Source organism: Flavobacterium fluviatile (assembly GCF_010645065.1).
GTDB lineage: Bacteria > Bacteroidota > Bacteroidia > Flavobacteriales > Flavobacteriaceae > Flavobacterium > Flavobacterium fluviatile.
This window is the reverse complement of sequence record NZ_JAADZW010000005.1, coordinates 115,343-173,013: the sequence shown is the minus strand read 5'-3', so window position 1 is coordinate 173,013 and position 57,671 is coordinate 115,343. Positions and strand designations below refer to the sequence as shown.

45 protein-coding genes (2 of these 45 running past the window's edge) are annotated in these 57,671 nt (G+C 33.9%); 17 read left to right on the top strand and 28 right to left on the bottom strand.

Annotated features, from left to right (window positions below):
- The 5 genes from GXM17_RS08245 to GXM17_RS08225 form a co-directional block, all read right to left on the bottom strand.
- Positions 1–3,715 carry the 5' portion of an HYR domain-containing protein gene (locus GXM17_RS08245; RefSeq protein WP_163398822.1) on the bottom strand. Its footprint begins 4,631 nt before the window's first position, so the window shows 3,715 of its 8,346 coding nt (coding positions 1–3,715); the start codon lies at positions 3,713–3,715; the stop codon falls past the left edge of the window.
- A gap of 175 nt (positions 3,716–3,890) precedes the next feature.
- Entirely contained in the window at positions 3,891–4,553 is a 663-nt protein-coding gene (locus GXM17_RS08240) for a hypothetical protein (protein WP_163398821.1), read from the bottom strand.
- Complete coding sequence (locus tag GXM17_RS08235; RefSeq protein WP_163398820.1) at positions 4,554–4,946, bottom strand: hypothetical protein; 393 nt, start codon at positions 4,944–4,946, stop codon at positions 4,554–4,556.
- A 551-nt stretch (positions 4,947–5,497) separates the two neighbouring features.
- The gene (locus GXM17_RS08230; RefSeq protein WP_163398819.1) at positions 5,498–6,178 is read right to left on the bottom strand and encodes a DUF1266 domain-containing protein; all 681 of its coding nucleotides are present in this window, start codon (positions 6,176–6,178) and stop codon (positions 5,498–5,500) included.
- Between the two features lie 6 nt (positions 6,179–6,184).
- Positions 6,185–8,752 carry a tetratricopeptide repeat protein gene (locus GXM17_RS08225; protein WP_163398818.1) on the bottom strand — a complete coding sequence of 856 codons (2,568 nt, stop codon included), beginning with the start codon at positions 8,750–8,752 and terminating at the stop codon, positions 6,185–6,187.
- 288 nt (positions 8,753–9,040) lie between these two features.
- On the opposite strand from GXM17_RS08225, the gene GXM17_RS08220 reads away from it, so the two are divergent.
- Both GXM17_RS08220 and GXM17_RS08215 read left to right on the top strand, forming a co-directional pair.
- The gene (locus GXM17_RS08220) at positions 9,041–9,409 is read left to right on the top strand and encodes a hypothetical protein (protein ID WP_163398817.1); all 369 of its coding nucleotides are present in this window, start codon (positions 9,041–9,043) and stop codon (positions 9,407–9,409) included.
- Between the two features lie 88 nt (positions 9,410–9,497).
- The gene (locus GXM17_RS08215) at positions 9,498–10,283 is read left to right on the top strand and encodes a hypothetical protein (RefSeq protein WP_163398816.1); all 786 of its coding nucleotides are present in this window, start codon (positions 9,498–9,500) and stop codon (positions 10,281–10,283) included.
- Positions 10,284–10,619: 336 nt separating this feature from the next.
- Here GXM17_RS08215 and GXM17_RS08210 read toward each other — a convergent pair whose 3' ends face one another.
- From GXM17_RS08210 to GXM17_RS08130, 17 genes are all read right to left on the bottom strand, one after another.
- Complete coding sequence (locus GXM17_RS08210) at positions 10,620–11,879, bottom strand: hypothetical protein (protein WP_163398815.1); 1,260 nt, start codon at positions 11,877–11,879, stop codon at positions 10,620–10,622.
- Positions 11,880–11,911: 32 nt separating this feature from the next.
- Positions 11,912–12,490: a hypothetical protein gene (locus GXM17_RS08205; RefSeq protein WP_163398814.1), complete on the bottom strand. Its 579-nt coding sequence runs from the start codon at positions 12,488–12,490 to the stop codon at positions 11,912–11,914.
- A gap of 6 nt (positions 12,491–12,496) precedes the next feature.
- Complete coding sequence (locus tag GXM17_RS08200; protein ID WP_163398813.1) at positions 12,497–13,681, bottom strand: hypothetical protein; 1,185 nt, start codon at positions 13,679–13,681, stop codon at positions 12,497–12,499.
- A 98-nt stretch (positions 13,682–13,779) separates the two neighbouring features.
- Positions 13,780–14,937 carry a hypothetical protein gene (locus tag GXM17_RS08195; protein WP_163398812.1) on the bottom strand — a complete coding sequence of 386 codons (1,158 nt, stop codon included), beginning with the start codon at positions 14,935–14,937 and terminating at the stop codon, positions 13,780–13,782.
- A 1-nt stretch (position 14,938) separates the two neighbouring features.
- Positions 14,939–16,858 carry a hypothetical protein gene (locus GXM17_RS08190; RefSeq protein ID WP_163398811.1) on the bottom strand — a complete coding sequence of 640 codons (1,920 nt, stop codon included), beginning with the start codon at positions 16,856–16,858 and terminating at the stop codon, positions 14,939–14,941.
- 72 nt (positions 16,859–16,930) lie between these two features.
- Positions 16,931–18,625, bottom strand: a complete 1,695-nt coding sequence (locus tag GXM17_RS08185; RefSeq protein WP_163398810.1) for a leucine-rich repeat domain-containing protein — start codon at positions 18,623–18,625, stop codon at positions 16,931–16,933.
- Between the two features lie 498 nt (positions 18,626–19,123).
- Positions 19,124–19,930 (bottom strand): hypothetical protein, encoded by an 807-nt coding sequence (locus tag GXM17_RS08180; protein ID WP_163398809.1) that lies wholly within the window; start codon positions 19,928–19,930, stop codon positions 19,124–19,126.
- A gap of 206 nt (positions 19,931–20,136) precedes the next feature.
- A complete protein-coding gene (locus GXM17_RS08175; protein WP_163398808.1) occupies positions 20,137–25,101 on the bottom strand; it encodes a tetratricopeptide repeat protein in 4,965 nt (1,654 codons plus the stop codon).
- A 75-nt stretch (positions 25,102–25,176) separates the two neighbouring features.
- On the bottom strand, positions 25,177–26,139 hold the full coding sequence (locus GXM17_RS08170) for a hypothetical protein (protein ID WP_163398807.1): 963 nt from the start codon (positions 26,137–26,139) through the stop codon (positions 25,177–25,179).
- Positions 26,140–26,211: 72 nt separating this feature from the next.
- Entirely contained in the window at positions 26,212–28,134 is a 1,923-nt protein-coding gene (locus tag GXM17_RS08165; RefSeq protein WP_163398806.1) for a tetratricopeptide repeat protein, read from the bottom strand.
- Between the two features lie 6 nt (positions 28,135–28,140).
- Positions 28,141–29,199, bottom strand: a complete 1,059-nt coding sequence (locus GXM17_RS08160) for a hypothetical protein (protein WP_163398805.1) — start codon at positions 29,197–29,199, stop codon at positions 28,141–28,143.
- A gap of 117 nt (positions 29,200–29,316) precedes the next feature.
- On the bottom strand, positions 29,317–31,188 hold the full coding sequence (locus tag GXM17_RS08155; RefSeq protein ID WP_163398804.1) for a leucine-rich repeat domain-containing protein: 1,872 nt from the start codon (positions 31,186–31,188) through the stop codon (positions 29,317–29,319).
- A gap of 46 nt (positions 31,189–31,234) precedes the next feature.
- Positions 31,235–31,411, bottom strand: coding sequence for a TPR end-of-group domain-containing protein (locus GXM17_RS08150; protein WP_163398803.1), 177 nt, complete (start codon positions 31,409–31,411; stop codon positions 31,235–31,237).
- A 170-nt stretch (positions 31,412–31,581) separates the two neighbouring features.
- Positions 31,582–32,766, bottom strand: a complete 1,185-nt coding sequence (locus GXM17_RS08145; RefSeq protein ID WP_163398802.1) for a hypothetical protein — start codon at positions 32,764–32,766, stop codon at positions 31,582–31,584.
- Positions 32,767–32,982: 216 nt separating this feature from the next.
- A complete protein-coding gene (locus GXM17_RS08140; RefSeq protein ID WP_163398801.1) occupies positions 32,983–34,665 on the bottom strand; it encodes a hypothetical protein in 1,683 nt (560 codons plus the stop codon).
- An 81-nt stretch (positions 34,666–34,746) separates the two neighbouring features.
- Positions 34,747–35,955 (bottom strand): hypothetical protein, encoded by a 1,209-nt coding sequence (locus tag GXM17_RS08135; protein ID WP_163398800.1) that lies wholly within the window; start codon positions 35,953–35,955, stop codon positions 34,747–34,749.
- Between the two features lie 328 nt (positions 35,956–36,283).
- Positions 36,284–38,473: a glutamine synthetase III family protein gene (locus GXM17_RS08130; protein WP_163398799.1), complete on the bottom strand. Its 2,190-nt coding sequence runs from the start codon at positions 38,471–38,473 to the stop codon at positions 36,284–36,286.
- Positions 38,474–38,902: 429 nt separating this feature from the next.
- Here GXM17_RS08130 and GXM17_RS08125 point away from each other — a divergent pair, with 429 nt between their 5' ends.
- The gene (locus tag GXM17_RS08125) at positions 38,903–39,919 is read left to right on the top strand and encodes a glutamine synthetase beta-grasp domain-containing protein (RefSeq protein WP_163398798.1); all 1,017 of its coding nucleotides are present in this window, start codon (positions 38,903–38,905) and stop codon (positions 39,917–39,919) included.
- 274 nt (positions 39,920–40,193) lie between these two features.
- Positions 40,194–41,162 carry a TerC family protein gene (locus tag GXM17_RS08120; RefSeq protein WP_163398797.1) on the top strand — a complete coding sequence of 323 codons (969 nt, stop codon included), beginning with the start codon at positions 40,194–40,196 and terminating at the stop codon, positions 41,160–41,162.
- A 64-nt stretch (positions 41,163–41,226) separates the two neighbouring features.
- Here the strand turns inward: GXM17_RS08120 and GXM17_RS08115 are convergent, their stop codons facing one another.
- From GXM17_RS08115 to GXM17_RS08105, 3 genes are all read right to left on the bottom strand, one after another.
- Complete coding sequence (locus tag GXM17_RS08115; RefSeq protein ID WP_163398796.1) at positions 41,227–41,745, bottom strand: hypothetical protein; 519 nt, start codon at positions 41,743–41,745, stop codon at positions 41,227–41,229.
- Positions 41,746–41,833: 88 nt separating this feature from the next.
- Entirely contained in the window at positions 41,834–42,700 is an 867-nt protein-coding gene (locus tag GXM17_RS08110) for an alpha/beta hydrolase (protein ID WP_163398795.1), read from the bottom strand.
- Positions 42,701–42,818: 118 nt separating this feature from the next.
- Complete coding sequence (locus GXM17_RS08105; protein WP_163398794.1) at positions 42,819–43,691, bottom strand: AraC family transcriptional regulator; 873 nt, start codon at positions 43,689–43,691, stop codon at positions 42,819–42,821.
- A gap of 187 nt (positions 43,692–43,878) precedes the next feature.
- Between GXM17_RS08105 and GXM17_RS08100 the strand changes: the two genes are divergently transcribed.
- The 7 genes from GXM17_RS08100 to GXM17_RS08070 all read left to right on the top strand — a co-directional run bounded on the left by GXM17_RS08100 (position 43,879) and on the right by GXM17_RS08070 (position 49,028).
- On the top strand, positions 43,879–44,286 hold the full coding sequence (locus GXM17_RS08100; RefSeq protein WP_163398793.1) for a DUF3244 domain-containing protein: 408 nt from the start codon (positions 43,879–43,881) through the stop codon (positions 44,284–44,286).
- Positions 44,287–44,890: 604 nt separating this feature from the next.
- Positions 44,891–45,295, top strand: a complete 405-nt coding sequence (locus GXM17_RS08095) for a T9SS type A sorting domain-containing protein (RefSeq protein WP_163398792.1) — start codon at positions 44,891–44,893, stop codon at positions 45,293–45,295.
- 347 nt (positions 45,296–45,642) lie between these two features.
- Positions 45,643–46,047 carry a secretion protein gene (locus tag GXM17_RS08090; protein WP_163398791.1) on the top strand — a complete coding sequence of 135 codons (405 nt, stop codon included), beginning with the start codon at positions 45,643–45,645 and terminating at the stop codon, positions 46,045–46,047.
- 353 nt (positions 46,048–46,400) lie between these two features.
- Complete coding sequence (locus tag GXM17_RS08085) at positions 46,401–46,808, top strand: T9SS type A sorting domain-containing protein (protein ID WP_163398790.1); 408 nt, start codon at positions 46,401–46,403, stop codon at positions 46,806–46,808.
- A gap of 315 nt (positions 46,809–47,123) precedes the next feature.
- Positions 47,124–47,531, top strand: coding sequence for a T9SS type A sorting domain-containing protein (locus GXM17_RS08080; RefSeq protein WP_163398789.1), 408 nt, complete (start codon positions 47,124–47,126; stop codon positions 47,529–47,531).
- A 315-nt stretch (positions 47,532–47,846) separates the two neighbouring features.
- Positions 47,847–48,251 carry a T9SS type A sorting domain-containing protein gene (locus GXM17_RS08075; RefSeq protein ID WP_163398788.1) on the top strand — a complete coding sequence of 135 codons (405 nt, stop codon included), beginning with the start codon at positions 47,847–47,849 and terminating at the stop codon, positions 48,249–48,251.
- Between the two features lie 390 nt (positions 48,252–48,641).
- On the top strand, positions 48,642–49,028 hold the full coding sequence (locus tag GXM17_RS08070) for a secretion protein (RefSeq protein WP_163398787.1): 387 nt from the start codon (positions 48,642–48,644) through the stop codon (positions 49,026–49,028).
- 58 nt (positions 49,029–49,086) lie between these two features.
- Here GXM17_RS08070 and GXM17_RS08065 read toward each other — a convergent pair whose 3' ends face one another.
- On the bottom strand, positions 49,087–49,533 hold the full coding sequence (locus GXM17_RS08065) for a hypothetical protein (protein WP_163398786.1): 447 nt from the start codon (positions 49,531–49,533) through the stop codon (positions 49,087–49,089).
- 416 nt (positions 49,534–49,949) lie between these two features.
- Here GXM17_RS08065 and GXM17_RS08060 point away from each other — a divergent pair, with 416 nt between their 5' ends.
- The 5 genes from GXM17_RS08060 to GXM17_RS08040 all read left to right on the top strand — a co-directional run bounded on the left by GXM17_RS08060 (position 49,950) and on the right by GXM17_RS08040 (position 52,078).
- On the top strand, positions 49,950–50,201 hold the full coding sequence (locus GXM17_RS08060) for a hypothetical protein (protein ID WP_244307356.1): 252 nt from the start codon (positions 49,950–49,952) through the stop codon (positions 50,199–50,201).
- 413 nt (positions 50,202–50,614) lie between these two features.
- Positions 50,615–50,956 (top strand): hypothetical protein, encoded by a 342-nt coding sequence (locus GXM17_RS08055; RefSeq protein WP_163398785.1) that lies wholly within the window; start codon positions 50,615–50,617, stop codon positions 50,954–50,956.
- Positions 50,946–51,185 carry a hypothetical protein gene (locus GXM17_RS08050; protein WP_163398693.1) on the top strand — a complete coding sequence of 80 codons (240 nt, stop codon included), beginning with the start codon at positions 50,946–50,948 and terminating at the stop codon, positions 51,183–51,185. Before GXM17_RS08055 ends, GXM17_RS08050 begins: the two co-directional genes overlap by 11 nt.
- Before the next feature lie 6 nt (positions 51,186–51,191).
- Positions 51,192–51,656, top strand: a complete 465-nt coding sequence (locus GXM17_RS08045) for a helix-turn-helix domain-containing protein (protein WP_163398784.1) — start codon at positions 51,192–51,194, stop codon at positions 51,654–51,656.
- Positions 51,657–51,724: 68 nt separating this feature from the next.
- Positions 51,725–52,078, top strand: a complete 354-nt coding sequence (locus GXM17_RS08040; protein ID WP_163398783.1) for a hypothetical protein — start codon at positions 51,725–51,727, stop codon at positions 52,076–52,078.
- Between the two features lie 48 nt (positions 52,079–52,126).
- On the opposite strand, the gene GXM17_RS08035 is transcribed toward GXM17_RS08040, so the two are convergent.
- Positions 52,127–55,567, bottom strand: coding sequence for a methylmalonyl-CoA mutase family protein (locus tag GXM17_RS08035; protein WP_163398782.1), 3,441 nt, complete (start codon positions 55,565–55,567; stop codon positions 52,127–52,129).
- Between the two features lie 206 nt (positions 55,568–55,773).
- Positions 55,774–56,343 carry a Crp/Fnr family transcriptional regulator gene (locus GXM17_RS08030; RefSeq protein WP_163398781.1) on the bottom strand — a complete coding sequence of 190 codons (570 nt, stop codon included), beginning with the start codon at positions 56,341–56,343 and terminating at the stop codon, positions 55,774–55,776.
- Positions 56,344–56,581: 238 nt separating this feature from the next.
- On the opposite strand from GXM17_RS08030, the gene GXM17_RS08025 reads away from it, so the two are divergent.
- Positions 56,582–57,671, top strand: partial view of a pectate lyase family protein gene (locus GXM17_RS08025; protein ID WP_163398780.1) — the 5' portion only. Its footprint extends 20 nt past the window's final position; 1,090 of the gene's 1,110 nt are visible here — the first part of the coding sequence; it begins with the start codon at positions 56,582–56,584; its stop codon lies off the right edge, out of view.

Sequence of the window (57,671 nt, the reverse complement as noted above, 5' to 3'; positions counted from 1 at the left end):
TTACATATTTACGGTGTTGTCCTGTATTATTAGTACTTCCTATTGCCATGTCTGAAATTCCGTCTCCATTAACATCACCTAAACCGGCAACAGATAGTCCAATTTCTCCTGTAACATTGTCACCCTCAATAACAAATCCATTTGTGCCATTAAGCTGATTCGTTCTAATTACATCTGGGAAGCCGCTGCTTTTCCCGTAAACAATATAACACTTTCCTTTTCCTCCACCGGAACCACCTGTTATTGCTGCAATATCATGATAACCGTCGCCGTTTATATCTTCAACTGACGCTATACTTATACCTGCATCTTCATAATTTGTAGTTCCTATTAGTGTAAAACCATTAGTTCCGTTTAGTGCAGACAAATTAAATTCTGCCGGAAAACCAGAACTTTTTCCAAATATCACATAAGTATGTCCCACTTCAGACCCATATGAAGAATGTCGATAGGGATCACTAACCATAAAATCTCCTATTCCGTCACCATTAATATCACCTGCACTGCTTACATCATAACCTGTTACCGGAAAATTTGTACTTGGATTATCGTTTCGAATCGCAAAGCCATTACTGCCATTAAGCAGACCTAAATCAATATTTGGTGTAAAGCCTGAAGATTTGCCAAATACTACATAGGCTGCTCCTTTTATTATTTTATATTCTTTTTTAACACCATGCCACGGATTATAATCTCCCGGGGCACCAATTATCAAATCTGTAATACCATCACCATTTACGTCTCCGGCGTTATTTACACTAAAACCGGCTTCACGCGTCAGTTTTTCTCCGTATATAGTAAATCCATTGAGTCCATTAAGGTTAGCCACATTAAATGAAGTTGTTTTACAATCGATTGAAGCCGCAGCGGTTTTCAGTTTTACTAAGAAAGTACATGAAGCAGTATTTCCTGAAGCATCTTTAGCTGTTATAGTAACATCAGTATCGGCTGTGAATAAAGTTCCCTGTGGTGGTGTTTGTGTGAAAACTAAATCAAAACCATCTGTAAAATCATCAGTCACAGTTGGTAAAAATGAAACATAATCAGGCAAAGTAGAATTAGCGTATAATTCCATATTAGAAGGACATGTTATGGTTGGTGGCAAATCACTTCCTGTAGCATTAACTGCAAAAGTGCAAGTCGAAAAATTTCCGGAAGCATCAGTCACTCGCATCGTAACATTTATTCCGCCGATAAAAGCACTACCTGCTGCCGGTGTCTGCGTTATTATTGGATTTACAGTACAATCGTCAATTACTGTAACCAGATTTTTGTAATCCGGCAACAAACTTCCCAGTGCCAATGTCTGGGTTTCCGGACAGGTAATCGTTGGCTTGGTAATATCTGCGGAAGCATTCACTACAAAACTGCAGGTCTGAAAATTTCCTGAAGCATCAGTAGCGCGCATCGTTACGGTCATTCCGCTGGTAAACGCGCTTCCTGCGACCGGAGTTTGTGTAATAGTTGGATTAGTGGTACAATTGTCTGTAGCGGTGACCAAACTTCTGTAATCCGGTAAAACCGAACCGCAAGAAAGGCTCTGGCTTCCCGGACATGTAATCGTTGGCTTGGTAATATCTGCGAAAGCGTTAACAATAAAACTGCAGGTCTGAAAATTGCCAGAAGCATCGGTAGCGCGCATCGTAACGGTCATTCCGCTGGTAAATGCACTTCCTGCGACAGGAGTTTGTGTAATAGTTGGATTGGTGGTACAATTATCTGTAGCCGTGACCAAACTTCTGTAATCCGGCAAAGCCGAACCGCAAGAAAGGCTCTGGTTTCCCGGGCAGGTTATCGTTGGTTTGGTGGTATCTGCGGAAGCATTCACTACAAAACTGCAGGTCTGAAAATTGCCTGTAGCATCGGTAGCGCGCATCGTAACGGTCATTCCGCTGGTAAAGACACTTCCTGCTGCAGGGGTTTGGGTAACAGTCGGGCTTGAAGTGCAATTGTCTGTCGCTGTGATCAAACTTCTGTAGTCAGGTAAAGCTGAACCGCAAGAAAGGCTCTGGCTTCCCGGGCAGGTTATCGTTGGTTTGGTGGTATCTGCGGAAGCATTCACTACAAAACTGCAGGTCTGAAAATTGCCAGAAGCATCGGTAGCACGCATCGTTACGGTCATTCCGCTGGTAAAAGTGCTTCCGGCTGCAGGTGTTTGCGTAACAGTCGGGCTTGAAGTACAATTATCTGTAGCTGTGACTAAACTTCTGTAATCCGGTAAAACCGAACCACAAGAAAGGCTCTGGCTTCCCTGGCAGGTAATCGTTGGCTTGGTAATATCTGCGGAAGCGTTCACAACAAAACTGCAGGTCTGAAAATTGCCAGAAGCATCGGTAGCGCGCATCGTAACGGTCATTCCGCTTGTAAACGCACTTCCTGCGACAGGAGTTTGTGTAATAGTTGGATTGGTGGTACAATTATCCGTAGCGGTGACCAAACTTCTGTAATCCGGTAAAGCCGAACCGCACGAAAGGCTCTGGTTTCCAGGGCAGGTAATCGTTGGCTTGGTTATATCTGCGGAAGCATTCACAACAAAACTGCAGGTCTGAAAATTGCCAGAAGCATCGGTAGCGCGCATCGTAACGGTCATTCCGCTTGTAAACGCACTTCCTGCGACAGGAGTTTGTGTAATAGTTGGATTGGTGGTACAATTATCCGTAGCGGTGACCAAACTTCTGTAATCCGGTAAAACCGAACCGCAAGAAAGGCTCTGGTTTCCCGGACAGGTAATCGTTGGCTTGGTAGTATCTGCGGAAGCGTTAACAACAAAACTGCAGGTCGAAGCATTATTTGCTGCATCCCTTAGTGTCATAGTAACTGTCATTCCCGGAGTAAAGGCAGTGCCAACATCAGGACTTTGTGATACTGTTAAATTACCAAAACAATTATCTTTTGCAGTTATCAAAGTTCTGTAATCCGGCAATACGGCACCGCAAGGTAAACTTTGTGTTCCGGGACAATAAACAAATACCGGATTTGTTACATCCGGAGTAGCCATGCTAACAGTAAAATTACATACTGATCTGTTGCCAGTATTTCCAGGCTTATCAAAATATTCTATCTGAACCGGGATACCATCATAGAAAGGAGTGCCTGGTGGTGGTGTCATTATATAACTTAATTTAATACTACAATCATCATTTAAATTCATTATTGGACTGGTTGCGTAATTCGGAAGCACATCACCACAATTTAGAGTTAAGCCCGTCGGACAAGTAAATGTAGGAGGTGTAACGTCAGGACTTATGGCTGATATTGTTATGGAACAGCTACTTTTGTTTCCTGCTTCGTCTTCTGCAGTAAACACAATTGTCATTCCGTCATAAAACTTAGTTCCTGCGGTGGATTGTGTAAGATATATATCTCCTCCTGAATCATCAGTAACAATCAACTCGCTTAAGTAATTTGGAACTAAACTACCACAATATAATTGTTTGTTTGGAAGACAAGTTAAGGCAGGAGGCTGGGTGTCTGCAGCCATCTTTGCCGTCTTCGACGTTTTGTTTTTAGTGTGGATAACCTTTTTTTCTGAAGTGGCCACTGAGGCTTTATCGGATTCTTTATAAATATTCCCCTGAGCAGAGAATTTTGATAAAACCGGTTTTGAAATTATCAGCTTTTTGTCCTGACTATACACTTCTGCAACGCATGCAAACAGATAAAAAATAATACAAATTTTAGTTATTCTGCTGAAAGTATCTTTAAAGTTATTCATTCTGTTTTACTATAATTTAAACATCTTTTTAAACAACAAAAATATCGTTGCCTGAAATTTCACACATCACTATAAATAATGATTTATCTATTCTGAATTGTATTAAAAATCAAAAGGCAATTCTGAAATTTGTCTCCAGAATTGCCTTTTTCTACCAAATTGAAAAAAAAAATAATTACAAAACACTCTCGATCTCTCTTTTGATCCTTTCCTTTTCTTTGTGAGGGAACTTGTATCCAGAACTTGTTTTGATATGAAGCTCTTTATTGTTTAAAACAATTGAATCAGCTTCGGCTATTGAAATTTTAATATTTTCTATACTTTCAACGACTGCTTTTTTTCCTAATTCATCTTCAGTTAGTGATTCAAAAATTGAGGGTAAAAATTTAATCGTTTCCAAAATAAGCTTTCGGTTTTCTTCCGGATAATTTTCTGTGTCTAAATTTAAATTGATTTTAGACGCAGTACTCTTTTCTAAATCTTCTTCCACTTTTTTAGCGGTACGCTTTAATTCTAAACTACTTACTACAGAATCAGGTTCAAGCACTCTTAGTGTTTCATCAGCGTCCATGAAAGTTACCGCTGCCACCTGAGATTCGGGAATCAGTGTAATTTCAGATTTTGGATTAGAATCAGGAATTCCCATCACCATCAATAGTTTTTCCTGTCTGGTTCTGTCATAACCTATTATACAGCCCCGAATTATATTTCCCGTATGTAATACCAACTCAATCTTAGGTAAACTGTACGCATCCTCTGCCCGATCCGCAAAATCAGCAAGTTTTATAAACCAGCCTGAAAATTCTATAAAAAGATTCTTTTTATACGACTCAATCATTTACAGCTGCTTTTCTACGTAATCAGCAATTTGCGAATCTGTTTGTGAACTAAAAGAGGCCTGAACAAGCTGATGCGTCAAATACAAAGTATTGTCTTTTAATTCCATGTTCACCTCATCATTATTTTCTGTATTAGTCAAATGAATCGTCGTCAATTTTTCTTTTAAAGCTTCTTTACCCATATCATCAGCACATATTTTTTTAACGAAAGATTCCAAATCGTCAAAAACAATATCCAATCTTTCAAGCGGATATTGATTAAAAGCTGTAAAGGTATTCCAGTCAATATCAACTTTGATATCATAACCTGCTTTCTCTTTTAATTTTGCTTCAAATTCAGGTAATTTTTCAACTTTAATAGCTTCTGCTAAACGTTTTTCTGCTAATCCCATGATTTACATTTTTATTATTAATTATAAAATTTTATAACACAAATCTAATCCTGAGATTTTTATGAACAGTCACTATAAATAATGATTTTATAATTTTAGAAGATCATCTGACGGTTTTTTTTTAAAATAAATTAGTTAAAACAAGAAATGTTTAAATCTTGTTTTAAAACAAATGTATAATCGCTATAAAAGCTTTGATTATTACCGAACTAAATATTCCGAAAAACAAAAAATAGACAGGCAGCACAATTACCATGGCTCCATCTCCTGAATAAGGCCGACCATAGTTTTCACACAAATAAATTACCAAATACCAGAAAATAAAAAAACTGAGGGAGGCTAAAAACCAATGCAGAATAAAGTGCCAATAGACTTCTGAAAAAAAGGATAAAACAAAATTTATCGCAAGGCAGACTGCAAACATACCAATACCTGACCTGATGATTATTGCTTCTGAAAATTTAAAAATCAATGCTATTAAAATCATTAAAATACAGCAAAACAGCGTTTGATAGTGAACATAAAAATCAGAGGTAAAAGTCAACAAGACATTATTCAAAATCATTCCAGTTTATATTTAGCCAGGGCGAATTACGATTAGTCAGTAAATAAGTAATATTTTTTTTTGCCCGTTTCATAACTGTCTCATTATAGTTGTCTAATTTCCAGTATTGCGATCCTACTAAGTAAGATAGCCCGAAACTTTCCCATGATGTAAAATGTTGCCTGATGTATTTGCCGTTTTCTTCCAGGAGGCTCCATGCTTCTTCTTCTGTTATAAAATCATTGTAAAAAGCGTGTCGTATTATCCAGGCACAGCGTCCATAATGCCAGCCAAGATCACTATTGTCAAGGTCATACTGATAATTTCTGACCATGTCGATACGATTTCTTAGATCAATATCCTTATTACCCAATAATTGTGATTTATTGAATTCAGGTTCAGTTAAAAATTCCCAATTATTTTGCACTAAGTAGAATGTTTTCTTAGTATGCAGATATTGTATCGTATCACTTAAATCGGCCAGGTCTTTGGTTTCCCAGTCCCGTAAAAGGCATTGCCGGCTTTCTTTCAGTAATTCCGGAGTGCTGTAAATATGATGAGGCAGCAACGTATCATGAAATTCACGGTTCATTTCTGCAAGTATTGCCGATGTGGCTATAAGCCATAATTGTGATTTACTTAGATTTGTTGGATTTTCGAATTTATGATAGGTTGTAATTGTACTCATTATACATTATTTTAAATTTCCGGAGAGATTGAAAGTATTTATAAAATCCTGCGAATTATCTATTAATTCTTTGCATTCTTCAGGAAACATCCATCCGAATTCAATACACATTTGGTGATACTTCAAGGCTTCTGTCTGATTTCCTTCTTCTGAATAGAAATTAGCAAAATGATGTGTAAGCCAGATGTGACCTGCTTGTGGCACTTTAATAAAATCAAGGTAAATATTTCCAAAAGATATCAAATATGATTTCAAATTGTTTTCGAGGCACGCCTGAAAATTTACAAGTAGATTATTTGCCAGCCAATCTATTGGCGGATCGCTCATTTTCTGATAACATTTGATACAGTTCATTGCCCATTGCATTTTTTTCTCCTCATTACCCTGAACACCGTATGCATAAGAAATATAAAAACAGGACAAGCGTACAGAAGGATCATCCTGCTGTTTCTGAAGTACTTCAAGTGTAGGCATTTCAAGTAACTGAATAAGCTTTTCGTATTGCTGTAATCCATGTAAACATTCTGGTAATAATTGAAACTTGCACTTTTCCAAAAGCGGCCAGCTATACTCTTTTACATTTTCCAAAATACACTGGAGATACTCTACTCCTTTTTCATAATTTCCGATTTTATAACATAAATTTGCCGCCCAATACATCGATCTTGATCCATTATCGTTTACCCAGAAACTATCCGGTTTTGGATAATGATCGTATAATTCGAGCATATCATTTACATAAGCTACACTATGATGCTTATCTTCAATTCTGTCCAAATGATAAGATAAGCTAGTTGTAAAATAAAAGAAATATTTTGGATCAAATTGGTTATCCCTGCAAAGGCTCAACAACCATTTTGCACCGTTATGAGCGTTTCTGTACTGCTGCAGTGAATAAGTACAATCACAGTATATTTCGTTTGCGATTACATGATATTTATTATAGAACAAATAGATTTTTATGTATTCTAAAGCTTCAGAATATATTCCAAGCATGGATGTTACCCTTGCCAGATTAAAGTAATAATCCACATTAGCAGGATTAATTTCTTTGGCTTTTAATAAATATTCATAAGCCTTTTCGTGTTCACCTTCAGCATAATAATACATTCCAATATGGTAATGGGCTTCAGAATCTTCAGGAAATTCTTTGTAGTAATCAAAAATAAAATCTTTTTCAACTTTATAATCTGACCAGTTGGGCAGGTCTTTTAAATAAAATTCTCTTATATTTTTGATTATTGACATATCTTCAGCAAGCCATAATGCTTTTTTAAGTTCTTCCCTATTCTTTTCTCCGGTTACTAAATAATTTTCAGAATGTCGTGATAAATACAATAATGCAGCAATGTCCAAATCTTTTTTTGGTGCTTCTTCTTCAAAAATAGCAACCTCAGCAAACATTCCCTTTTCAATAAGCATACTAATCATAGAAATGTAATACTGTTTGTCATTATCCTTCGAGTCATGCTCTCTGATACAAAAATCAATGTATGCCCGGCTTGCAATCGCAGCGGATGTTACATATTGCATGTTTAGCGGATTTATTTTTTTCAGGTTTTCAAAAATAATCATTGCTGCTCTGACGACTCCTAATCTCATAAAACATCCCCCTAACAGAAACAGACATTTTTCATGATGCGGAATTATTTTTACTATGGAAATGATTTCTTCCCTGAGCTGTTCCGGTTCATAAAAGTGCGAAAAGAACTTGACCTTCATATATAGAAGTTCTTCATTTTCAGGAAAATAAGTCATCGCATAACCCAGTGTATTCTGAAAAAGACTGTTTACATTTTCATTTTTTTCTACAAAAACAGCTTTATACAAAATATTAAGTTCGCGCTGCCAGACTAACAGGGGTTTTACTTCAGGCGGGATACCTTCACGCAACTCAGTAAAAGCACGCTGAAGATTATTAGCCCGATAATAATTACCGGAATTTAGTAATCGTCCATATAAATTATCCAGCTGATCCGAAGAAAAATTACCTGTGTTTAGTTCATCTGCATGTAAATCGAAGCTTATGTTTCCGTAACGCAATAAATTATTAACAAAACTGTATTCTGCCCAAAAATCATTACTTTCCTCTTCTTTTATATTGGTAAAGAATTTTTCAAAAGGCAAAGTATCAACAATGAGTTTCAAGACTTCTGACTTAAGGAAAGGTTTTTCTTTTAAAAAATCAACAACCGGTTTTAAATATTTTTCGAGTTTTTCCGGATTATTTTTTTTCAAGGCTTCTAACGTCGATTTCCATAATAATTTATTAAAGCGTAGCGCAGGATTATCATACAGAAACGTAAAATGCCGGATTAGCTTTTCAGGGGTATCAAAAGCGTTGTCACTATTTAAATTATTAACCAGTTCACTGTATTCTTCGGTTATTACACTTTCATCTTTGATAATGTTATTTTCTGTTTTCAGAATAAGCCTTTGCGAACAATGGATGTAATTAAAAATGATTTCGATGTCAATCTCAAAATCTAAATCAGAGATTTTTTTTATCAAAGCATTTTTAATTTCCAATGGGGTTGAAAATGTAGAAACCCCTAAAAGCTGATGGTCGGTCATGGTAGATTTTATTTTTATTCTTTTTAGAAGTTGTAATAGTTATATCTTCAAAAAGTTCATAATTTGATTTATAAAAACGAAATCATCGTAAAATGTAAAACGTTTTTTTATAACAAATCAGACAAATATAAATTATGGCTGTTTTGCCTGAGTCACTATTTATAATGATATTTTGGCTTTGCAGGTAAAACATACAATTAGATTTAGCAGTATACCGGAAAGAAGCTGTAATTTTGAAAAGCAATTTATATGATCTGAAAGTCCGGCATAAATTAAAAATAAACACAAATGAGTTGGGATGTTGTATTATTTAGTTCATCACAAAAAATAAACTCGATTGAAGAGGTTGATGAAAGCATGTTTATAGAAACTGATTTCTGCGAAGTCTTAAATACTCATTTTGGACTGGCAAAAGAGGATTCCATCGAAAACAATAGGAAAGACTATTCTATAGATTATTACACTGATGAAGAACCGGTCAGTAATAAAATGATAAGCCTCTATGGAGAAAATGCTTTGTACGAATTAGTAATCGTTGCTAAAAAGCATGGCTGGCAGATTTTTGACACTTCACTGAATGCCATGATTGACATAGAAAATCCGGCAAAGAATGGCTATGAAAATTTTCAGTCGTATTTGAATAAAATTCGGGAGTAAGGAATCAGTTCTTTTATGGTTGCAGTAAAGCCGGGCTTTTCACTCATTTTATTTATAACTCATAACTTATAATTCATAACTAAAAGAAATGGTTTTAGGGGTTTACTGGTATTTTGATTTTCCGTATGAACTCTATTCGTATGATTTTTTCACTTATCGTAAAGGGCTCGGCGGACATGCAGATGCCCCTGCACAATTGGAGGCAATTATAGAAACGGATGATCCGGACGGAATTACAGAAGCGCTCCGACAGCTTGTAAATAAGCATTCGGATGCTTTTATTTATATCTATAAGTCAGGAAAATATCTGCAAATTGGTACAGGCGGCTATAACATGCACGATTATGAATTTGACATAGCCCTGAAAGCTGAAGATATTCTAAAAGACAAAAAGGCTAAGAAATCAACACATAACTTACCTAAAGATGGCGAACTGATTCGATTTTTTAACGAAAAAGACAAGGTAGTATGGCCAGACAAAAAATATTTTAGCATGGTTGGTTCTTCACTTATGAAACAAAATGCAGAGACTTCCTGCATTCGCTTTGATTGTAATATTGAGGATAATAAAAAGGATAATTTTTTGAATGAAATCCTAACTGTTACCGATGCAGCCAATATTCATGTAGTGTTTTACAAAGAAAAAAAATGCGGTGACCGATACAATCTGATGCTGTTTTTTACGAATGGACGACAGGGAATCGGATTAAAACCGAAACAAAAAGTAGATATTCCTGCATTCGAAGACAGTATGGATTTACTCATTCAAAAGTATAGTGTTCAAACTGGGTTTATTGGTGGCTTTGATGAAAATTATCCGACAGGAAATCCAATTGTATTAAAAATTGTGGATGCTGAATTTATAATTAGGTAATCATAGAATGTTAGATTTCTCTGAAATAGCCGAATTATTTTTTTATTTCTCAATTATATTTGATTCTTTCTTGCTTAATAAGTGTGTTCTGCAATTATAAGTTTAAAGTCTTCGGAAGTCTTTAATGGTATAAAGGCATTCTTTTTCAACAACTCTTTCAGCAACTTATTCATGGGTGTCGCCAATTCCTAGATAATCCTGATAAAGATGGTGGACAAATATAATCATGGTTCATTTTTTTGTAATCATTATTTATAATGAAATTGACTTTGTGTATTTTGAACTATTTTTTTATGAAGTTGATCAAACTAAATTGTATTCCATCAAAACAATCACTTAACAATCATAATATTCCTGCTCAAAGGTTAATTCCTTATTTGTCAGCTGCATAATTTTTTGTGCAAGACCGTCAAAAAAACGACACTCTTCTGAAAATATTTCATAATGATTCACATCTTGTTCCAAAATAATTATCAGAGAGCTGCCTCCCCTGCCTCTTGCCGGCAATGTATTTTGTATGCTGAATGCTTTTATTTCTTTTTTGGAGTAAACCTGTGAAAAATTACCACATGTAAATCCAATCTTATCATTTACATCATCCCGCCATATAATTGTTTTGTCTTTAAATTGATCAGCAATTTGGGGTGGGCGTCTTTTTATTTTTTCATTCTTTTTATAATCATTAGGCATACTAACGTTTCCATCTATTAGTAAAAAAGAACTCACTGACAACCGGTTTTCGTAGGCAGCATCAATAAGCAGTTCCGGGTATGACCTGCGGTTTTGTATAGTAAAGGAAGTATATCCGCCGTTGTACATGTGAGCGGAATCATAGGTATAACAAATAGAGATACTCATGCTGTCAGCATCGAAATAAATATTTTTCTGATCGGGACGTTCGTAACCCGCTTTGTTTGCATCTGATCCAAGATCACGGATTAATGTTTCTTTGAGTTCATTATAACTTTTATCAGTGCCTTTTTGATCAAAACAATCGGTATGAAATTCAAGCACAGGTGCATCCATCCGAACTTTATCAAAGTAGGATGCAACATCAGAAAGTTTAATATTCCCGATACGAATGGGATATTTGTATTTGAGCAGTGTTTGTCCATATGGAGAAGTCGCCCGATATACAGCATCATTTTCTTCTAAAGTAGCAAAGGTTACATCCCAGGAAATAAATTGAGGTTCAGGTGATAAAATTTCAAAACCCAGATGATAATCTTCATGCTTTGCCTGAAGTATTTCGTAAGTAGGTTCGTAGGTACGTCTCCAGATTTTTTTTTTTGCAGGATCCTGTTTATAAATTGTTTCAAAAAACAAGGCATCATCAAACAAAAAACGTTTGGAAAGTTCTCTATATACTGATTCAAAACCCGTACTCGTTGTCGGTATCGTATGCTGATGATGATCGAATATGAACAGAAATGATTCCTTATTTGCATTTACAATTACGTACACATACTGGATTTGATCAATTGTCACTTCGCTATTGTAAAAATAAGAATTTCCTTCACAGCGTATTTTGTTATCAGCAATTGATACGCTCCCATTTGTATTTTCAGCCGGGAACGAATATTTTTTATTGGGCATATTTATATTTTTGTTTAATTCAGATAATCAATTTATTGCTTGTCAGCACGAATATCAATCCATTGTTTTAGATTTGCTGCAATCTGTTGTTTTATATCACTATACTGTAATACTGTTATCCGTTTCTGCTGTTTGTATCTTCTTAATTCCTTCAGTTGTCTTGTTATTTTTTCAAAATTCATTAAATCAATCAGCATAAAGTTCTTTTCGTAATAATCTACAATTGTTTGCAATGCCTGTTGTATTTTATTTGATGCTAATAATGCCTCCGTTTTTAGAATAACTGTATAAGGCAAATTTTTATTATTCCAGTTGTCAATATGTGCAATATAGGAATCTATTGAAGCGGTGAAAATAGAATAACAATTCATTTCAAGGAGTTTCAAAACAGCATGGATTCTTTCGGAGAAAATCTCTGATGAAACGTTTTTTCGAATTTGATTTCTTAGACGCTGTCCTTTAGTAAATCCAACACCAAAACCAATCAGCCATTCCTCTTCTAGTTTTTCATACTCAAAAGTTTGTGTTAGTTCCCACAAATTAATATCAGTATCTAAACCAATTTTTAATCCTTCTATTTCGCCTAATATTATTGGAGCGTACTGACCCATAAACTTTTAGAGTGCTTTTTTATTGTTTTTATAATCTTCCATCTCTTTATAATAGTACTCGGAATCATCATAAACGTCACCACGTGCGATGACCAGATAATCTTCAGATATATTGAAACATGTTGAAAAATCTACATCCATAAGGCGCCTGCAAACATTTACATAGACTTGCCTGACGTGGTTATTCCAGTATTCAAACGTTTCTCTTTTATATTCTTTGAAATCGTAGGAACGGTAATAAAACAGATAAATATACTGCATCTGTTCATCGTACAAATCAATTGTATTCCCGTCATACAAGTACCGCAGATTTGTATTGTACCACTGGTACGATTTTAAAGTTTCATAAGAATCTTTATGATCTGTGGTAACGCCAATAGCAAGCTCCGGAGGAAAAGCTTCGGGCATGGCATATTCCAGCATCAGACAATAAACCTCCTCTTCAATTTGTACATGCTTCAGTATTTGTTCGGATATTCGTTCAACCAGAAAATCTTCTATTCTCTTAAAGGTGCTTTTAATTGTCTGATTGGACTCTGGCCGCTTAAATAAAATTTCGGGTCTTTCTCCTGGAACACCTGAATCCTTTCCATACTCTTTTATAACCTCAATATTGCCAAAAGTGTCATATTCGAAGCTAACATCGCTGGTGTATGAAAAAAAAGTATGCTGTTGCCGATAACCCGTAACGCGGCCATCTTCAATTTTATATTTCTTAGAAAGAACTTTAGAATATTGGCATTTCAGATACAAATCCGGTAATCCATTTTCAAAAAATGTGTAACAGATAATACCATGATGATAAGGATGTTTAGTATGAATATACCGTTGCATACTTTTGTGGCAATTCTCTTCATACCAGAAAATAGTTTCATAACAATTGTTGTTTTCATCGTAACGAATGCGATGCACTATCCGATTGGTTTCAGAATCAATGGTAAAAGTATACAGCTTCTCTGATTCCGGATTAATCTGATCGGTGTCCTGAACAAATAATGCGTTACGTTCGTCTTCTGTAATGAACTCGTTTCTTATCAATGCTTCAAAAGGTTCAATTTCAAACAACGGATGCCTTGCCCTGCGGGTAATGAGGTTTTCTTTTTGAAATACAGCTTTTTTCATGTTGTCAAAAACAGCATGAAAATTTTCGTATTCCTCCTGAAGCTGTTTAATTCGTTTCTTTTTATTCATTAAAACCGTTTATGTAATTAAAAACGAAACATGGGTTGATTCAATATTGCTCCTCTAATTTCAAATTTTCGATTAGAACTGAGTTTTCCATTGATGAATTATTTATACTCCAGGATATTTTTATAGAAATCTTCTTCGTTACATTGTTCAAAATCACGAGCCATTACCAAAAAGTTTTCTGTTTTTATAAATGATTTTGAAAAATCAAAATGCATCAGTCGCCTGCAGACCCTCAAATAAGTACCAAACACCTGTTTTTCCCATTTCTCACAGGCTTCCTCATCCTGCCAGATTTTTTCTCCGTGAGAATTTGCTGCCAGATATTCACTTTGAATCCCTAGTGGATAAAAATCAATATTTACAGCATTGGGTTCGTCATTCTCAGAAAAATATTTCATGTCGGGCGCATTGTAGAGTTCATATAATTCCTTATCCTCAAAATTGCCGTCTATTTCTGAAGTTATTCCGAAAGCAATTGTTGGAGGAAAAGGTCCCTGCATGGTGTATTCAAACAATATACAATAAACAGGTTCTTCAATTTTTACTTTTTCAAGAATCTGATCTGCTATGTTTTCTACTAAAAAATTTTCAATTTGTTCTAAAGTACTTTCAATGTCTTCAGGCAGTCTGGCATCATCAAATAATAAACGTGACCTTCCGTCTGAAGCTGTTTCTGTAATTTTTATCAGTTTTCCCTCAGTATCATAAGTTAGTTCACCTATACAATAATGTGCATAATCAGGCCATTCTAACTTATAGCTTTTAATAAACTCTCCGTCGCAGGTATAGGTTTTGAGTGAAATACCATATTCTGTACATTCAATAAACTGGTGCGGTAACCCGTTTTTAAGATAAAGACAACTCAGATTGGTCGCTTTTAGGGTTTGTTTATACTGATACACCGAAAAACTTTTATGATAATCCTCATGATATTCATAAATGGTATTATAACAGACATCTTCTCCGTAAAATTGTTTTTTTCTGTAAGCTCTCCTGTTGCTTATATTAATTTTATATTCAAACAAATCATCTGTTTCAGGATTAAAGTCTCCCTCAGATTCGATTGTCAGTTTGGCATCAGCCGGTATTACATTATTGGCAAGCTGGGCAAAATAAGGCTGTATTTCATGGAGATTGTATTTTGACTGAATCGTAACGAGTTCTTCATCCGATAGCAGAATGCTTTCTTTCTCGGCAAATTTCTCTGTTATTGTTTCAAACTCTCGCTTAATTATGGAGTATAGTGTGTCGTACATATTATTGAATATCTAATTTTGGTCTGTTTCTGATTTCTTCTTTTCGTGTTTCCCAGTAAACAATTACTTCTTCATCTGACATTTTACTCAGTTTTTGCCATTTTATTTGAGGATCGTAGTAATAATCCTCACTCATTTCAGTCATAAATTGCAGGTTTTCAATCAAAAATGCTTTTAAAAGTTTATAATCAGAATGTTCAATTTCTTCTAAAAAAAATTCGCATTCCTGACTCACGCACAATTCATGCAAAATCAGGCTTTTTGTAAACTCTGAAATAGCTTTTTGTTCGTTGTCTTCATAAAGGGCTATGCGTGCAAGCAGCAAATAAGGATAACTCAAAAAACCTCCTGACTCCTCTTCTACTTCGTTGGCAACGCTTTTCAGTTCGTTTAATGCTGGTTTATCAATGTTTCCCTCATAGTTAAAACAATATTCCAGAAACCCGGCATAATGCAGGTTCAGGGACGAATTGGATTTTACTTTCTCAATATGCTCTTCATAAAATAATTTTGCCTGACTTACTGCAGCATCTGCCATTGCCTTACGATTGTTTTCAATATGGATTTCAGCCAGCTGTTTGTACACATTTGCGATATAATGCACTTCCATCACACGATCATCAGAGCTTTTCAATAACCGGTCATACAGCGAAATTGTTTTTTCTAAAAAATCGATACGTTTCTTTTGTAAGCCTGTTTTGTGGAAAAATTTGGCACACTCATATAAATCGGTCATTGTTACGTCTGCAGGCTCATAATTTAATGCCTTTACAGCCCAATAGAAAGCGACAGTTTCAGGAAAAACGTTTTGAATATTTTTCCATTCCAGAAATTCTTTCAGATTTTGGTACGCCAGTGCAATCTTGTAGGCAATTACTTCTCCTCTTTCTTTTTCAAGCTTTTGAATTTCACTACTAAAAGCCTGTTGTTCCTTTTGCTGGTATTCAATTATTCTTTTATTCTCATTAAAAGGAAAATAAATCAGTTCTAAAAAGGAAGACCACGCAGCATTCTCCGGATCATAATCTATTGCCTTTTTGATTTCCAGAACTGCATTTTGCCAGTATAACAAAGCATTCTCATCATCTGCCGTTATCATCCAGCGATAAGAAAGCGAAACCAGTCTGTGAATTTCGGTTTTTTCCTCAGGATGAGAAATTAAGTAATTTTCAAATGCTTCTAACATTTCTTTTAATAACTCAAAAATAGTTTCGGATTTATTTTTGCATGCCGTTTCCAGTAAAATATGCAAAGCGAAACTGCGGTGCTGCCATTTTTTTTGACCCAGTAAAAGTTCCATCTTTTCAACCATTGGCAGTAAATATTCAATCCCTGCTTCTGTCAGTTTTCCGCAGGCATAGTCATAATTCATATCCCAGAATAGACATTCATACCCATTAAGAGCAAGGTCTTCTTTTTCAACATCAGATGTAAAACGTGTTTTTGTGTGTTCAAAGAGCTGGTCTAAACGATCAATGTCGTATTTGTCGGCATTCTTTTTTACTTCTTCATGAAAGAAAGAAACAGGATAAGGCTGTTCTAATATATAATTTGTCACAGATGTATGGCGCAGGTACTGCATCCAGTTTTCATCAGTAACCATTTGGGCATAGGGCTCAGAGATGTAATAGTATTTAAAATAAACATAATCTTCTGATTCTCTCTGATGCAGTCGAAGGGCATCTATACGGTACTGCAGTTCTTCAAAACCACAAAACTCGAAATAGGAATCGGAGTCGTGGGGCATTTGTGTGTTCTCAATAAGTATAAATGGATAATATTCTATTGGAATTTCATACAAAAAAGCAGCTTTTTGTATTTCTTCAGACAGTGAAGCAAGATATTCTGTTGTATCTTCTTTGTGCTGTGATATTGCTACAATCCATGTTTCTTTCGGCTGTTTTATTTGTACAATGTGCATGTTTTATAATAAAATAAAAAAATTATTGGCTGTGCTTTTCAAATCAAATCCAGATATTATGGTTAACTAAAATTAATAGGGGCTTGGTATTTTATGGTAATCAAACAGGTGCTGGTATTCAGAGTGAACTTCCTTTTCCATGCCCATGCAGTCTATGAATAATTTTTGCATCCCAATCATTGATTCAGGCAGGGAAGTAATAAGTGTTGAAGTCATGCTTAAACGTTCCAGGTGTATCAATTTATTAATATCATCCGGCAGCGTCCTGATTTTATTGGCTCCAATTCCTAAAACTTTTAAATTCGTAAGTTCTAAAACAGGTAATGGGAATTCGGTTAATTTATTTGCAAATAAATCCAAAGCTTCTAATTCTTTGAGTTCTGCTATTTTAGGAGAAACTTTCTGGATTTTACAGCCAGTCATCGACAGCGATTGAAGTTTGGTCAGTTTTGAAATTTCGTCCGGGACTTCGGTTATTGATGTGGTCATTTCTAAATGAGTGAGATTTTTTAACCGCTCTGTTTCCGGAATCCATTGCGTGCAGCCTGGATCATAAATTTTTAAGGATGTGACTGCATCCAGATCTAACAATGCATTTTGTAAAGCCAATGGCAGCGTATTAAAATGTTCCTCTGTCATGTCGGATGGAATGTCGGATGAAGGATTAGCTGTTGTAGCCGGACGTACAACAAAAACACCGCCGCCCAAACGGTTTGATCCGCAATTCTGAGCTGATTCCATAAATACCAGTGAATTTTTGGTGCGGAAATTTACAGGCAGCTGAAAAGTACGAAGACCTAAATTATAAGTTGGACCGTACTTAGGTACCTCCAGTATTTTTATTCTAAATGTTTCTCTTTTTGTCTTAAAACGAACGTAGGTTGTGCCAGCATTTTCACCCGGGACATACACCGGAATCCCCCCTACTTTCATAATTCCCTGCCACCCTGAAGAATAAGTGTTTATATATTTTTTGATGCGAAACTCATGATTAAAGCCCGTTCGCCAATGTACAAACGGATTTGTATCGCTGGTTTCCAGAGCAATCATTCCGATTGAAGGTTCGGATTGCGGAAATGTTTCTCTTTTCGAAATGTCTGGAACATAATAATCCTGAAAATTATTGGTTTTCTTATCATCCTGAAATTGGCGTACCATTCGGCTGTCCCTCACTCCCGAAAGCAGAATCTCTATTTTGCCCTGACGTTTAAAAACAACGCCGGCTTCATGAATCTGATCGCCCAATATCCGCAGATTGATAAATTCTACATAATCAGATGAGGTGTATAATTGTATAAAAAGTTTTTCAAAATCCCTTTGTTTAAGAGCGAAATCTGAGTTGTGTATCTGATCGTAAGGAAGTTCATCTGTCTTGCCGGTTTCTAATATAGGTATGTAAGAAGAAGGACCATAAAGGCATCCGCTTCTGCCGGAAAATGATAAAGCTGTTTCGAAAGCAAGAAGATTGTTCCCGTTTTCATCCAGTAACGAATAAGTCCTGCCTTGTGAATTACTGTCCTCTTTTGAAATACTAAAGTCTCCGGTTTTGTCAACACCCGAATACACCAGATATTGTTTCAAAGAAGGAATATAAAAATAACGGGGATAATATATGCGGCCACGAAGTACTGTCGCCAGTTCATACTTTTTAGATTTACTTAGAATGGTATTTCTAAACAGGTATTTGTATTTGGATCCATTATAGTTTTGTGCCAAAAGAAAATATCCTGACAACAGGACAGGAATTACAATATACCAATTTATCATTTTACTCATTTTTAATTTTTATCGTCAATGCCTTATCACTTGCTTTCTATTGTTCATAAACCCCCAGAATACAAAAATATTTCCTGACGATTCTTTATTATTTTTTAACCCGTTGGATGAAATTATTTTTTCCCAATTCTATCACATTAACTTAAATATAAATCTGTCTAAATCTGCTTTAATCTGTGCAAATCTGCGTGAAAAACTAATACGTAAAAGGATTTTCGCAGATCAAATTAGATTAAATCCTTAATGAAGCTATTTTATTCTATTTCTCCCAATGAGTTATTTTTTTTATTATTTTTTTATTCTACATAACCCCTATGTACTTTACAATGCAGACATTCAAAAGCATAAAAATTAGTTGTTATTCAGATATGATTCAAATGATATCAATTGATTGTGCGGAAAATTTATAGTTTAAATATTCTCTGCTTAAAATTAAGTGCTTTGTTTCTACAAAATTCTGACTGAATTATTTATACTTGCCTTAGATGTCTAATTGGTAGATACATTCGGTTCTGACAATTGATACTGCTGCACTACTTTATTATTGATATACAAATCAACTTTATTGTCAGGATTCAGTACTATTTTTACTGGCAAAACCACCTTTTCACGAAGCCAGAAGCATAACCCTATCGTTTTGCCCTCTTTTTCTTTGCTCCAATTGTAATCAAAAGGAAAATCCTGCCTAAACATACCTGTTTTATCAGAATAGCAGGTAAAGATTAGCCTGTCAGTATCTCTCGGAATGACGGGATACGGTTGTTCATTATCGTTTGGACTTATGGAACAGGTAAGGCTGTTTACTGAGTTATTAAAAGCTATTTCCCTGATCTGGTTGTTTCCAGATTTATTTATCAACTGTATCTCGCAGCTGCTGAAATTTTCCTGATAAACAATGGCGCTATCAATACACTGATACACATAACGGCCTATGGAAAACAGCACAATAAAACCGCCCAAAAATAACCAGACATTTTTTGGAAGCTGTGTTTTAGAAAAATAAGCAACTATAAAAAAACCGAAAAGCAACGAAGTAAAAACTACTGTTATGGGAGTTACATATTCAGATATATCAGGGCCATTGCTGCCGCCGTTTGGAGTTGCATTACTTAGCGAAACATACAATCCTGCAATGACAATTGCTATAAAAGCTGTTGCTCCCAATGCAATCGACCAATGCGTAAACCTCAATAACAGCCATTGTACAACGGCAATTATGAAAACCATAATAATTAGCATTCCTGTCAGTTCAATAATATCCGGATTCATTCTTTTATTTAATAATTTTTTTTTCAATGTTTTTTTACTTATAACTTCCGTACATCTTCACAATAGCAATTAATGCCATTAGTCAAATCTTTGGAAACTGCTCTTGTTTTTGTTAGTTCTTTAGAAATATTGCTATGAACTTGAATACCTCTACATGTTTTTATTCCTTCTCTTTCGTCGATTATTTTATATTCTCATATAAATTATTATTGCTCATCTTTTTTGTTTAAAAATTACAAACTTGCCAGTATTCCTTTACTATCAATAATCTCTTTCAGTATAAAAGCTTCGTTTCCATTAGCAATTGCTGATTTTGCATGTTGCAGCGCTTCTTTGGATTTTCCAAGTTTATAATAAATTTCGGCTACATTGGCAATATACATTGGATCTGATGGTGCATTGAGAGCGGCTTTTTTGAAATAAGGCAAGGCTTCTTCGTAGCGTTCTTCTGCGTCGAGAGCACAGCCGGTTAAATTATAAAGACGTGCCAATGCCGTAATATCGTGAGCGGATTTCTCAATAAAATAATCCTGTTGCGCCAGATATGCAGGAATTCCTTCCCGTAGCCATAACAACCTGGCTTTTAGAAAATAGGCTTGTGCCATAGCAGGATCCATGACTAATACAGCATCTGCTTTTTGTTCAGCAATATTCCAGTCCTGATTTTTCAGGTCGTTCCATGCGGCCTGCAGCAAGGTGTATTTATTTTTATCTTTTAGGGCTGCAACGTCAATTATATCAGGGAATAATTCTTTATTAGCATGCATAGCAAAAATTAGTGATTCTGTCACTGATGCCAGTTCAGGTTTTTTTAAGATATGCTTATAAGTGTACTCAATAATTTCTTTAGCCAATACCCGATCGTTTGCAAAGGAATCTTCTAAAGAGATATTTTTTGCCAGTCTTTTGATATACTCTGATTTGAATGTATCTCCAAAAATTTCCGTGCCGTGCTCAAGGATTGCTTCAATAGTTTTGTTCCAGGATTCGGTATAAAGTTCCAGTGGTTCTTCCAATAGCCATAAAGCACCTTTGTCCTCTTTGTAATATTCTAATAAACGCTTCACTTTTGCCTTTCTGTAAAGTGCAACCAAAAAAGCACTTTCTTCCTCGTAGTCTTCATCGTCCAGTAACATTGAGCCATATCTTTCCTGTTCTTTTACAGCCTTTAATAATTTTTCACCGAGACATTCCGGCATTTCTTCATGACCTAATTTGTTGAGCAGGTCATAGATATAAGGAAGCTGTTCCTGCGCATCAATCTGTACAATGCCGTCGGTGTTATTTTTAAAATAGTCATATTTTTCGAGCAATAAATCTTCAAAAGGTCTCAACACTTCTACAGGCAGGATTGACAGATCAATGCCTGTATAATATCCTTTATATGTATTGTAATTTATACCCTGACTGATGAGCTGAAAAATAAATTCGGTTAAGCCAGGATGACTGAACTGGCCATACTTATACGCAATACGCAACTGTAGCTCTCTGTCTTCAAATGTATCTATATTGGAGATCAGGAAGGAACGAATCTCGGTATCATTTCCAAAATTATCCCACATCTGGTGGTAATTATTTAAAAAATAAGAGATTAATAATCTGTGATCCGGGTATTTGATTACTGTTTGATTTTTGGATTCAGATGCTGGTTCTTCTTTTTTTTCTAAATTATAATGCAGGTATCCAAACTGCATGCCGTTGAAAAGAATATCCCGAACCAGCTTACGATCCTGCAATAAGCATAAAATTTCAAGTGATTTGGTTTTCAGATAATTAGTTTCATCTGTATTTTCCAGATATTCAGCAGGCAGTGTTTCCTTTTCTTCTATAGCTTCTGCATCTTCTGTTTCGGGGTTGCAATAAGGGTCAACAATATATTGTGGTAAGCAATACCATTCTTCATATTCATATTCATATTCATATTCATATTCATATTCATATTCATATTCATCTTCATCATACATGTCGGTATTATCAATGTATTCATAAGTCTCCTCAATATCACATACCTCATCATGTGATTGAAACATCCTGTTTGTTAATCCGCCTTGTGCGACAGGAATAGTGATTTTTTTATTTAGTATATCCAAAAGTTCGTCCAGCAAGGAATTATTTTCTAAAATATCATTACTTAGCTGCCGGATGAGGTTTTCGTTTTTACTCAGGATGATCTGCCAGACTGTTTCTTTTTTTTCTTCTTTTTTCTCAGCATTATTAATACGAAATGGTTTCCACGGTGCCGTCGGATCATTCAGGTAGGTCTTTTCACTGTCGGTTAACAGTAATACATGTCGGGCCGAGAGCTGCCTGAACCTGCGATGCTGCAATTGTGCAATAATCGTTTCCGGATCATACACAAACTGCATTTTCATAGGATTGTATTGGCATTCCAATACTTCCTGACAATATGAATGGATTAAAAATGTGCTGGAAATTATAGGCAATTCGTGCGGTTGCGTACTATCGTTTAAGATAGCTAAACTAGAACATGCGTGGAATGAAATATCAATATGCTGGTATAATTTGTTGTGTTCCAGTACTACCTTTCCGATGCTAAAGTCCGGATGTTTTTTATCTATATAGTCAAAGCAGGTATGTACCATTTTTTCAATGTCTTCCTGCACATTTATTTGTTCAGGTACCGGACATAATTCTTTTTTCCAAAAAATAATTTCATATGGACCATAGGTGATTAGTGAATCTTCGAAATAGGCAGTACAAAAGTTAAAAGCCGCACATTCATAATACCAGTTATCTCTATTCAGACATTCACGCCAGTTGGTATAAACAGCCTGGTCATTTTTAAGGTCTAATGTTGTTAATAAAAATTCTTGTCCAGTGCTTATTATGGGAACATCCGGTTTATTTGTGAAGAAATACGTAGGTGCCAGATCTTTTTCGACCAGGCTAATCCAAATTGGCTTTGACGGATTTTCTATGTTATACAGCGACTGGCTAATCATGTAGTTATCAACAAAAGCCACATACATATTGTCGGGTGTTTTGTTTTCTTTTATTGTAGATTGTACGACAGGGTTGATTTTATCTGATATATCGATAAGAATTAATAGGCCAGCACCTGCGCCTGCAACCAAAAGATTATTGTGTACAAATAAATGATAGCCCGATTGGATGTAGAGCGAATCCGAAAGGGGTGCTGCTTCAGGAGTATGCAGATTGTAAATCTCCAAATGTCTGTTATTACTTGCATACAGATAACCGTTGGCTATTGTAAAATTTTTATAATCTGGTTTTACTTTTTTGTTTTTAAAAATAACGGCTGTTTGTTCAATCGTTTGTTCGTTTACAATGTAAGATACAATTCCGTGCTCATTATCACACATATATACCAGTCCGTCAAGATAGACACAGGAATTTATTTTGAGCGTTGACGGAAGTATTAATTGTTGAAGAATTTCTACCGATTTCTCCTTTCTGATTCTGGCAATAATAAGTTCTTTTTCATTTTCTTTTCTCGTGGCTATAAATGTTTCAGCAGAAAGCGGATAGACCCATTCATACGCTGTTACCTCTATTTTGTGAGCTACATAATAGCAGTGTTCATAAGTTGTTTTTTGTATTGGTTTTATAATTTCGTTTGTTGTATTCAGGGAATCAACCTCAATCAGTTTGTCAAAAGCAGCATTACGCTCTGTGTGTGCAATCTGTTTTTCATAAGCGTGTAGCAGGTATTCTGTATGCTTTAATTCCTGTAACAATATTATTTTTTCAAAAGTTTCGTGTGTAGGTACAGACTGTAATTGCAACAATGCGCTTTTGCTGTCATGCATTGCAGCATATACTTTAGTAAGCACTACAGATAACAGACGAAGTGTTTCGTTATCTCTGCAGGCAGATAATAGTGATGTCAGTTTTTCTTTTAATGCTTTTAAATCTTCAGTTTCGAGTGGTTCTCTGAGAAGCCACAGCGTATCCATCAACTCCAGTTTTGACAGTTCTGATTTCGTTTCTAATGTGACACCTAAAGCTTTATATTCTTCCTTTCTGTCTAAGAAAAATAAAGCGCATAAATAGTGCATTTTTTGAAAATCGGGAAGCACTTTTACGGTATCAAATAAAGCTACAGACTCCTGAAAACGATTTTCAAAAAATAATTTATCTGCAAAAAACCGAACTGCCGGTTCGTGTTGTGCATTTGTTTTGGGTATTTGGCTGAGGTAGTATCTGTATGCAGTTTCCCCGTAACCAAAAATGGTTTGTCTGTTTTTAAGTGTAATCTCAACGTTGTATTCTAAAACAAGATCAAACCAGTTATCAAATACCATTTTTTCTGTTATCGGATTCGGAATATTGTCAACGGATATTATTTTTTCGGGACAGGACTGAAACATGCTTTCAAAAGCCTCGTAGAAATTTTTAGAAGATGGTGGACCAGCAACGGCTTTTTTTCTGTTGGGTTCCAGAATATAATTTTGAAATTCATCTGTTAATCTGAAATGTATTTCGTTATTTTTCCTGTACATAAAGGCAATATCCGAAACATCGTAACTATAGACTTCAGACTTTGTACCGGATTTTTTCAGCATGGTTCCTTCACAACAAAATAATGTAAAACCGCTTTCTGTAACTCGTATGTAATGGTCAGAAAATTTGTTGTTAGGAACAGTCAGCTCTGCATCATAAAAAGTACCTGCTCCTTCAGGGTTATTAAATCCGTGCAGCAATATCTTTTCTTCCTTGTCAAAGGTTAAGGCGTGCGTAAAAAAACCAACGATATGGTGAAAATCTTCTTGCGAAAAGGAAATAGCTGCATTTGCAATACCTGCTTCAACTTGTAGCAGCAGTTCTTCCCTCAGGCAAACTAAAAAAGCCACATAGGCTTCGTCAAGAGTGTCAAGATGCCCAAAGTTTATAGCGGGCGGTGCTAATGCATATTTTTTTTCTATTTCTTTGGCACTTATCAGGCAATAAGGATCTGTCAAATGTTGTTTCTCCAGCGCTTCATCTGCGATATCAAGCCACTGCGATATATTAATCATTCCAATAACTGCTGCATATTCTTTATCAAAATACGGAGCCCAATCATCACTGATATACACCTCTAATTTTTGAAAGGAATCATCCGGACACAATATAACCCTGCGTATAGATTCAGTATCAATCTTTCCGGCAGTAATTGCCTCCCGGATGATTCGGATCAATTCATTTGTAATTTTATATTGAATAGTAAGCTGCATATTTAAATTATAAATTGTGAATAAATTTTACAGTTGTTAGCTCCCTTTAATATCAAAAAAATATTGGTCCTGGTTTTAGAATGTCATTCCAAATTTTATTTTCTTCTCTTCTTCACTAATGGTTATTTCTTTATTCTCCGGGCAATCTATCAAAATGGCATCTTTATAGAAAAATTTGACGCCTCCATTTGAATAAAGATGCAGATACAAAGGCTTTGTCTCCCTGCCCCTAAAAACCTGAAATTTATCTGTCGAACATTTATCCTGCTCATCTATAAATTTCTTAAAAGGAAAGTAAATTTCCACTTCAAAATATTTATGCTCTACATAGGAAAACCATGACAATAAAACTGTATTTGCATTAAAAGGAATCTGGACCATTTCCCTAAATCCTTCTTTATTTAGATAATAATGCCTTGATTTTGTTTTCATTGCCATAAATTCCTTTTGAGAATACGACGCTATGTTTTTCGTTATTTTTATATCAGAAGAATTTCTGTTTGCTGTATTTACAAACTGAATTTTATTTATCTCTAAAAACAGATCAGAATCATAATTAACAGCCAGTAGAACGTTTACAAATTCAAGATCCTGATACTTTTTTGTAAAATAGTATTGCCCCAATTTTAAGGCATAATAGAGCAGCGGTAAACCAAATAAAATAACCAACCATGAATAAAAATGGAAAATGTTGAATTCATTGCTTTTTTGATACAAAACCAATAAATAAAATCCAAAATCAGTTATTAATAAAATAATGAATATAATTAAGAAAGAACAAAACAAGGAAAGAGCAGGTGTAAAAACTGAATCACGATCATTAAAAACCGGGAGATATTTTTTTAAGTCTTTATGAAAATAATTTGCGCTCAGGGCAAGAAAAACATTAAAAAAAATTGCACTTCCTATACCCAAAAAATATAATATCGGATAAGATATGTAAGATGCTATTACCAATGGTAAAACAACATTAGCCAGCAATTCTTCAAAATTGCAATAGACCGGTTTTACTTTTTTGTATAATTTGTATCTTTTCATGAGAGATATTCATAGCAAGCCAAATTTATTGCTATTGAATTTCTCAAACATCACTATTTGTAGTGATTTTTCTTAGGTATAACGAATGCCTTTACTTTCTAAAATTGCATTTAAGGCTGAAGATTCATGTCCTAATTGCTTAGATTTTTCTGCTGCCTGCAATGCCTTTTTCGGATTATTGAGTTTGCAGTATATTTCGGCAAGATTGCAGACATACATTCCGTCTTTCGGATTACTTAAAATAGCTTTTTCAAAACAGGAAAGGGATTCTTCATAACGTAACTGCTGGTCATATAAACAGCCATAATTATTGTATATGTGCGCGAGAGCAGCCGGTTCATGCCGGGTTTTGGCAATAAAATAATCTTTTTTGGCATAGCAGGCTTCAAAACCTTCTTTATACCACAGTAACCTCAATTCTAAAAAATAAGCAAAACCATATCTGGAGTCGATTGCTTTGAGGGTGTCACATTTTTCCTGAGCCAAGTCATATTGTTTATCTGCAACCAAATCCCAGGCTTCTTTATATAGGGATCTTTTTTGCTGATCTTCGTCTATATCAAGCAAATGGTCAATCCTGCTTTGGTTTCGGTATTTATCGATTTGAATTTCCCAATCCGTAAACAGCACCGGTTTTTCCTTTGTTGTAATACTAAATTTTAAATTTATTTTGGATAAATCTTCAAAAGCGAGGTCAAATAATACAGGGATTTCATCATTTCCATTTGTAAGATATTGTATGGATTGATAAAGTTTTTGTGTATTGATATGTATTATCAGCCAGGGAAGTAAAGAATTTCCTCTGTAAACAATCTCCAGTTTTTTTGGCAAAAATCTTAATTTGGATGTTTCAATATCGCTGATTGCAGTTTTGTAGTTGCGAAATGAAACATCAGCTATCTCCAGATAATTATTTCCTCTGAGTCCGGAAACAGTCAGGCTCCATAGAATCAATTTGTTTTCTATCAGAAATCGTTCTTCAATTCCGCCAGAAGATCTTATTTTGTTTACTAATTCTGAAAATCTTTCAGGATTATTATAATACTCATGTGAAGAACGGTGAAGGGCTATTTTATTATTGCGCTCCTCTTCAGTAATCGGGGTTGGACTGCTTTGAGGATGGTCTATTAAAACAAGATCATCATTAAAAAAACGGATGCGGCCATTGGTATGTATCTGCAGATGCTGATACAACGGATTGGTTTTCCTGCCTCTCAAAACTGCCGGAACATCTGTAGGGTATTTTTCCAGTTCTATAGTCAGCTTTTCAAAAGGAAACGGCAATTCGATATCATAATATTTATCCTCAATTATCGAATACCAGGATATATAAAGAAAGTCTGTACCCACGGGAATGTGGACACCGCTGTTAAAAACATTCATTTCTAAATAATGGTGCAGGACATCTTCTTGCCTCAATTTCGATAATTCGTCTTTTGAATAGAAACGCTGAGGTTTTTCTAATTTGATATCCGACATGGTTTTCTTTGAACTATTTACAAGCTGTATAGCATCTAAAACTATAAGCAATTCCCTGTCGTGATGCACTTTTAATTGCAATTTTACATACTTTACTGCATTTGCTCTTACTTCTAAATAATAACGGCCATACTGAAAAGCATAATACAAAACCGGACTTCCCAATAAAATAGCTAACCATATCTTAAAATAAAGCGCATTAAATTCCCCTGTATTTTGATAGAGTACCAGCACATACACTCCATAATCTCCAAATAATAATAAACAGGAGGTAAGGCCAGTACTAATTAATAAACTAAATGGGACATCTACATAAGATTTACCATAAGAATACACATAAAGGTTTGCACAAAACGAAATAATTACATTAAACAGAACCGCTACAGTAATGCCAAAAAAATAAAGCAGACCGTAAGTGATAGCAGAAGCCAGTAATACAGGTACTATCAGGAAAGACATTTCGGTACTAAAGTAAACCTCTTCTGTCTTTTTATAGAAGCTGTAATTCTTGTTCATTTTCGATTATTTGATTTCAGTATAATCATCCGGATTTTCAATTACGGGTTTTGGCATTGGCTCATAAGAACCCTGGATTTCAGTTTTTGCGATTCCTGTTTTTTTGTTAACTGCGTATTTGCCAAAAGAATATTGATTATTAATGTCAATATAATAATTTTCCTCACCTTCGTAAACTGTATTTTCAAAATTAGCAGAGAAGCTTCCAAAATTTTTCTTTATAAATTCAATTGCCTTTTTGTCTTCTTTAGTTTCAATATAAAATTCAGATTCAAAAGTATCATCAAATGGCGAAATTCCATCATTATTCAAATTCACTGTTATATCGTATGAAAAACGTTTTTCAGGGTCAGTACCTAACGGAATATATCGTATAACTCTTTTAAATTCAACCCAAGTGTTTTTGCTGTCCACCCAAACTATAGTCTCATAATCATCAAAATTTAATTTTAATAAGGGCTGCTTTTCTTCTATTATTCCTTTAGCTATACGAATAACGGCATTTTTTGTTATTCGGTTAATTTCATTTTCATCAGAAAGTTTTACCATTTCTTCTTTTTCATAAACTGATTCTAAAACAGGTCTGGCTGCCGGTGCTGAAAAGCTGCCTTCCATTACACCTGATTTAAAACCGGTCTCTTTATTTATAAAAAACTTACTAAAAGAAGTTTTACTTTTTTTACTTATCCAATAATGATCTTCATTTTCGGTAATTGTAATTTCAGCGTTTGATTCCTTTGGAAAATCGGTTTTACTTTTAATAAAATCGAGTTTCTTTTTATCAGCTTCTGTTGGGGTATTAAAAGTAAAATTATAACCGGATTCAAATGGCAAAATTTGATTTGTAATGAGGTTTACCGTTATATCATAATACTGAAAAGGCTCAGCATTTAAAGGAATAAACCTGATGTATCTTCGAAATTTGACCAGTATTTCTTTACTGTTTCCCCATGCCGTTGCCTCAAAATCATCCGGATTGATTATCACAGAAGGCTGTTGATTTTTCAGAATTTCTAAAGCCAGCTGAATAAGTTGTTCTTTGCTGTTCGATTTTAAATGCTCCATTTTATACTTTTTTGTTGGCTGGGCAAAGGAAATACAGGTGCTAAAAATTAAAATCTGTAGTAGAAAATCAATTTTTGCTTTGCTTTTTTTCCAAAATATGGTCTTGTTTTTTGCCATTTATACTTTACCTGCTTTTTTTTCTTTCTGTAAAATCAATTCTAATAAGTCCGAAGAAGCGATTTCTTTCATTTGTTGCAATAATTCTTCAAAATAGCCTGAACTAAAATAATCTCTTCCCTCCTCTTCATAGCTAAAAAAGACATCCAGAATTTTATTTTGTAATTCTAGATCTGAAGTATTTTTTAAAGCCGGTATGAATAACGTTTCCATTTCATCCCCACCCTCGATATTGAACATATCAGCCGATGCATTTTTCAGCAGTTCGTAAAGCGCTTCGGAAGTAAATTGCGGAAACAAAGTATCAATCAGCTGGTCATGAACCGTATGTCCCCAGAACCTGTGCCCTGCATCATAATATTCACAAGCTTTGTAAAACTGATTTACAATCTGTTTTTGTGTCTCTGCATTTTGTCCTGAAATGATCTCTTCAAGAACAATTAAGGCTGCATTGTAATTATCATAATTTACAGATTTAAAAGTCATTCCAAAAATGGCAACCAGGGTTTTATCAGAAAGATTTTTTAAATGCTTTTTAATACCGCTATCTAAAACCTCAATAAAAGTAATTTTTTCATCTATGGTTTTAATGTTAAAATATCCCGCCAAAGGATTCTTACTTCGAATGGAGTTTGCATCTATATATTCGGATAATTTCAAAATAGTTTCTTCAAATTCCTGAAGATTATCTGTGGCTAACTGGGTGATTATATCATTGATGTTGATTGGTCCGGATTTTTTATCCTTTTCATTCCAGTTTATCATTACCTCATCATCCGCTTTCAGTTCTTTGATAGCAGGATGAACCAAAACCGGAGTAAAATCCTGAACCCTGTAACAACGGCTTATGTCGAGTGTTTCTAATAATACAAGCGATGAGATTGCGTCAACAAATTCTATGAAAGTTGATGAAAGATTGAGGCTTTTGAGAGGTAGTCCTTTTAATCCATCCAGATTTCTCAAATAAATGCTTCTTTTGAGATTTAGCTCTTCCAGCATCGAAAAATTAGAAAATCCGTCACAGTTTTTTAAAGCTGAATTTCTTAAACTTAGCTTTTTCAATTTCTTTAATGAGAGGATAGGTTTAATATCAAAAAGATCAACAAGGCCTATATCCAAATCCTCAATATTTTCCAGTTTGCCTATTACTGCAGGAATCGGAGTTTGCTTAATTTTTCTTTCTACGGACGAACTTTGAGAAGTATCAGTATTTAAATGTAGTTTTTTTAATTTTTTTAAAGAGGCTAAACTGTCTGGTAATTTTGAAAACTTCTGATTGATTTCCAGTGTTTCTAAATTTTCCAGTTGTGTAATTGCTTCAGGAAAACCATTGAATGTATTGCCTTTTAAAACCAAATTTCTCAACTGCTTTAGATTGCCAAAGGAATTTGGAAGCATAATGAGTCCTAATGACAAAAGATAAAGTTCTTCTAATAATGGTAAACTACCTATTTCATTAGGCAGTTTTTGATTTTTTAATGCAGTATTTGGACCGCTCATTACAATGCGTTTCAGATTTGGAAAAAGAGTTATAATTTCCTTCGTGTCTTTCTGTACATCCTCAACAATGGTATGAAATTCTTCCAATAATAGCATTGGTTTCATTCCGGCAAAACCGCGAAAATTCCAAATGACTAAAACCTTTATATTTATAAATTGTTCTAAATTATCGGGAGCTTCAAACACATCACTGCCAGATTTCCCAATAAATTTTAATATAGTAATCTTTTGATAATCCTTTATAGCGAGAGGAATCTCTATTTTATCAGTGTAATTTACGAATCTAATACTTGTGATTTCACTTAAATTCTGAACTGTAGAGAAATTGAATTTTTCTGTTGCTAAATCTATGCTCAGTTCGTTTGCTATCATTTTTATTTGTATTTTTTACTAAACTCAATTATTAATTTGTCTTAATTTACTCTTCGTCAATAGCCTTTAAAGAATCGGCATCCTTCCAGTATTTTTCAAAATCAGTATCATCTAAAAACTGCTGTTTCATTTTTCCTAATCGAATGGCTTCTTTAATATAAGCCTGCATTTCTTCTTTTCTGCCAAAATAAGCTAATTCACAGGCAAGATTATAAGCAAGCAAGACTTCTGTTATTTTTATTAATTGCTGAGCTTCGTTGTAAACTAAATTAAAAACGTTTCATCATTTACTTTTACAGCTACAACAATATTAAAAAAAAAAACCTGCTCCTTTTGTTTCTATTAACCTGCGTGTTCTCTAGCAAATCGTTTACCTCACGACTAATTATTGTTTTAAAATTTTCTATGTGAATATTGTGCTTCTTTGAGGATTAATTCTTTCATGTTTTTTATTGTCAATCCCTCCTTTTGGGAGATTATTTTAGCATTCTCGTATTGGATGTATTTGTATTTATCCGGAGATTGCTGTTCTATAAAAAATCCTCTAAACGGATTTCCTTTTTCATCCAGATATAAAACTGCATTGGTATCAATACGTCTATCCGGTTCCAGAAAAAGCGAATAATCATTGCCGCCTTCATTAGATAAATAAGGAACCGGCTGACTGTTCATCATTAAAAAAACTCTCGAAATCAGATTAGAATTTGATCCATAACCTTCATTATATAATTCTTTCTTGGTTTCCAGACTGGTATTCTGAACTGCTAAAATGCTGTCATTTAGAAAAAAGTATGAAATAGATCCTTTTGAATGTTTTATTTTCTGAGAAGTATCAAAGTAACTGAATTGATATTTGGTGATTAATTTGTTTTCTACTTCAAAAAGTACTGTACCGTTTTTTGCATCTTTAAATTCAACTGTAATGCTTCTGAATTTGTTGTCTATTGCCTCATCTTGTACATTTGGCATACTTTCTTTATAAATGGTATAACCATTAGACAAAAATTTAAGTTTAATTAATTCTGCGTAATGTACCGCCATGATCCAGAAATCTACATTTGTAACTTTGCCGTCTTTATAATATTCTGAAGCTATAAGATGTGCGTCATCTAAACGAAATTCTTCTTTGTGAACCAATCCGTTTTGGGGTTTGTTGTTTTTATAAGTTGTTTTGGTAAACTTTATATTAAATTCCTGACCTTCATTACTTATTAGATCCAGTAGCGAACAGGTATATTGAGCCATGAATATTCCGTTTTCATAATAATCTATCAGCGGAATTTCAAATTCATTTCTATAAACAAAATAGCCTTCATAAGGATTTCCGCTTTTGTATCTGCCAACCAATTCTTTTTTACCTTCTACAAAATAACGGTAGTTTGTTGCCTCAATCAGTTTTCCTTCTTTATATAAATGTTTGTATTCTGTCTTTTCATCATAAGAACTATGAATTAATTCACCCTCACGTTGTCCAGCCTTATTGAGCTTTTCCTGATCGTATTCGTATTCTATATTTCTGTTTTGGGAGTAAATGGTTATACATTTAATAAAAAGAATTAGTAAAAGAATTTTTTTCATTCTCACTTAATTTTAAGTTTTAACTGATTCACAAAAGTATAGTAGGAAAATGCCGCAGCTGTCATTATAAATAATGATTTGTTATAATAGCACATCCCATTTTAATAGATTCATAAACCTATTATTATTTAACTGTTAATGTGCTGAAATTTATTATTTTATATATCTTTTGATTCAAAAATGAGTTGATTGGTCGGTTACCATTTCGTCGAAATCTTAATCGTATTCTTCTCTGTAATATTCATACCATTCGCCTAACTGAGGAGAGAATGCTTTTGTTTTTTTCTTGATTACTTCTACAGAACATGTTTCTTCTATGTATTGAATTACATTTTCTCTAATAAATTCATTATAATCCGGATCTTCAATTGCATCCAGATATTTTATTATAGTGTCTAAGTAAGTTTCGCCTTTTTTTGCTAATTCAGATACAGCATGACAAAAAACAGCTTCTTCTTCATTGCGGTACAGATATTTAACAGAATTATTATCCATTAATTTTTCAAGGATGGTTTGAACTAATTCTGGCGCAACTCTGGCAGCTTCGGCAAAAAATTCAGGCTCTTGTAATGCGTTTTCTTTAGCGTCACTAAATGTAAATAGTACTATCTTACCAATTCCTGCCGCTTTTAAATCTGAAGCCATTGTTTCAATTCGTGCAAGTGCATCGATAATGCCTTGGTTTGTAGAAAGATCCTTTACCTTTATATGAACACAATCACGGACTTTAATTTCTTTTAGATTTTCTTCTGAGTATGTGAGATTATATAATTCATCCAGATTTGTTACTTCTAATGTTAATGGTATCGTTGATTGCGAATCGGCAACATCAAGATTAGGTGTTGTCGTTTGGTAGTATTTTCCATCAGTCAGTACGATGTTTGTATTGTCTGCCAGATACAAATGCGAATGGAAGTGGCCCTGGGAGAAAAGGCCTGCAGCCAAGCAGTTAGGCATTAAATTCGTTACCAGTAACGGAGAGAGTGTAAAGTCTGAATTTATTTTTCGAACAATCCCTCCACGCCAGCACAACCATATACCATCTTTAACTACTTTAATTGTATTGAGATTTTCTAAAAATTCTCTTTGCATATCCTTGTAATCACTGTTTCTATCCGAACCAATGAAAAATTCTGCCATTTCTTCACCAGTATTCTCGTAGTACCTCAATTGGTTTGTTGGAAAATCACGAACAGACAAAATATGTGTTATATCAAAAGTATTCAAATCAAAAAATGCAATTCTATATTCAAAAACTACTTCGCCCAAAGCGTTTTTTTTGTTTGAAACATCATCGTATAAAGGCATTATGACTCTATTGTTCTCTATGTCAATTACAGGTTTGAATAAATCAAAAGAGTATTGTGGAGCAAACTGCAATTCGAACTGATCCAGTTTTTTAGTTTCCGGATTCAATACGGAGTAGAAATGCTTGTAATTTTTTTTATCATCTATTCTTTCCCAGTCGTGTTTGTAAAACAACAGACAGCCATCTTTCCTAATTTCGAGATTTTCTTTATATATATGTGGTAATGACAAGGTTTCTATTTCATAGTTTTGAAGATTTAGCATCGCTAAATAATTGTCGGAATCTTTCTGATAGGCAACATATAGTTTTGATTTGTCCAATGAAAAAACTGCTCTTGAATTTATCCTCCCATTCAGTTTATGATCTACTAATGTGGTTTTGATATCGGCATCATATAAACGTATCCAGCCATCCCAATTGACGAGTGCAAATCGTGATTCTGTATAAAATTCTTCAAAAATAATTGGTTCACTATCTCCATTTAATGAAAAATTCCAATAATTTACGTAGCTATTGCCTGATGCTTTGAAAACCTTTATATGGTTCACACCTTTTTGTTCTGTAAAAAATTTGTATTTTTCTTTACTCATTTTTCTTTATTTTATTGTTATCTTCAGAATAATTAGTCTTTTGGTAATTATTTGGAATTAAACATGACGCTGCTTTTTATTCTATGAAACTGTAAAACTATCTGAAATAGTTATTGTCCAAACATACCCATTATCCCGATCCCGAAGGTGGCTGACATTTCCAAAAATGATAATTTTCTTTAAATCTTCCAATCTTTGACTTTGAGGAAAAATATCTTTGATCTGCACGTAGCGATTATGGAATTCCGGTGCATCCTGAATTAGTAATTCGAAACCGGTTTTAGTAAAATTGAGATATTTTATGCTTTGTTTCCAGATTCCATCCGAAAAATGATTCAAAAGTATAAATAAACCATTGCCCTGTCCTGCTACCAAAGTTTCTCCAATCAACAGACAATTATTGTCAGTACCCGGAATCAGGCTATGAATTTTATAAAGCTGAGGGAAATTCATCAGGATGCTTTTAAAAGATAAGATAGTTCCGCCTGCAGTTACTCTTCCAAACAAAGGTTCTGAAAAACCTGTGCCTGAATTAGTTTGGTCTGATCCTGAAAACCATACACCATCCTGAATAGTTTTACCGTTTTGAGTTTTATAAAACGGCACCATTTTATGTATTTGCTGTAAATCTTCAGCACCGTATTGTCCCAGGCCCTGATTCCAGATTAAAACATCATCATTATTATATTTCGAAATACCATAATCTTCAGTCAGATAATAATTTTCTGAATCAGAATCCTGAATTTGAGACTTTATCTTTTTAGGATTTGACTGATCTATATCCTCATCAATAAAACCAGAATCTGTTATTGTTACTTTGCTTTGCCATTGTACAGGAACATAATCATCATGACCTCCAAATGGAACACATTGATACCAGCTTCCACTAATTAAAAATGAACCATCTTTTTCTTTTTGTATGGTATGTATTTCTGTGGAATATCCCTTGTCAAATACTTGAGAAGTTATAATGGTATTCTCCTTAAATAAAATTAATGCAGCACCGGAATACAAACTGGAAAAATTGCTTCCCATCAAATAAATATTCTCATTTAGATTGTAAATACAATTCCATTTTAAGTTTTTAGAAACTTTATATTTATCTTTAATCCTTAAGGTGTGTCTGTCAAATACGAAAATTCGCTGAACTATAGATTTATATTCTTCAGTAATCCAAATATTCATTAAAACAAAAAGGTTATTGTCAAAAGTGCTCACCCGGAGCATTTCAACATGATGAATATCCTTAAATTTTTCTTTTAAACTGAGGGAACTGATTGATATTTCCAATTTATTACCAATTTAATTAGAGCAATTTTTCATGGCTGTTATATTTATTCATTTCGAAAACAAGAAAGTGAGCTCTATGCGGCCATTTTCAAAGAGATCAGGTACATATTTTCTTTATATCATAAACACAGAAATTGTCCGGAATTGCTTTTCTTTTATATTCATATAAACTTTATATGCTTCATGACGCAGTCTAAGCAAATTTAACTTTAACTTAAGCAGATGGAGTCACTATAAATGATGATTTTATACTTTATAAACTTTAGAAATAAAAAAATGCCTTTCCGGTAATTTAGGAAAGGCATATAAATAGTCTAAAAAATTTATTTTATTTAGTAAGCAAAAGCTCTCTGTATTTAGTCAACGTCCAGCTTTCGTCATCTACTAATAATTCGAGTTTATCACAATGATTACGGATATCTTCAAAATAAGGCTTCACTTTGTTGCAATAGGCTTCAGCCATTTTTTGAGCATCTGTCAAATTATTTGCTGATTTTCTTTCGTTGGTCATCGCCTGCACTTTTGAATTGATGCCTTCTATATGACCCGAAATTTCTTTGATCAGAATGATTTGTTCTTTGGCAATAGTTTCAAATTCTTTACCGAAAATTTCTTTCAGTCCTTTTACGTTTTCAATCAAAGTGTTTTGATAACGAATTGCGGTTGGAATTACATGGTTTCTGGCAATATCACCTAAAACCCTGCCTTCGATCTGAATTTTTTTAGTGTATTCCTCCAATTCGATTTCATAACGGGCTTCAGCTTCAATATGATTCAGAATGCCTAATTCTGAAAACAAATCCAATGCTTGTTTAGAAACTTTTGCCTTAATTGCTTCAGGAGTGGTTTTAAAATTGCTTAAACCTCTTTTCGCAGCTTCTTTTTCCCATGCATCGCTGTAACCATCCCCTTCAAAAAGAATTTTTTTGGACTCTTTTATATATTCTCTCAAAACATTAAAGATTGCTTCGTCTTTTTTCAACCCTTTGGTATCAATCAGAGCATCTACTGCAATTTTAAAATCTCTTAATTGCTTTGCTACAATAGCATTTAAGGTAGTCATTGCATTCGAACAGTTTGAGTTTGAGCCAACTGCCCTGAATTCGAATTTATTTCCTGTAAAAGCAAAAGGAGATGTTCGGTTTCTGTCGGTATTATCCAGAAGGACATCCGGAATTTTACCAACCACGTTCAGTTTTAAATCGGTTTTTTCCTCAGGAGATAATTTTCCGGTAGTTACACTTTCCAGTTCCGTTAAAACTTTTGTCAGCTGTTCTCCAATGAACACCGAAATAATAGCCGGTGGCGCTTCGTTTGCTCCTAACCTGTGGTCATTACTGGCTGTTGCGATAGAAGCTCTTAGTAAAGTTTCATAATCGTTAACTGCTTTTATGGTATTAATAAAGAACGTCAAAAATTGTAAATTGCTCATTGGCGTTTTACTCGGACTCAATAAATTAACTCCGGTATCAGTCGCCAGTGACCAGTTATTGTGTTTTCCTGAACCATTAACACCTTTAAACGGCTTTTCATGAAACAACACTTTAAAATCATGACGTTCCGCTACTTTTTGCATCACATCCATCAACAAAGAGTTATGATCCACAGCCAGATTTGTTTCTTCAAAAATCGGTGCCAGCTCAAACTGATTCGGCGCTACTTCATTATGACGCGTTTTTACCGGAATTCCCAACAACATACATTCCTGCTCTAAATCTCTCATGTATATTAAGGCACGTGTTGGAATAGATCCGAAATAATGATCATCCAACTGTTGCCCTTTTGCTGAAGTATGCCCTAATAATGTTCTTCCTGTCATCATTAAATCAGGACGGGAATTTGCCAGCGCTTTGTCTATTAGGAAATACTCCTGCTCCCAGCCTAAAGTAGCCGTTACTTTTTTTACATTTTTATCAAAATACCTGCAGACTTCTGTAGCCGCTTCATCCATTGCTGATAACGCTCTTAATAACGGAATTTTATTATCTAAAGCTTCACCGGTATATGCAATAAATACAGTTGGAATACATAAAGTCGTTCCGTAGATAAAAGCCGGAGAGGTTGGATCCCATGCCGTATATCCTCTGGCTTCAAAAGTATTTCTGATTCCGCCGTTCGGAAAACTTGACGCATCCGGTTCCTGCTGAACCAATTGCGCCCCTCCAAATTTCTCTACAGGATCACTGCCGTCATATGAAGTTTCAAAAAAGGCATCGTGTTTTTCTGCTGTGGTTCCGGTAAGGGGCTGAAACCAGTGTGTATAATGTGTAACACCTTTTGCCAAAGCCCATTCTTTCATTCCCATGGCAATATAATCGGCCAGCTTTCGGTCTATTTTAGTTCCGTGCTGAATGGCATCTCTAACTCCTTTAAATGCGTCTGAAGTCAAATACTGCTTCATTGCTTTCTCATTAAAAACATTTGCCCCGAAAATAGTTGACTTCCTGTCAATCTCCTCAAAATGTACAGGCTTTCTTGATGAAGCTTCCTGTAAGGCCTGAAAACGTAATGTTGACATGTATATAATTTTAAAAAATTCGTAATAATTTTGATTCAAATAAAGAGGAACAAAGATAAAGAATAAATAAGCCTTTTTAAACTATAAGTTTTAGATTTTTGAAAAGCATTTTAGCAATAAAAAAGACATTTTGTAAAGAATTCCGAAATAGTTTTAAAGAAATATAACAAAACATACGAATATTACTCAATAAAAAAACAATTTTTCACAATCAGAACAGAATTTAATTTAAAAAACACATGTGTTTATTACGAATTTATTTTTAAAACATTAAAAAATTGCTATTTTTTAAATATACCCCATTCAAAATTGCGCTTATGTAAAAAATTATATCTATCGAAACAAAATGCACCCCCTAATTTTTACGGCTTGAAAAATAAATCTATATTTGACCCAGCGAAAAAAACAAAAAAATTAATTTATATTATTATGGCTAAAATTAAGTTAGAGTACATTTGGTTAGATGGATATGAACCAACTCAAAATCTTAGAAGTAAAACTAAAGTTGAAGAGCACGAAAATTTCAAAGGAACATTAGAAGAACTTGGAAACTGGTCATTTGATGGTTCATCAACAAGACAAGCTGAAGGAGGATCTTCTGACTGTTTATTAGTTCCAGTTGCAATTTACCCAGACCCAACCCGTATCAACGGATGGTTGGTTATGTCTGAAGTTATGTATGCTGACGGAACACCACACCCTTCTAACGGAAGAGCTACAATTGATGATGATAATGATGATTTTTGGTTTGGTTTCGAACAAGAGTATTTCATCATGGATACTAAAACTTTATTGCCATTAGGTTTCCCTGTTGGAGGATATCCTGCTCCACAAGGTATGTACTACTGTTCTGTAGGTGGAAAAAACACTCACGGAAGAAAATTAGTAGAAGAGCATGCTGATTTATGTATCGCTGCAGGAATCAACTTCGAAGGAATTAACCAGGAGGTTGCTTGTGGACAATGGGAATTCCAATTGTTTGCTAAAGGAGCTAAAAAAGCCGGAGATGAAATCTGGGTTGCCCGTTACCTTTTAGATCGTTTAACTGAGAAATACGGTTACTATATTGAATACCACCCAAAACCACTTGGAGATACAGACTGGAATGGTTCAGGAATGCATGCTAACTTCTCAAACAGTGTATTGAGAGAGTGTGGAGACCAGGCTACTTACGAAAGAATTTGTGAGGCTTTCCGTCCTGTTACAGCTGAGCATATCGCAGTTTACGGAGCTTACAACGATCAGCGTTTAACTGGTAAACACGAAACTGCTTCTATCCACGATTTCTCTTATGGAGTTTCAGACAGAGGATGTTCTATCAGAATTCCTTTGATGACAGTTCAAAAAGGATGGAAAGGATGGTTGGAAGACAGAAGACCAGCTTCAAACGGAGATCCATACAAAATTGCTGCAAGAATTATCAAAACTGTTAAATCAGCACTATAATTCAAAGCTTAATTTATATTCTAAAAGTGTCATCATTTATTTGATGGCACTTTTATTATTTAGTGGTAAAAGCATTTCGACTTCGCTCAATGTGACAACCGTTAACCTAGATGCTCTTTTATCAGTTCGATCGGAGTTGAGAACCTTACCACACTCACTTTTTCACTTTACTTTCAATCAAATTTTCCTAATTTTAAAAGTAAGTTTCTAATAAAATTACTTTTTAAGTTAAACTTCAAAACTTATCTTTGTAAATCATTTTAAAAAAATCATCATGATAGTCTGGACTTTGTTTTTACTGGCCGTAGTTTTTATACTCGCATTAGATTTAGGTGTATTCAACAAAACACCACATATCATCAGTACAAAAGAGGCCAGCAAATGGACACTTATTTGGGTATCATTATCTTTCCTTTTTTCAGGAGTAATTTACTGGCTTTACACCACAGATTATATTGCAAATCCGGATAATCTAAAACCCGCAGTCGCTTCAATGAAGTTTATTACAGGCTATTTAATTGAGCTTTCTTTAAGTGTTGATAATATTTTTGTAATTGCCATCATTTTCGCTTCTTTCAAAATACCTCAAAAATACCAGCACCGCGTTTTATTCTGGGGGATCCTGGGTGCAATTGTCTTCCGTGGATTAATGATTTTCTTTGGTGTAATGCTCATCAACAAATTTACCTGGACGACCTATTTGTTTGGCGCGTTTTTATTATTTACAGCCATAAAAATGTTGTTCTCAGGTGAAGATGAAGATTTTCAGCCTAAGGATTCATTCATTTACAAAACATTAGGGAAAATAATGCCCATTACGGCTGAAACAGACGGTGAGAAATTTTTCATTCCCACTAAAACAGCAAAGAAAGCCGCTACTCCCTTATTCGTTGCCTTAATTGTAATTGAGGTTATGGATGTTTTATTTGCCGTTGACAGCGTTCCGGCAATCCTGGCGATTACTTCTGATCCGTTTTTAGTATTCAGTTCTAATATTTTTGCTATTCTTGGATTACGTTCTATGTATTTCTTCTTGGCAAATATGCTCGCAAAATTCAGTTATCTGGAATATAGTTTAGTTGCTATTTTAGCTTTTGTGGGATTAAAAATGCTGCTTCACGATTATATTCACCTTCCAGAATGGGCTTCATTAGGATTTATCGCTGTTTCACTTTTAGTTGGGATTTTGGTTTCCCTTAAGTTTGGAAAAGAAAAAGAACTTACGGATTTAGATTTAGACTAATTTCTAAAACATATTCATAAAAAAAGGAAATCTTACGATTTCCTTTTTTACCATTTCAATTAATTTAGTTTAACTCTTTGACATTACTATCATCAATATTATACTTTTTAATAACCGCATTATAATCCGAATAGTCTTCTTTATTAACAGATTTTGCCGAACCCGTAGGAGATCCAGGAACAATTACAATTCTAAAAGTTTGATTGTTTAAAAACTGCGGAGTCAAACTTAAATTATAATTACCACTAGCATAAATTATAAAATGCTCATTACTAAAATCAAAATCATAATCAAGTTCTCCATTGGCTGTATAAATGGTTCTTGGAATTTGTTGCCATATAGGAGCATTTGTACCATTTATAGTTCCTATTTTTCTATAAATTAAAATAACATCATCATTAAAGAGTAAAGGATCTAATTCTTCATATATATTATATCCATCTGTAGCATTATAGCCGAAATTTACATTACTTAATTGAAAAACTTCACTAATTGTATCATAATCAACATCATTATCATCATCCGAACAACCGGAGAATGCAAATAATCCAACAACTGCAAAAAGGGTCAATATCTTTTTCATAATTTTTTATTTTAAAATTTATATATTAAAGTTAAACCAAAAATCAAACCAAAAAAAGTTTTTGAGCCACTTCATTATTAAAATCCTATCATTTTTTTACAACTTCCTGATTTTTAAGCAGTATTTTATTAAAAAACAATACATGATATGGCAATGCATTTTCCCAATATTCCCAGGTGTGCGCGCCGGGTCTTTCCGTATAATCATGCTCTACCTTATTGTATACCAGTCTTCTGTGCAGTTCTTTATTTGGTTCTATTAAAAAATCATCAACACCACAATCAATAATCAGTGGCAGTTTATTGGCTTTTATTTCATCTATCATATTTAAAACGGCATGCCGCTCATACATTTTTATGTCATTACTCCTCTCACCAAAAACAGGTTCAATTAATTTAAGCACCTGAGCAGCAGAATCCCGATTCAGCATTACACTCATGTCGACCGCGCCACTCATGCTTCCGGCAGCACAAAATAAATCAGGATTTCTGGCGGACAAGTACAATGCTCCGTGACCTCCCATAGAAAGTCCGGTAATGACACGCCCGTTTTTATTGGCAATGGTTCTGTATGTTTTATCGATTTTCTGAATCACTTCTTTGGTAATAAAAGTTTCAAACTGGCTTCCTGTATTGACCGGACTGTCGATATAAAAACTAAACGTTTCGCCTTCGGGCATTACAATAATCAGATTATATTGGTCTGCTAAGTTTTTTACAAGTTCTTTATTTGGTGTATTTTTCAGCCAGTCACCAAAATGTCCGTAAGCACCATGCAATAAATACATTACTGGGAATGCTGTTTTACTTTTAGCATATGAATTAGGCAGTACAACAGCTGCTTTGTAGGTTCTATTCATTGTTGTACTGGCAACCTCTAATGTATCCACTTTCGCAGCATAACAGTTTCCGACACTGATTATACAGGCAAAAAGCAGTATTTTAAAATGTCTCATAGTTTTTTATAGTTTTAAGTTTTTATGAATCATAAATATAAATCTTTATGTTCAAAAAAGGCATAAAAAAACCATCAGCTAAATTGATGGTTAAGGTTTGGCACGCTAAAATTAGTCTTTACATAATAGTAGCCCTGTGCTCTTGTCTGTATTCTGAAGCGCTTTTTCCTGTATATTGCTTAAAGGACTTACTGAAATGACTGAAATTATTAAATCCACTTTCATAACAAACCTCATTTATACTGATAGGTTTTTCTGCTAAAAGCTTAGAAGCATGTACCAAACGGTATTCATTTACGAATTCGGTGAAGGTTTTATTGGATATTTTTTTAAAATAACGGCAAAAAGACGGTGTTGTCATACTCACCAGTTTAGAAATTTCATCTACTGATATAGGTTCCTGAAAATGATCTTTTACATAACTAAATACAATATTCATCCGGTCATTGTCGGGCACCTGCATTTCCATCAGGAATCCATCTGCATTTAAAATAGTATATTCTTCAGAAGAAGCCAGATCTTTTAAGATGCTCAAAAGAGTCAGGAAACGTTCAAACGGAGATTTGTTCTCCATCAGTTCCATTCTGGTTCCGATTAACTTTTTCGTTTCCCCACCAAACGCAATTCCGGCTTTGGCCTGTTCCAGCAATTTTTGAATTTTTTTCATTTCAGGTATACCAAAAAATTCATTTCCCAAAAAGTCTGGTTTGAAATGAATCACAGTTTCGTCTTTATTACCTGTTTTTTCGTTGGTAAAACCACAATGAGGCAAGTTAGAACCTATCAAAATCAACGAACCATTGGTGTAATACGAAATATGGCTTCCTATCTGCCTTTTCCCAGCACCGCCATTTACAAAGACAATTTCAATTTCGGGGTGGTAATGCAGTAAATGCGACTTACTATTAGTCTTATGCGCATGTTTGGTATAGGTAAAAGAACTTCCGTATGAGTTTGATATTATTTCAAGAGCTGGGGCAATTGGTTTCATTTCAAAAAGATTAAATAATAAAAACAAAATTAACAAAAATACCTAAAATAATTCAAATTTTAACCTACAACGCTTTCGTAAATGAGAATATAGCATTGAAATCAGCAAACTCTGCCATACTAAATTATTATTCACTGAAGTAATTTAGCATCAGACAATTAGAACTATTAATTTAAAAACTAAAGCTATGAAAAAGATTTTAAAATTAAGTTTAGTATGTGCGGTTCTTTTTACAGGAACGAGTATTTACGCAATTGATGGTAATGAAGACTTTAATCTTCATGTACTAAAAGGGAACGGAAAGCTAATCACTTTTGCAATGAACAAAGTAACAAAAGTAAAATTAGCCATCTATGATCAGGATGGGAACCTGATTTATTCTGAAAACGCTTCAGGCAAAGATGGAATTCTAAGAACCTTTAGCCTTGAAGAATTTCCGGAAGGAACCTATTACCTGGAAGCAGAAGACAATATTAAAAGAGTAAAACATGAAATCACTGTTACAGGTAACACAACCATTTTATCTGCAAAAGCAGTTTCATCAGTTTACAAGGGCGGGTTTGCTGCTAAAAATGATAACGTAGCAGTACGTTAGAAAAACTTACGATTTTTATTAATCGTATAAAATGGCAGATAGCTGGAATAATTAAATCATACATTGTTTTTGAGAACAGCTCATAGTGGTTATTGGGCTGTTTTTTTATGTCTAACATTTTGTAAATATTAGAAAGTTAAGATATTTATTATATTTAAAAAAAGAACTTATAAACAGCGAACTTTCTATCAATTTATAAATGAAAAGTGTTGTTTGTCCCAAAACCTGTTTGTTCTCAAATTACCATTATATTCTTCTATTTTAAAGTTTTTATTTAAAAAAACACTGTCATATACGTATATTATTGAATCATCTTAAATTAAAAAGTAGTTAAAAATTATAATTATTGTATTTTATAGATACAAAATTTATGAAATATCAACAAAAAAGATTTATTAGTTTTCAGATTCACAATTACCTTCAAAACATTAAAAAATAATAACCAAATCAACCAAAAGACCAAGAATAATTTAAATTTTAACATATAACGGTTTCGTAAATGAGAATACAGCATATAAATTAGAAAATACAGTTGTGCATTATAGCAACCTGTTGAAGTAATTTAGCACTATAGAATTAGAACAATAATTTAAAAAATATAATCATGAAAAAGTTATTAAAATCAAGTGTAGTAGCAGCAATACTTTTTGCAGGAATCAATACTTACGCAATTGACGGCAGAGATTATGTTCTTCATGTAATTAAAGAAAACGGCAAGGAAGTAACTTTTGGATTAAACAATACAACAAAAGCAAACTTATCAATTTATGATCAGGACGGCAACCTTATCTATTCTGAAAAAGCTTCCGGCAAACACGGAATCTTAAAAACATTCAGTTTCGAAGAATTTCCGGCTGGAACTTATTTCTTAGAAATAGAAGATAGTGTAAAAACAACAAAACATGAAATTACTATAACTAATAATACTACGGCATTATCAGCAAAAGCAGTTTCTTCAGTTTATAAAGCAGGATTCTCTGCAGAAAATACCAGCGTGGCAGTACGCTAAAAAAGTTTATGCTTTTCATAAAGTATAAAATGAGGTTAGATAGTTAGTAAAGTTTAAAACTTAACGGTTTTGAAACAGCTCTTGGTGGTTCTTGAGCTGTTTTTTTTTGTCTTTTATTTATGGACAATTCAAAAATCATTCGTTTTATTACCTGTAAGAGATTTTTAAAGTTTGTTAAATAAATATCAAATTAACATTAGGAGTATTAATAATTCAAATTTTAACCTATAACGGTTTCGTAAATGAGAATACAGCACATATATCAGAAAACACAGTTGTGTACTTTACTGATTTGTTGAAGTAATTTAGCAGTATAAAATCAGAACAATAATTTAAACAATATAGTCATGAAAAATATCTTAAAATTAAGTTTAGTAGTAGCAGTACTTTTTTCAGGAATAAGTAGTTATGCAATTGATGGTAACGATTACATACTTCATGTAATCAAAGAAAACGGTAATGAAGTTACATTTGGTCTGAACAGGGTAACAGAAGCTAAATTAGTAATCTACGATCAGGATGGAACTATACTTTATTCTGAAAATGCTTCAGGAAAAGACGGAATCTTAAAAAGAATGACATTTGAAGGTTTCCCGGAAGGAACTTATATCTTAAAAATAGAAGATAGTGTAAAAACTACGAAACATGAAATTACTGTTTCTTATAACAAAGTAGTTTTATCATCAAAAGCAATTTCATCAGTTTACAAAGAGAAATCTACTGATAAAAATACAAGCGTAGCAGTACGCTAAAAAAGTTTATACTTTTCATAAAGTATAAAAATGAGGTTAGATAGTTAGTAAAGTTTAAAACTTAACGGTTTTTGAAACAGCTCCTGGTGGTTCTTGAGCTGTTTTTTTTATGCCTTTTTTAGTGATGATTTTAAAAAAAGCAGTCCTTCTCTTCATCTGTAATTAAGTTCATAGATTTGTTAAATAATCATCAAATTAACATCAGGAGTATTAATAATATAAATTTTAACCTATAACGGTTTCGTAAATGAGAATACAGCATATATATCAGAAAATACAGTGGTGCATTTTACTGCTTAGTTGAAGTAATTTAGCAGTATAAAATCAGAACAGTAATTTAAAAAAATAAAGCCATGAAAAAGATGTTAAAATTAAGTATAGTAGCAGCAGTACTTTTTTCAGGAATTAGTACTTATGCAATTGACGGAACTGAAGATTCTACTCTTCACGTAATTAAAAGAGAAGGTACTACAGTTACTTTTGGATTAAACAATACTACAAAAGCAAACTTATCAATTTATGACAACGAAGGCAATCTGATCTATTCTGAAAAAGCTTCAGGTAAAAACGGAATCTTAAAAACTTTCAGCTTCGAGGAATTTCCATCAGGAACTTATTTCTTAGAAGTAGAGGACAGCGTAAAAACAACAAAACACGAAATTACCATTAATGGTGATATCACAGTATTATCATCAAAAGCAATTTCATCAGTTTACAAAACAGGATTTTCTGGTAAAAATACAAATGTAGCAGCGAGATAATCAATCCAAACATAATAGTTTTAAAACAGCTCCACCAGGGCTGTTTTTTTATTTCAGGCAAAACCATTAATAACTGTTTTTTAAGGCAGCAAAAATAAACAACATCATAGTTATAAAATTTTGAAGATGAATAAAACATTAAAAAATTGTAACCAAATTAACATTATCGATAAAAATAATTCATCTTTTAACCTATAACGGTTTCGTAAATGAGAATATAGCATATAAATCAGAAAATAGAGTGGTGCAATTTACCGCTTAGTTGAAGTAATTTAGCAGTATAAAATAAGAACAGTAATTTAAAAAAATATAATCATGAAAAAGATGTTAAGATTAAGTATAGTAGCAGCAGTACTTTTTTCAGGAATTAGTACTTATGCAATTGACGGAACTGAAGATTCTACTCTTCACGTAATTAAAAGAGAAGGTACTACAGTTACTTTTGGATTAAACAATACTACAAAAGCAAACTTATCAATTTATGACAACGAAGGCAATCTGATCTATTCTGAAAAAGCTTCAGGTAAAAACGGAATCTTAAAAACTTTCAGCTTCGAGGAATTTCCATCAGGAACTTATTTCTTAGAAGTAGAGGACAGCGTAAAAACAACAAAACACGAAATTACCATTAATGGTGATATCACAGTATTATCATCAAAAGCAATTTCATCAGTTTACAAAACAGGATTTTCTGGTAAAAATACAAATGTAGCAGCGAGATAATCAATCCAAACATAATAGTTTTAAAACAGCTCCACCAGGGCTGTTTTTTTATTTCAGGCAAAACCATTAATAACTGTTTTTTAAGGCAGCAAAAATAAACAACATCATAGTTATAAAATTTTGAAGATGAATAAAACATTAAAAAATTGTAACCAAATTAACATTATCGATAAAAATAATTCATCTTTTAACCTATAACGGTTTCGTAAATGAGAATATAGCATATAAATCAGAAAATACAGTGGTGCAATTTACCGCATAGTTGAAGTAATTTAGCAGTATAAAATAAGAACAGTAATTTAAAAAAATATAATCATGAAAAAGATGTTAAAATTAAGTTTAGTAGCAGCATTGTTTTTTGCAGGAGTCAGTACTTATGCAATTGACGGTAATAAGGATTTTGCGCTTCATGTAATCAAACGAAATGGTAAAGAAGTGACTTTTGCCATTAACAACACAACGAAAGCCACTTTATCAATCTATGATCAGGAAGGTAATCTGATTTATTCTGAAAAAGCTTCAGGTAAAAGCGGAATCCTTAGAACTTTCAGCTTTGAAGAATTTCCATCAGGAACTTATATCTTAAAGATTGAAGATAGCGTAAAAACAACAAAACATGAAATTACAATAAAAGGTGATATTACAGTTATATCAGCAAAAGCAATTTCATCGGTTTATAAGGCGAACCCAACTGAAAATACAAGCGTAGCAGTACGCTAAAAAGTTTATACTTTTCATAGAGTATAAAATGAGGTTAGATAGTTAGTAAAGTTTAAAACTTAATGGTTTTTAAAACAGCTCATGGTGGTTCTTGAGCTGTTTTTTTTGTTATATATTTCTCACATCTAAAAATAAATATGAAAAATTAAAATAATTTAACAAAATTTTACTTAAAAAACATAACACCCTGAATGTTAAAATATTGAAAATAATTTAAAAAAATAAAACCCTACTCTTAACAAAACCGTATATGCATTAATAAATAGACACAAATACTTTTAATTCAACAACTTACTGTTAATAAAAAAAGCAATAAAAATTTTGAGATAAAGGAACAATTTGTAGTTTTGCCAATACCACGAAATAGAAAATTAAAATTAAAAAAAAGAGATGAAACAAATTCTAAAACTGAGCTTTGTTGTAGCTGTATTTTTAACAACACTAAGTACCTATGCAGGTAATGAAAAAGGAGATTATATCCTGTATATAAAAACCGGAAATGGAAAAGTAGTGAGCTTTACATTAAACGCTGATGAAAAATCAAATTTTTCAATCCTGGATGAAAAACAAAATTTGCTTTACACAGGAGAATTTTCTGCCAATGAATTAGAAGTTTCAAAAACCTTAAGTCTTGAAACGTATCCTGCCGGAACTTATTACCTAAAGGTTTTGGAAAACAATAAAGAGGTAAACCACAAAATTACCGTTTCTACAAAAAAATCAAAAACAATTGCGTTAGATCAGTCAGTAAACGAAAGTCCTGCTTTTCGCCGCTAACCATATTTTGCCCCCAATTTTTTTTGTAAAAAACAGTTTCGCAAGGGACTGTTTTTTTTTATGTGTTTTCTTTACGCAAAAGGGAACCAATTTCTACCAGTTTCCAAAAACTGTCAGCTTCTGACGGAATGGCTATTTTTTGAAATTCTTTATAAAAAGAAGTGTGTGCAAAAGCATACATATAATCCAATAGTTCTGTTGCTGTGAAGTTTTGTTTGAATTCCAAACGTAAATCACTGCTATTGGCAAAGCAGACATTTCCGGATTCCTTTTCATTTGAAAAGATTAAACCCAAACGATCTGCAAATAATTTGATAATTTCACTATTTAGCATAACCGTCTCAGTAGTTGATTGTTTAAAGAGAGTTTCAATAGGAAAATAAGCTATGTTAGTATGCTGTAAAACTTTTAAAACAGCATTTTCTATATCAGTATCATCTGAAAGCTGGGGAATCTCCTCTACTCTCAAATTGTTCATTTTATTTGAATATTCCTGGATAGTCATAACGATCGATGGTTGAATCTATAAAGTTACATCATATAACCCGTTGCGTGAAATTGTTTTTTTTCAGTTCTATCATATCAGCTTAGATTAAATCTCTAAATCTGCTTTAATCTGTTTAAATCTGCGTGAAAAATAAATACGCAAAAGTATTTCACGCAGATTTTAAAGGATTCTGCAGATCAAATTAGATTTTAATTCTTTGAATTAAGCTATTTTATTCTATTTCACCAACGAAGTATCATACTCTTTTTATTGAACATTTTTCTGTATTAAAAATGTCTGAAACTTTAAATAACACACCAGAAATAGTTAAAATTCATAAAAAAAGAACTCAAAAACACCTTATATCGCTGATTTACATACATTTGTCAAAACAAAAACAAAAAATACCTAACGATTCTCTTAAACCGATGCTTATGCAAAAAAGACTTGTTATTTTAGTTTTAGGGACTTTTTTTTCATTTAGCGCTGCTGACCAAAGTGAAAAAGTTTTTATTACAGACAAAGTAAGTGACACTTATGCTTATGTTGATGTAATGAAAACGTATGAAAGAATTGCTGCAAAAGGCTACAAGTCTGTAGATTTATTTCAAAAATTAGGAGATCCGTCTTATTGGCATTTTAAACTGGAAAAGCTGCCGAATGGTACAGTAAACTTTTTTTGCTGACTTTGGATTTAGCACCTGAATATATTTATCGTTATGCCGAATCTCTACGGTTTATTTGTAAAAATGAAAAGGCCGATGCTGTTCTTGAAAAACTGAAACTGGTGAAGAAGAAGGTTTGATTTTTTTTCTTTTTATGGATTTCTAAAATATATAAAAATCTCTCGTTTTTGAGAGGTTTTTTATCATCAACTTTCAAATCAAGCTTTGTAATCACGAGCGTGATGCTTACGTTAGTGGGGAAAAATCTATCTAAAAACATTCTATGGATAGAAAACAGTTTACTTTCTTTTTTAAACTATTTATTAAATGTATAAAATATTAATAACAAATTTATAGAATTTGACGGGTAAAAATTTGCTAATACCATTTTAATAATCAATATTTGTGCAAAATAAACCTATAAGTTGATTTTTATGACTAAATATCGTAAATTTAAACTTGTATGTTTAATACCTGATGTATTATATTCCGTTAAATATGAAGGTGAGAGCAAAAATGAATTTCAAAAACTATTTAATAATTGGGGAGACCCACTCTGGCTTTATAAGTTTTTTTCACAAAATCTAGATGATCTAAATAGAATTGACGATCAAAATAGAAAAATTTGGGGAGGTATTTCTGTTGCTAATGCTGTTCGCAATACAAGAATTCAAGCAAAAGATATGATGAAAACAATTTTAGCTATTGCAAATGGTCAAAATGATGATTTTAAAATTCTCTCAGATTATTTTAAGCCTTTAGTAGATGGAGATTAGAAATCTAGAATGGAATAAAGGAAAAGGCTTATTGCATCATAATTGGCTAAGGATTTACGCAATTCGCTGTTCTAAAAACACTTATGTAATTACGGGTGGAGGTATTAAACTTACAAGCGGAATGTCTCCACCACATTTGAGGGAGCAGAAATTAAGATTAAAACAGGCTGAAGAATATCTTAGGTCTGGGGATGACGACCAAATTGAATTATGTTATCTCGATTTATAACTTATTATGGAAAACAATAAAATACTAAAACAGCTTATTGAAAAATCTACTTCCGAACATTCTTGGAAAGAAGAATTTCAATTAAAATTGGAAAATGAAGAATCCGACGATTTCTTCTTTGAACTTTCTTTGAGAATTATAACAAGACTTGAAGAACTTGGTTGGAAAAAATCAAAATTAGCTGAAGAACTTGGAGTTACAAAACAATACGTTTCAAAGCTATTAAGATCAAAACAAAATTTAGGCCTTGAAACAATATTCAAAATTCAAAAGGTATTAGGGATAAAATTAATTGAAATACCTGATTTACAACCTAAAAAACAAGAAAAAGCACAAGTAACTATTAAATTAGAAAGCAAGAGACAAAAAATTGGTTCTAATAATATTTATGTTGAAAAAATTACTTATCCGAATCAAAAACAATTAAATTCAAAATGGCTACACGAAGTAAACTCGAAGTATCATTGCTAAAGCTCACCACAGAACAGTTTTTTTGTTCAGAAAACCTGTTTTCTGAATTTAAAAAAACCGAAGGGGCAATGAATAATACGATACAGTTAGGTGTTGATGCTTCCAAATCAATATTAGGGTGTCTCTTTAAATTTGAAATAAAAAAAGACAATAATGAACTTTTAGTTATAGAAGCAGGTGCTCATTTCAAAGCTGACGAAGAAGGCTTTAAAAAACTTCTAAATAAAAAGAAAAAAACATTTACCTTACCTTTTGCTACAGCTAGATTAATGCTTGTAGTAGCAATCGGAGTGGCTCGCGGAATTTTACACGCAAAAACAGAAGGAACTGATATTAATGGAATATTTATTCCATTAATTGATCCTGATTCAGTTCTCGAGAAAGACATCATAATTGATCTTTTACTAGAAGAAAATTTATAATCAAAAAACCTCTCATCATCCGAGAGGTTTTTTTGATATAATTAAACTTTACATATTCCTTCTATACTGCCCTCCTACCTCAAACAAAGCCGAAGTAATCTGCCCTAAAGAACAAACCTTTGTAGCTTCCATCAAATGATCGAATAAGTTTTCATTTTTAATTGCGGCTTCTTGTAACTGGCTTAAATGTTCATTTACTTTTGCTTCGTGGAAATTATGCAGGTTCTCCAGCATCTTAATCTGGTATTGTTTTTCTTCTTCGGTGGCGCGGATAACTTCTGCAGGAATTACCGTTGGCGAACCTTTTGAACTCAGGAATGTGTTTACACCCACAATTGGGAAATCGCCATTGTGTTTTAAGGTTTCGTAATACAAACTTTCTTCCTGAATTTTAGAGCGCTGGTACATGGTTTCCATTGCGCCCAGAACTCCGCCTCGCTCTGTGATTCTGTCAAATTCCTGCAAAACGGCATCTTCAACTAAATCGGTTAATTCTTCGATGATGAAGGAACCCTGAATTGGGTTTTCGTTTTTCGCCAGACCTAATTCTTTATTGATAATTAGCTGAATCGCCATGGCTCGACGAACTGATTCTTCTGTTGGTGTTGTAATCGCTTCGTCGTAAGCGTTGGTATGCAATGAATTACAGTTGTCGTAAATCGCATACAAAGCCTGCAACGTCGTTCTGATATCGTTGAAATCAATTTCCTGTGCATGCAGCGAACGCCCGGAAGTCTGAATATGGTATTTCAGCATTTGCGCTCTTTCGTTGGCTCCGTATTTCAGTTTCATGGCTTTTGCCCAGATTTTACGCGCCACACGACCAATTACCGAATATTCCGGATCTATACCGTTGGAGAAGAAGAACGATAAATTGGGTCCAAAATCATTGATGTTCATGCCGCGGCTCAAATAATATTCCACGTAAGTGAAACCATTCGAAAGCGTAAAGGCCAATTGCGTAATTGGGTTTGCTCCCGCTTCTGCAATATGATATCCTGAAATTGAAACCGAATAAAAATTACGAACATTTTTATTGATAAAATATTCCTGAACGTCGCCCATTAATCGCAGTGCAAATTCGGTTGAGAAAATACAGGTATTCTGCGCCTGATCTTCTTTTAGAATATCCGCCTGGACCGTTCCCCGAACCTGAGACAAGGTTCTCCTTTTTATTTCGTTATAAATATCCAAAGGCAAAACCTGATCTCCGGTAGCTCCTAAAAGCATTAAACCCAAACCATTATTTCCTTTGGGTAAATCGCCCTGATAGTGCGGACGCTCTATTCCTTTTTCTTTGTATATTTTGTTAATTTTGGCTTCAACTTCTTTTTCCAGATAATTGTCTTTAATGTATAATTCGCATTGCTGATCGATTGCCGCATTCATAAAGAAACCTAACAGCATTGGCGCAGGTCCGTTAATTGTCATACTTACGGAAGTCAACGCATGCACCAGATCAAAACCTGAATAGAGTTTTTTAGCATCGTCTAAACAACAAATTGAAACTCCTGCATTTCCAATTTTTCCATAAATATCAGGACGTAAATCGGGATCATTTCCGTATAAAGTAACACTATCAAAAGCAGTTGAAAGACGTTTTGCAGGCATTCCGGCACTTACATAATGAAAACGCTTGTTGGTTCTTTCCGGTCCGCCCTCGCCCGCAAACATTCTGGACGGATCTTCGCCTTCACGCTTAAACGGATATAATCCCGAAGCAAAAGGAAATTCGCCGGGAACATTTTCCTGTAAATTCCAGCGCAAAATATCGCCCCAGCCTTCATATTTAGGCAAAGCAATTTTAGGGATCTGCAAATGCGATAAACTTTCAGAATGTGTCGCGATTTTGATTTCTTTATCACGAACTTTAAACGAGTACACCGGATTTTTGTATTTAGCTACTTTATCAGCCCAATTCAGGATAATTTCCCAATTGTACGGATCTAAATCCATTTTTACTTTATCAAACTGATTCAGCAACAGATTTAAAAAGATTCTGTTTTCGTCTGGTCCTTCGACTCCGCTCATGATGACACTATTGTCATCAATTCCTGCTTTTGTAATTTGAGGAATTTTTCCAGAAACAGATTCAATCGTTTTGAAAATTCCGTATAATTTCTGAGCTACTTTTTGCTGCGAAAGTGCTGTTTCATCATAACTTCTGTTATTCTCAGCAATTTCAGACAAATAACGCGTTCTTCCTGGCGGAATTACGAATACCTTTTCACTCATTTCTTTCGTGATTTCAAAAGTCGATTTCAGGTCAGAATCGGTTTTCTCTGCCACTTTATCCATGATTGCTTTATAAAGCGTATTCATTCCCGGATCGTTAAACTGCGAAGCAATCGTTCCGAAAACCGGCATTTCATCCGGATTTTTATCCCAAAGATTATGGTTTCTCTGATATTGTTTTTTTACATCGCGCAGTGCATCAAGCGCACCGCGTTTATCAAATTTATTTAAAGCTACTAAATCGGCAAAATCAAGCATATCGATTTTCTCCAGTTGTGTTGCAGCTCCAAATTCCGGCGTCATTACATATAAAGAAACGTCTGAATGATCCATAATCTCGGTATCCGACTGACCGATTCCTGAAGTTTCCAGAATAATCAAATCGTATTTTGCGGCTTTCAAAACCTGAATCGCTTCGGCTACATATTTAGATAAAGCCAGATTTGACTGACGTGTTGCCAGCGAACGCATATATACACGAGGATTATTGATAGCATTCATTCGGATTCTGTCTCCTAAAAGTGCTCCTCCGGTTTTTCTTTTTGAGGGATCCACAGAAATCAATCCGATTGTTTTTTCCGGGAAATCAATTAGAAAACGGCGAACCAATTCATCAACCAAAGAAGATTTTCCGGCGCCTCCCGTTCCTGTGATTCCCAAAACCGGAATTTTGGAATTGGTGTTTATTTCGTGAATTGTGTCAAAAGCTGATTTTGCAATTTCAGGGAAATTTTCTGCCGCCGAAATCAAGCGTGCAATTGCGGTTGGCACTTTATTTTCGATATGATCGATTTCTCCGTTCAGTTTATCTCCAATTGGAAAATCGGCACGTTCCACCAGATCATTAATCATGCCCTGAAGTCCTAAAGAACGGCCATCATCAGGGGAATATATTCGTGCAATGCCATATTCGTGCAATTCTTCTATTTCACCAGGTAAAATTACACCTCCTCCTCCACCAAAAATTTTAATGTGTCCCGCTCCTTTTTCATGAAGCAGGTCATACATGTATTTAAAGTATTCATTGTGTCCGCCTTGATAAGAAGTCATGGCAATAGCATTGGCGTCTTCCTGGATTGCGGTATTAACCACTTCTTCAACGCTTCGGTCATGTCCTAAATGGATTACTTCAACACCGGTTGACTGAATAATTCGGCGCATAATATTTATTGCGGCATCATGTCCGTCAAAAAGCGAAGCCGCAGTTACAATTCTTACTTTATTTTTAGGAATATATGTTTTTTGAAGTTCCATTTTACGAATATGATAATTTTATAGCGCAATCTACAAAATATTTCAATAATTCAATGAAACAAAAGTTCTACATTAACAAAAATATTTACAACACAGACATACGGACTCTCTTTATCAAAAATATTTTGAGATAAAAATATAAAACTGAATTTATACCAATTAGCTTTATTACTAATCAAAAAAATTACAGTAGTGCAAGTTTGGTATTAAAAACTTCTTTTGATTTTTGATAAAAATTCGTGGGTTACACCTAAATAAGAAGACAAATTTTTATTATTTATTTTTTGCGTCTTTTGAGGATACTTTTTTACAAACTCGATATAGCGCTGTTTTGAGGTTTTGTTCAAAACATCAAGAAGCCTTTCCTGTATCGCAATATTAGCCCTTTCTACCATGAGAATATGGAACTGAATCAATTTTGGAACCTGTTTAAACAACAATGCCTTGTTTGATTTATTGATGACCAGTATCTCACTGTCTTCTATAGCCTTGATATTGTATTTAGTCAATTTATGGTAATAGAAACTCTCCAGATCGCACATCCATTCGTTTTCAAAAGAGAAGAAAATAACGCTTTCAGTTCCGTTTTCATTCAAAATATAGGTTTTACAAGCGCCTTTCATGATGAAACCCTCATAAGCATTATTTGAATCCTGGATCTGCAGGAATTCATTCTTTTTCAATTTAATGAATTCTGTTTTTTCAACTATCAAACTCCATTCCTGATCAGTAAGAGTGATTTTTCTTTCAATATTCTTCCTTAGTTGTTCGTACATCTTTTTAATTATTTCTTAATTAAAATTATAAACTTAATGCATTTGACAGGGTGAATTTAAACAATGTAATCGATTACGTAAAAATATAAAAATTATATTATACTCAGAATAATTATATAAAAAAAATCAAATATTCAAATTAATTACAAAATAATTGAACAAGTTCAATATTTATACAGGATTTAATAAACATCTTTGCATTACTATCAAACATAGTAATAACCAAACAAAAACTATTATGAAATTTAAAACCAAATTTGCTATTTCGCTATTTGCGATTGCATTAAGCTTTGCAGGCTGCAACACAGATGACATAACCGAACAGAGTGCTGATGAAGCTGCTTTAAGCTCCAATCAGGCAGTTTCTGCTTCGACTTCTAAAGTAGGTATTTGCTCTGAAGTTCCCGGATGGGCTTCTCAAAATGGAGGAACAACAGGTGGAGGCACATCTGCAGAGACAGCCGTAACTACTTATGCCCAATTGAAATCTGCAATTGAAAACACTTCCGTGAAAGTGATAAAAGTGTCCGGAACGATTACTGTTTCTGCCCGGTTATCATTTCAAAACCAAACCGGAAAAACCATTTACGGTACCAGCGGTGCAAAACTGGTATCAACAAATCAGACTAAGGATGGCTCCGGTATTATTTACTTTAAAGGATGTAAAAACATCATTATCAGAAACCTGATTTTTGAAGGTCCGGGAGCTTACGATACAGATGGCTGGGACAATGCCACTCTGGACAACTGCCAGAATGTATGGGTAGATCACTGCGAATTCAGAGACGGTGTTGACGGAAACTTTGACATCAAAAACAAATCAGATTATATAAGTGTTACCTATACCAAATTTACATACTTAAAAGCTCCAAAAGCAGGAGGTTCAGGAGGTTCAGATGACCACAGATATTCTAATCTTATTGGTTCAAGCGACAGTGCTACAGGTGATCGCGGAACATTAAGAATTACATTTGCACGCTGCTGGTGGGCAAGCGGATGTAAGGAAAGAATGCCAAGAGTTCGATTTGGAAAGGTACATATCATCAATAGTTATTTCAATAGCTCTGTTAGCAACAAATGTATTGCTGCAGGTTTTGAGGCGAATATAAAAGTTGAAAATAACGTTTTTGAAAATGTAAAAACTCCAATCGAATTAATGACCGGACTTACTGCCGTAACAGTTACATCTGGAAATATTTTCACCAATACCAGTGGCAACAAAGCAGGAAAGAATACGGCTTTTACTCCTCCATACAGTATTGTAACGCTGAATGCCTCTGCAGTTAAATCTGATATTTCTGCCAATGCGGGAGCTACATTTTCCGGTA

What these genes read in the sequence shown, in the direction of transcription:
- GXM17_RS08185 (WP_163398810.1), bottom strand. Translation starts at nt 18,625, where the DNA reads ATGATAAATTGGTATATTGTAATTCCTGTCCTGTTGTCAGGATATTTT.
- GXM17_RS08055 (WP_163398785.1), top strand. Translation starts at nt 50,615, where the DNA reads ATGACTAAATATCGTAAATTTAAACTTGTATGTTTAATACCTGATGTA.
- GXM17_RS08210 (WP_163398815.1), bottom strand. Translation starts at nt 11,879, where the DNA reads ATGCCCAATAAAAAATATTCGTTCCCGGCTGAAAATACAAATGGGAGC.
- GXM17_RS08070 (WP_163398787.1), top strand. Translation starts at nt 48,642, where the DNA reads ATGAAACAAATTCTAAAACTGAGCTTTGTTGTAGCTGTATTTTTAACA.
- GXM17_RS08085 (WP_163398790.1), top strand. Translation starts at nt 46,401, where the DNA reads ATGAAAAAGATGTTAAAATTAAGTATAGTAGCAGCAGTACTTTTTTCA.
- GXM17_RS08090 (WP_163398791.1), top strand. Translation starts at nt 45,643, where the DNA reads ATGAAAAATATCTTAAAATTAAGTTTAGTAGTAGCAGTACTTTTTTCA.
- GXM17_RS08195 (WP_163398812.1), bottom strand. Translation starts at nt 14,937, where the DNA reads ATGTACGACACACTATACTCCATAATTAAGCGAGAGTTTGAAACAATA.
- GXM17_RS08160 (WP_163398805.1), bottom strand. Translation starts at nt 29,199, where the DNA reads ATGGAGCATTTAAAATCGAACAGCAAAGAACAACTTATTCAGCTGGCT.
- GXM17_RS08200 (WP_163398813.1), bottom strand. Translation starts at nt 13,681, where the DNA reads ATGAATAAAAAGAAACGAATTAAACAGCTTCAGGAGGAATACGAAAAT.
- GXM17_RS08190 (WP_163398811.1), bottom strand. Translation starts at nt 16,858, where the DNA reads ATGCACATTGTACAAATAAAACAGCCGAAAGAAACATGGATTGTAGCA.
- GXM17_RS08100 (WP_163398793.1), top strand. Translation starts at nt 43,879, where the DNA reads ATGAAAAAGATTTTAAAATTAAGTTTAGTATGTGCGGTTCTTTTTACA.
- GXM17_RS08240 (WP_163398821.1), bottom strand. Translation starts at nt 4,553, where the DNA reads ATGATTGAGTCGTATAAAAAGAATCTTTTTATAGAATTTTCAGGCTGG.
- GXM17_RS08115 (WP_163398796.1), bottom strand. Translation starts at nt 41,745, where the DNA reads ATGAAAAAGATATTGACCCTTTTTGCAGTTGTTGGATTATTTGCATTC.
- GXM17_RS08215 (WP_163398816.1), top strand. Translation starts at nt 9,498, where the DNA reads ATGGTTTTAGGGGTTTACTGGTATTTTGATTTTCCGTATGAACTCTAT.
- GXM17_RS08120 (WP_163398797.1), top strand. Translation starts at nt 40,194, where the DNA reads ATGATAGTCTGGACTTTGTTTTTACTGGCCGTAGTTTTTATACTCGCA.
- GXM17_RS08235 (WP_163398820.1), bottom strand. Translation starts at nt 4,946, where the DNA reads ATGGGATTAGCAGAAAAACGTTTAGCAGAAGCTATTAAAGTTGAAAAA.
- GXM17_RS08125 (WP_163398798.1), top strand. Translation starts at nt 38,903, where the DNA reads ATGGCTAAAATTAAGTTAGAGTACATTTGGTTAGATGGATATGAACCA.
- GXM17_RS08035 (WP_163398782.1), bottom strand. Translation starts at nt 55,567, where the DNA reads ATGGAACTTCAAAAAACATATATTCCTAAAAATAAAGTAAGAATTGTA.
- GXM17_RS08205 (WP_163398814.1), bottom strand. Translation starts at nt 12,490, where the DNA reads ATGGGTCAGTACGCTCCAATAATATTAGGCGAAATAGAAGGATTAAAA.
- GXM17_RS08030 (WP_163398781.1), bottom strand. Translation starts at nt 56,343, where the DNA reads ATGTACGAACAACTAAGGAAGAATATTGAAAGAAAAATCACTCTTACT.
- GXM17_RS08225 (WP_163398818.1), bottom strand. Translation starts at nt 8,752, where the DNA reads ATGACCGACCATCAGCTTTTAGGGGTTTCTACATTTTCAACCCCATTG.
- GXM17_RS08105 (WP_163398794.1), bottom strand. Translation starts at nt 43,691, where the DNA reads ATGAAACCAATTGCCCCAGCTCTTGAAATAATATCAAACTCATACGGA.
- GXM17_RS08075 (WP_163398788.1), top strand. Translation starts at nt 47,847, where the DNA reads ATGAAAAAGATGTTAAAATTAAGTTTAGTAGCAGCATTGTTTTTTGCA.
- GXM17_RS08155 (WP_163398804.1), bottom strand. Translation starts at nt 31,188, where the DNA reads ATGATAGCAAACGAACTGAGCATAGATTTAGCAACAGAAAAATTCAAT.
- GXM17_RS08080 (WP_163398789.1), top strand. Translation starts at nt 47,124, where the DNA reads ATGAAAAAGATGTTAAGATTAAGTATAGTAGCAGCAGTACTTTTTTCA.
- GXM17_RS08140 (WP_163398801.1), bottom strand. Translation starts at nt 34,665, where the DNA reads ATGAGTAAAGAAAAATACAAATTTTTTACAGAACAAAAAGGTGTGAAC.
- GXM17_RS08220 (WP_163398817.1), top strand. Translation starts at nt 9,041, where the DNA reads ATGAGTTGGGATGTTGTATTATTTAGTTCATCACAAAAAATAAACTCG.
- GXM17_RS08045 (WP_163398784.1), top strand. Translation starts at nt 51,192, where the DNA reads ATGGAAAACAATAAAATACTAAAACAGCTTATTGAAAAATCTACTTCC.
- GXM17_RS08050 (WP_163398693.1), top strand. Translation starts at nt 50,946, where the DNA reads ATGGAGATTAGAAATCTAGAATGGAATAAAGGAAAAGGCTTATTGCAT.
- GXM17_RS08145 (WP_163398802.1), bottom strand. Translation starts at nt 32,766, where the DNA reads ATGAAAAAAATTCTTTTACTAATTCTTTTTATTAAATGTATAACCATT.
- GXM17_RS08175 (WP_163398808.1), bottom strand. Translation starts at nt 25,101, where the DNA reads ATGCAGCTTACTATTCAATATAAAATTACAAATGAATTGATCCGAATC.
- GXM17_RS08095 (WP_163398792.1), top strand. Translation starts at nt 44,891, where the DNA reads ATGAAAAAGTTATTAAAATCAAGTGTAGTAGCAGCAATACTTTTTGCA.
- GXM17_RS08130 (WP_163398799.1), bottom strand. Translation starts at nt 38,473, where the DNA reads ATGTCAACATTACGTTTTCAGGCCTTACAGGAAGCTTCATCAAGAAAG.
- GXM17_RS08040 (WP_163398783.1), top strand. Translation starts at nt 51,725, where the DNA reads ATGAATAATACGATACAGTTAGGTGTTGATGCTTCCAAATCAATATTA.
- GXM17_RS08065 (WP_163398786.1), bottom strand. Translation starts at nt 49,533, where the DNA reads ATGACTATCCAGGAATATTCAAATAAAATGAACAATTTGAGAGTAGAG.
- GXM17_RS08110 (WP_163398795.1), bottom strand. Translation starts at nt 42,700, where the DNA reads ATGAGACATTTTAAAATACTGCTTTTTGCCTGTATAATCAGTGTCGGA.
- GXM17_RS08165 (WP_163398806.1), bottom strand. Translation starts at nt 28,134, where the DNA reads ATGAACAAGAATTACAGCTTCTATAAAAAGACAGAAGAGGTTTACTTT.
- GXM17_RS08230 (WP_163398819.1), bottom strand. Translation starts at nt 6,178, where the DNA reads ATGAGTACAATTACAACCTATCATAAATTCGAAAATCCAACAAATCTA.
- GXM17_RS08170 (WP_163398807.1), bottom strand. Translation starts at nt 26,139, where the DNA reads ATGAAAAGATACAAATTATACAAAAAAGTAAAACCGGTCTATTGCAAT.
- GXM17_RS08060 (WP_244307356.1), top strand. Translation starts at nt 49,950, where the DNA reads ATGCAAAAAAGACTTGTTATTTTAGTTTTAGGGACTTTTTTTTCATTT.